Source organism: Bacteroidia bacterium (genome assembly GCA_020852255.1).
GTDB lineage: Bacteria > Bacteroidota > Bacteroidia > JADZBD01 > JADZBD01 > JADZBD01.
Genome location: JADZBD010000015.1, coordinates 57,356 through 115,026 on the forward strand (window position 1 = coordinate 57,356; position 57,671 = coordinate 115,026).

50 protein-coding genes (2 of these 50 running past the window's edge) are annotated in these 57,671 nt (G+C 47.6%); 21 read left to right on the forward strand and 29 right to left on the reverse strand.

Annotation, left to right across the window (positions count from 1 at the left end):
- The 5 genes from IT233_07970 to IT233_07990 all read right to left on the reverse strand — a co-directional run.
- Nucleotides 1-354, reverse strand: the beginning of a protein-coding gene (locus IT233_07970) for an acyl-CoA carboxylase subunit beta (GenBank protein MCC7302562.1). 1,188 nt of this gene lie to the left of the window's left edge; 354 of the gene's 1,542 nt are visible here — the first part of the coding sequence; it begins with the start codon at nucleotides 352-354; its stop codon lies off the left edge, out of view.
- Nucleotides 355-377: 23 nt separating this feature from the next.
- Complete coding sequence (locus tag IT233_07975; protein ID MCC7302563.1) at nucleotides 378-1,646, reverse strand: hypothetical protein; 1,269 nt, start codon at nucleotides 1,644-1,646, stop codon at nucleotides 378-380.
- Nucleotides 1,647-1,746: 100 nt separating this feature from the next.
- Nucleotides 1,747-3,108: a DUF2807 domain-containing protein gene (locus IT233_07980; GenBank protein ID MCC7302564.1), complete on the reverse strand. Its 1,362-nt coding sequence runs from the start codon at nucleotides 3,106-3,108 to the stop codon at nucleotides 1,747-1,749.
- 55 nt (nucleotides 3,109-3,163) lie between these two features.
- Complete coding sequence (locus tag IT233_07985; GenBank protein ID MCC7302565.1) at nucleotides 3,164-4,180, reverse strand: hypothetical protein; 1,017 nt, start codon at nucleotides 4,178-4,180, stop codon at nucleotides 3,164-3,166.
- Entirely contained in the window at nucleotides 4,177-4,662 is a 486-nt protein-coding gene (locus tag IT233_07990; GenBank protein ID MCC7302566.1) for an RNA polymerase sigma factor, read from the reverse strand. The genes IT233_07985 and IT233_07990 overlap by 4 nt, the downstream gene beginning before the upstream one ends.
- 299 nt (nucleotides 4,663-4,961) lie before the next feature.
- Here IT233_07990 and IT233_07995 point away from each other — a divergent pair, with 299 nt between their 5' ends.
- A complete protein-coding gene (locus tag IT233_07995; GenBank protein ID MCC7302567.1) occupies nucleotides 4,962-6,377 on the forward strand; it encodes a T9SS type A sorting domain-containing protein in 1,416 nt (471 codons plus the stop codon).
- Between the two features lie 4 nt (nucleotides 6,378-6,381).
- On the opposite strand, the gene polA is transcribed toward IT233_07995, so the two are convergent.
- From polA to IT233_08060, 13 genes are all read right to left on the reverse strand, one after another.
- Nucleotides 6,382-9,201 (reverse strand): DNA polymerase I, encoded by a 2,820-nt coding sequence (polA, locus tag IT233_08000; protein MCC7302568.1) that lies wholly within the window; start codon nucleotides 9,199-9,201, stop codon nucleotides 6,382-6,384.
- Entirely contained in the window at nucleotides 9,198-10,169 is a 972-nt protein-coding gene (locus IT233_08005) for a M28 family peptidase (GenBank protein ID MCC7302569.1), read from the reverse strand. The genes polA and IT233_08005 overlap by 4 nt, the downstream gene beginning before the upstream one ends.
- Nucleotides 10,151-11,623, reverse strand: coding sequence for a cysteine--tRNA ligase (locus IT233_08010; protein ID MCC7302570.1), 1,473 nt, complete (start codon nucleotides 11,621-11,623; stop codon nucleotides 10,151-10,153). The genes IT233_08005 and IT233_08010 overlap by 19 nt, the downstream gene beginning before the upstream one ends.
- A 73-nt stretch (nucleotides 11,624-11,696) precedes the next feature.
- Nucleotides 11,697-12,578 carry a toxin-antitoxin system YwqK family antitoxin gene (locus IT233_08015; protein ID MCC7302571.1) on the reverse strand — a complete coding sequence of 294 codons (882 nt, stop codon included), beginning with the start codon at nucleotides 12,576-12,578 and terminating at the stop codon, nucleotides 11,697-11,699.
- Nucleotides 12,579-12,905: 327 nt separating this feature from the next.
- Entirely contained in the window at nucleotides 12,906-13,460 is a 555-nt protein-coding gene (locus IT233_08020) for a UbiX family flavin prenyltransferase (GenBank protein MCC7302572.1), read from the reverse strand.
- A complete protein-coding gene (locus IT233_08025) occupies nucleotides 13,457-14,137 on the reverse strand; it encodes an outer membrane beta-barrel protein (GenBank protein ID MCC7302573.1) in 681 nt (226 codons plus the stop codon). Before IT233_08025 ends, IT233_08020 begins: the two co-directional genes overlap by 4 nt.
- The gene (gene frr / locus IT233_08030) at nucleotides 14,137-14,694 is read right to left on the reverse strand and encodes a ribosome recycling factor (GenBank protein MCC7302574.1); all 558 of its coding nucleotides are present in this window, start codon (nucleotides 14,692-14,694) and stop codon (nucleotides 14,137-14,139) included. Before frr ends, IT233_08025 begins: the two co-directional genes overlap by 1 nt.
- A gap of 10 nt (nucleotides 14,695-14,704) precedes the next feature.
- A complete protein-coding gene (locus IT233_08035; GenBank protein MCC7302575.1) occupies nucleotides 14,705-15,412 on the reverse strand; it encodes a UMP kinase in 708 nt (235 codons plus the stop codon).
- A gap of 84 nt (nucleotides 15,413-15,496) precedes the next feature.
- Nucleotides 15,497-16,324: an elongation factor Ts gene (locus tag IT233_08040; GenBank protein MCC7302576.1), complete on the reverse strand. Its 828-nt coding sequence runs from the start codon at nucleotides 16,322-16,324 to the stop codon at nucleotides 15,497-15,499.
- A 19-nt stretch (nucleotides 16,325-16,343) separates the two neighbouring features.
- On the reverse strand, nucleotides 16,344-17,225 hold the full coding sequence (gene rpsB / locus IT233_08045) for a 30S ribosomal protein S2 (GenBank protein ID MCC7302577.1): 882 nt from the start codon (nucleotides 17,223-17,225) through the stop codon (nucleotides 16,344-16,346).
- A 20-nt stretch (nucleotides 17,226-17,245) separates the two neighbouring features.
- Nucleotides 17,246-17,632, reverse strand: coding sequence for a 30S ribosomal protein S9 (gene rpsI / locus IT233_08050; GenBank protein MCC7302578.1), 387 nt, complete (start codon nucleotides 17,630-17,632; stop codon nucleotides 17,246-17,248).
- Nucleotides 17,632-18,102, reverse strand: a complete 471-nt coding sequence (rplM, locus tag IT233_08055; GenBank protein ID MCC7302579.1) for a 50S ribosomal protein L13 — start codon at nucleotides 18,100-18,102, stop codon at nucleotides 17,632-17,634. Before rplM ends, rpsI begins: the two co-directional genes overlap by 1 nt.
- A 144-nt stretch (nucleotides 18,103-18,246) precedes the next feature.
- Nucleotides 18,247-19,815, reverse strand: coding sequence for a T9SS type A sorting domain-containing protein (locus IT233_08060; protein MCC7302580.1), 1,569 nt, complete (start codon nucleotides 19,813-19,815; stop codon nucleotides 18,247-18,249).
- 185 nt (nucleotides 19,816-20,000) lie between these two features.
- Here IT233_08060 and IT233_08065 point away from each other — a divergent pair, with 185 nt between their 5' ends.
- Complete coding sequence (locus IT233_08065; protein MCC7302581.1) at nucleotides 20,001-20,837, forward strand: hypothetical protein; 837 nt, start codon at nucleotides 20,001-20,003, stop codon at nucleotides 20,835-20,837.
- Between the two features lie 48 nt (nucleotides 20,838-20,885).
- On the opposite strand, the gene IT233_08070 is transcribed toward IT233_08065, so the two are convergent.
- From IT233_08070 to dprA, 6 genes are all read right to left on the reverse strand, one after another.
- Complete coding sequence (locus IT233_08070; protein ID MCC7302582.1) at nucleotides 20,886-22,970, reverse strand: tetratricopeptide repeat protein; 2,085 nt, start codon at nucleotides 22,968-22,970, stop codon at nucleotides 20,886-20,888.
- Nucleotides 22,971-24,164, reverse strand: coding sequence for a glycine C-acetyltransferase (kbl, locus tag IT233_08075; GenBank protein MCC7302583.1), 1,194 nt, complete (start codon nucleotides 24,162-24,164; stop codon nucleotides 22,971-22,973).
- A 105-nt stretch (nucleotides 24,165-24,269) separates the two neighbouring features.
- Nucleotides 24,270-25,649 (reverse strand): NADP-specific glutamate dehydrogenase, encoded by a 1,380-nt coding sequence (gene gdhA / locus IT233_08080; GenBank protein ID MCC7302584.1) that lies wholly within the window; start codon nucleotides 25,647-25,649, stop codon nucleotides 24,270-24,272.
- A 172-nt stretch (nucleotides 25,650-25,821) separates the two neighbouring features.
- Complete coding sequence (locus tag IT233_08085; GenBank protein ID MCC7302585.1) at nucleotides 25,822-26,565, reverse strand: pirin family protein; 744 nt, start codon at nucleotides 26,563-26,565, stop codon at nucleotides 25,822-25,824.
- A 40-nt stretch (nucleotides 26,566-26,605) separates the two neighbouring features.
- Nucleotides 26,606-27,124, reverse strand: a complete 519-nt coding sequence (locus IT233_08090; GenBank protein MCC7302586.1) for a DinB family protein — start codon at nucleotides 27,122-27,124, stop codon at nucleotides 26,606-26,608.
- A gap of 25 nt (nucleotides 27,125-27,149) precedes the next feature.
- Nucleotides 27,150-28,259: a DNA-protecting protein DprA gene (gene dprA / locus IT233_08095; GenBank protein MCC7302587.1), complete on the reverse strand. Its 1,110-nt coding sequence runs from the start codon at nucleotides 28,257-28,259 to the stop codon at nucleotides 27,150-27,152.
- A 64-nt stretch (nucleotides 28,260-28,323) separates the two neighbouring features.
- Here dprA and IT233_08100 point away from each other — a divergent pair, with 64 nt between their 5' ends.
- From IT233_08100 to IT233_08115, 4 genes are read left to right on the forward strand one after another with little or no spacing between them, the layout of a single operon-like run.
- Entirely contained in the window at nucleotides 28,324-30,675 is a 2,352-nt protein-coding gene (locus IT233_08100) for a TonB-dependent receptor (protein MCC7302588.1), read from the forward strand.
- 53 nt (nucleotides 30,676-30,728) lie between these two features.
- Nucleotides 30,729-33,998, forward strand: a complete 3,270-nt coding sequence (locus IT233_08105) for a SprB repeat-containing protein (protein MCC7302589.1) — start codon at nucleotides 30,729-30,731, stop codon at nucleotides 33,996-33,998.
- Nucleotides 33,995-35,416, forward strand: coding sequence for a hypothetical protein (locus tag IT233_08110; GenBank protein ID MCC7302590.1), 1,422 nt, complete (start codon nucleotides 33,995-33,997; stop codon nucleotides 35,414-35,416). Before IT233_08105 ends, IT233_08110 begins: the two co-directional genes overlap by 4 nt.
- The gene (locus IT233_08115; protein ID MCC7302591.1) at nucleotides 35,410-37,521 is read left to right on the forward strand and encodes a fibronectin type III domain-containing protein; all 2,112 of its coding nucleotides are present in this window, start codon (nucleotides 35,410-35,412) and stop codon (nucleotides 37,519-37,521) included. Before IT233_08110 ends, IT233_08115 begins: the two co-directional genes overlap by 7 nt.
- A gap of 20 nt (nucleotides 37,522-37,541) precedes the next feature.
- Here the strand turns inward: IT233_08115 and IT233_08120 are convergent, their stop codons facing one another.
- Nucleotides 37,542-38,681: a DUF2130 domain-containing protein gene (locus IT233_08120; GenBank protein ID MCC7302592.1), complete on the reverse strand. Its 1,140-nt coding sequence runs from the start codon at nucleotides 38,679-38,681 to the stop codon at nucleotides 37,542-37,544.
- Between the two features lie 83 nt (nucleotides 38,682-38,764).
- Between IT233_08120 and IT233_08125 the strand changes: the two genes are divergently transcribed.
- The 13 genes from IT233_08125 (at nucleotide 38,765) to IT233_08185 (ending at nucleotide 49,215) form a co-directional block, all read left to right on the forward strand.
- Complete coding sequence (locus IT233_08125) at nucleotides 38,765-39,292, forward strand: hypothetical protein (GenBank protein ID MCC7302593.1); 528 nt, start codon at nucleotides 38,765-38,767, stop codon at nucleotides 39,290-39,292.
- A 33-nt stretch (nucleotides 39,293-39,325) separates the two neighbouring features.
- Nucleotides 39,326-39,778 (forward strand): hypothetical protein, encoded by a 453-nt coding sequence (locus tag IT233_08130; protein ID MCC7302594.1) that lies wholly within the window; start codon nucleotides 39,326-39,328, stop codon nucleotides 39,776-39,778.
- A gap of 40 nt (nucleotides 39,779-39,818) precedes the next feature.
- Entirely contained in the window at nucleotides 39,819-42,311 is a 2,493-nt protein-coding gene (locus IT233_08135; protein MCC7302595.1) for a T9SS type A sorting domain-containing protein, read from the forward strand.
- 131 nt (nucleotides 42,312-42,442) lie between these two features.
- Nucleotides 42,443-43,492 carry a tRNA preQ1(34) S-adenosylmethionine ribosyltransferase-isomerase QueA gene (gene queA / locus IT233_08140; GenBank protein MCC7302596.1) on the forward strand — a complete coding sequence of 350 codons (1,050 nt, stop codon included), beginning with the start codon at nucleotides 42,443-42,445 and terminating at the stop codon, nucleotides 43,490-43,492.
- On the forward strand, nucleotides 43,493-44,179 hold the full coding sequence (locus tag IT233_08145) for a 2-C-methyl-D-erythritol 4-phosphate cytidylyltransferase (protein ID MCC7302597.1): 687 nt from the start codon (nucleotides 43,493-43,495) through the stop codon (nucleotides 44,177-44,179). It begins immediately after the preceding gene.
- 65 nt (nucleotides 44,180-44,244) lie between these two features.
- On the forward strand, nucleotides 44,245-45,237 hold the full coding sequence (locus IT233_08150) for an RHS repeat-associated core domain-containing protein (protein ID MCC7302598.1): 993 nt from the start codon (nucleotides 44,245-44,247) through the stop codon (nucleotides 45,235-45,237).
- A 580-nt stretch (nucleotides 45,238-45,817) separates the two neighbouring features.
- Nucleotides 45,818-46,168 carry a hypothetical protein gene (locus IT233_08155; GenBank protein MCC7302599.1) on the forward strand — a complete coding sequence of 117 codons (351 nt, stop codon included), beginning with the start codon at nucleotides 45,818-45,820 and terminating at the stop codon, nucleotides 46,166-46,168.
- A gap of 300 nt (nucleotides 46,169-46,468) precedes the next feature.
- Complete coding sequence (locus tag IT233_08160) at nucleotides 46,469-46,723, forward strand: hypothetical protein (GenBank protein MCC7302600.1); 255 nt, start codon at nucleotides 46,469-46,471, stop codon at nucleotides 46,721-46,723.
- A 30-nt stretch (nucleotides 46,724-46,753) separates the two neighbouring features.
- Nucleotides 46,754-47,647 carry a tyrosine-type recombinase/integrase gene (locus tag IT233_08165; GenBank protein MCC7302601.1) on the forward strand — a complete coding sequence of 298 codons (894 nt, stop codon included), beginning with the start codon at nucleotides 46,754-46,756 and terminating at the stop codon, nucleotides 47,645-47,647.
- Between the two features lie 2 nt (nucleotides 47,648-47,649).
- Entirely contained in the window at nucleotides 47,650-47,913 is a 264-nt protein-coding gene (locus tag IT233_08170; GenBank protein ID MCC7302602.1) for a hypothetical protein, read from the forward strand.
- A gap of 57 nt (nucleotides 47,914-47,970) precedes the next feature.
- Nucleotides 47,971-48,525 (forward strand): site-specific integrase, encoded by a 555-nt coding sequence (locus IT233_08175; GenBank protein ID MCC7302603.1) that lies wholly within the window; start codon nucleotides 47,971-47,973, stop codon nucleotides 48,523-48,525.
- 35 nt (nucleotides 48,526-48,560) lie between these two features.
- Entirely contained in the window at nucleotides 48,561-49,073 is a 513-nt protein-coding gene (locus tag IT233_08180) for a hypothetical protein (protein MCC7302604.1), read from the forward strand.
- A gap of 1 nt (nucleotide 49,074) precedes the next feature.
- Nucleotides 49,075-49,215, forward strand: a complete 141-nt coding sequence (locus IT233_08185) for a hypothetical protein (GenBank protein MCC7302605.1) — start codon at nucleotides 49,075-49,077, stop codon at nucleotides 49,213-49,215.
- 221 nt (nucleotides 49,216-49,436) lie between these two features.
- Here IT233_08185 and IT233_08190 read toward each other — a convergent pair whose 3' ends face one another.
- Genes IT233_08190 through IT233_08205 form a run of 4 tightly spaced genes read right to left on the reverse strand, consistent with a single transcriptional unit; the run spans nucleotide 49,437 to nucleotide 53,628 of the window.
- Nucleotides 49,437-50,690, reverse strand: coding sequence for an OmpA family protein (locus IT233_08190; GenBank protein MCC7302606.1), 1,254 nt, complete (start codon nucleotides 50,688-50,690; stop codon nucleotides 49,437-49,439).
- A complete protein-coding gene (locus IT233_08195) occupies nucleotides 50,687-51,820 on the reverse strand; it encodes an amidohydrolase family protein (GenBank protein ID MCC7302607.1) in 1,134 nt (377 codons plus the stop codon). Before IT233_08195 ends, IT233_08190 begins: the two co-directional genes overlap by 4 nt.
- A gap of 1 nt (nucleotide 51,821) precedes the next feature.
- On the reverse strand, nucleotides 51,822-53,018 hold the full coding sequence (hflX, locus tag IT233_08200) for a GTPase HflX (protein ID MCC7302608.1): 1,197 nt from the start codon (nucleotides 53,016-53,018) through the stop codon (nucleotides 51,822-51,824).
- 13 nt (nucleotides 53,019-53,031) lie between these two features.
- Complete coding sequence (locus tag IT233_08205; GenBank protein ID MCC7302609.1) at nucleotides 53,032-53,628, reverse strand: cytochrome c; 597 nt, start codon at nucleotides 53,626-53,628, stop codon at nucleotides 53,032-53,034.
- A 136-nt stretch (nucleotides 53,629-53,764) separates the two neighbouring features.
- On the opposite strand from IT233_08205, the gene IT233_08210 reads away from it, so the two are divergent.
- Entirely contained in the window at nucleotides 53,765-56,833 is a 3,069-nt protein-coding gene (locus IT233_08210; protein MCC7302610.1) for an amidohydrolase family protein, read from the forward strand.
- 22 nt (nucleotides 56,834-56,855) lie between these two features.
- Nucleotides 56,856-57,671 carry the 5' portion of an amidohydrolase family protein gene (locus tag IT233_08215; protein MCC7302611.1) on the forward strand. Its footprint extends 474 nt past the window's final position, so only the first 816 of its 1,290 coding nucleotides appear in the window; the start codon lies at nucleotides 56,856-56,858; its stop codon lies off the right edge, out of view.

The following is a 57,671-nucleotide window of genomic DNA, read 5'->3' on the forward strand; positions in this document are numbered from 1 at the left end:
GTTTCGCATGGCATGGTCCATGATTTTGCATATTTTCTCGGCGTGGGTTTCAGACAGCGAGCCACCGAAGACGGTAAAATCCTGTGAGAAAACGTAAACCAGTCGTCCGTTGATCGTACCATAACCGGTTACCACCCCGTCACCAGGGTATTTTTCCTTATCGAGTCCAAAATCCGTTGAGCGATGCGTCACCAGCATTCCGATCTCGCAAAAGCTTCCTTCATCCAGCAGGAAATGCAGCCGTTCTCGCGCCGTCAGCTTTCCTTTCTTATGCTGGGCTTCTATTCGCTTTTCTCCTCCGCCTTTAAGGGCATCGGAGATCTTTTCGTCAAGGATCCTGAGTTTGTCTTTCATGGGTATGTCCCCGAAATTACGAATTAAACCCTACGAAGACGGATGATTTTAACGGCGGCGGTAACGAAAAATCCGCTCATATCAACGTCCTCTCTGTTCGTCAGCGGTGAATCCAGCAGGTGCCACCGGGCATTGGAAAGCGCGACATGGTAACCGGCTTTAATCTGCAGCCCGGGAGTATAGGTTCCTTTAAAGCGGAACCGAAGGTCGTAACCCAGCGCAGGAGTGATCATGGGACCCTGTTTCAGGGAACTCAGTTCAAAATAAGACTTGCCCTGGCTACCGGGTTCATCCAGATCACGAGAGGAAACATCCGCATAGCCCAGTGTAATTCCCAGCATTCCGCTGAAGGATGACCGGGGGCGACTGAGAAATCCCCTTCCGCCCGCGAAACTGAAGTACCGCGACTCCACTCCTGCTTTTACCTTCGATCCCTGAAACTCACCCGACACAAAGGGAAGCATCCACCGGCAGTATTCCATCACTGCAAACCATTTTGCGGGATCCCACAACTGCAGTCCGATGGTGGCGGTGATATTCTGATTTTCCGGCTTTCCCAAAAGAGAAGGGTAATTCATATTGAACATCCCCGGTGCTGTGATGATACCACCTCCCGCGTACAGGCTCCAGACCTGCGCAAACTTTTCCTCATGAATCTGCCATGCAGGAGGGTTTCCTTTGAGTACGGAGTAAGGCACAATGAGATAAGGCTTCACGGGAGTACGGGCTACAACGGAACTATATCCGTTAGCATGCGGCCTTTTGAGTATTCGCTCTGATTCTTTTTCACCTGCCGAGAACTTCTGAACCATGGTTAACTTACCGGTGGAATCAAACCGTTGCCACTGGTCATCCGGTTTACCATTGGAATAAGCGCCGGTCTCCTTTACCACTCCCTGCTTCCAGTAAGCTAAATGGGTGCCGTTCTTACGTCCTCTTTCGTTGAGGACATCATATCTTTTTATGTAGCCGTCGGGATAATGTTCAGATACGATGAATTGATAAATATCAGGAGCCAGTTCCCGCTTCCACATCTTGGCAATATAACGGCTGCTATCCGATGGATCCATCAGATAATAAGGGTCATTCGATGCGGCGAGGGTTTTTAATAAGGCCACCACAGCACTGTCGGAGAACACCCAACTTTCGGGTACACGCACGGTAATTACTTTCTTACCGGAACTGGCATCCGTGCTGCGGGAAGGATACTGAATCAGTACCTCTTCGCGGATGCTCTGAGCCGAGAGGAAAACCGAAACGGTCATAACTATAACCAGGAGGGGGCTTCTCATGGGACGGGGCAGCCCAAAGGTGATACTTTCTACCGAAACGGCAAAACCCCGCCCCCGGGAAATCCGGGATGCGGGGTTTTCACATCAAACCACCCACTGATCAGAAGGGAACCAGCCGAACTCCCACCGAGAAGGGATAGAGTTCAGGTCCTTTATTCTTTTCAAAGAGTTCCGACAAGGCATAATTGGCGAACAGCGTAAAGTCGCCATAACCGGCACGAACGGTTGCACTGTATCGGAAGGGATTGATGTTATAATCATCCTTTCGGGTTACGTCCACATCGTATCCGTTCATCACATACTCCTTCAGCGATTTGCTCTTAAAGATGTACTGCAGTGTTACGCCTGCGGCCAGGTGAAAGGAACGGCTGTTCTTTTTGTGGGAATTGAATTCAAGAAGCAGCGGCATAGTTACTCCTGTGGTGCGAAGTTTATTTTTCTCGTACTCGATTCCGGAATCCACCCACAGTGTGGTGAAGGTGCTGTCGGGGTTCATAGTAACCGGGTTACGAAAGGCATAACTGTTCCACTCGAAGCCGAAGCCGGTAACCAGGTTCACATAGTTCTTATAGATATGGAAATCGTACTCTCCCAGATTCAATCCCACATGCACGGAGCGGCCGTAATTAAGATCCCAGCTGCGATTGGTGTCGCTGATCCCGAATCCGAAGGCTTCATCGCCATATGCGCTCACGCCGAGATCCAAACCTGACCAGTGATGAAAATTTTGCTTTGGCTTATAGCGAAATTTTGTGCCGCCCAGGTCCACTTCGTTGGAATCCTTCTGAGTAATACCGGTATCGCCGGTCTTTTTTACGTTGGCCGAACCGGAAACATTCGCATTTATGCTTTTCGGTTCCACCGTATACTTAACCGAGGAGGCACCTGACGCATTCACCGTGAGTACATTTCTGGGCATCACACGTGCCGAAGAGGATCCACTTGTGGTAATGGTAGCATCCTGCACCTCAAATTCTCCTGCCTTTAAACTGGATGCTCCGCCAATATCACCGTTAAGGGTTTCGCCGGTTCCCGAAAGCGAGATTTCTGAAGCTCCGGTAGCGCTTGTTTTGACAACGCCGGAAGCGGTGAGTTTAAGTTTGATCTTCGAGGCGCCGTTGGCGGTAAGTTCCACATCTTTCACCACAAAATTGCCGTCCGATTTCACCACAGAGGCTCCGTTGGCACTGATTCCCGAAATCTCCCTGAGTCCGACCTTCACAAGGCAATCCGATCCCTTTCCTGCTCCGTTCACTTTCAGCATGCCGTCGGCTACGGACCAGATAATTTTTCCGGCATCCTCTTTGTCTTCGCATTCCACTTTTACAAAACCGGAATCGGACTTACTCAGTACAATGGTGACTGCTCCGGTCGCTTCAACACGGGTGAAGGTGCTGGTTCCGCCTTGCGCGCAGGCAATGCCTGAAGCGCAGCCTGCCATAATTAGTATCCACTTTTTCATAATCATAGTTTCTTTGGTTATTTCCTGTAAGACGAACAGCTTCTGGAAAATGTTACTAAGGATTTAATTCTTTTTCTATTGTGTATTTACCAAAATCTATCCGATAAGCCAGAAGTTTGCCGTCTTCGGTAGTTTGCTTATTCATCCGGAAAGGTTTTCCCGTTAAGGCGGCAAGTCCCCTTCCGGCCATATCTACGATCTCAAACCAGCGGATCTTCCCGGGTACGCGTTGCTCATCCTCGTTCCGGTAGATCCTATCCTTCACTTTTTCCGTAACCGCATCGCTGAGAGTTACCGCACCGGCATTCTCATCAGGATTATAGTTCACCATTGAACCTTCAGGAGATTCCGTTACCGGTTGTATCCGGATATTTCCGCTGAACATAACTGTATTGATCGTGCGCGGATGTATTTCCATCATTGAGGCATAACGGGGTTCCTTTTGCGGGGAAGAATGGATCACCGGGGAGTAAATGGGTGCAGTTACAGGTACGGTAAGTACACTTTCAGGATTCTGAACCGTTCCGGAATTATTATATGACAGCAAAGGAAACTTCTCATGTGAGGAAGAACGCAGTGCAATTCCTTTCCCGGAATCATCTCCGCGGAATAAAAGCATGGTGGCAACCAGCAGCACGGACGCGGCAGCAGCGATACGGTAGTAAAGCGGACGGATGACCGGTTCTGATCGCCGGTAGAGACTGCCTTTAGCGGGGAACGCAATTTCTTCAGCGGGCAATTTCGTCTTTATATACATTGCCAGATCTTTCCTGAAATCCGGAGCGCTGTTCTCCTCGATTAGCCGGCGGTCGGATGCGGAGAGTGTTTCTTCAACATAAGCAATCAACATTCCGTCGCGGTTCTCAGCGGTAATTTCCTTTTTCAATGATTTTTTATCGCCGAAACCAGGTGCTTCCTTCTCCAGTGTTACCGGTTCAAACTGTTCCAATTCATCGCGAAGATCCGGATGCAACAGCAGAAACACCCTGAGTTCCTGCTCTGCCTCCGCACTTAGCCGCCCCTCGATGTGATCGATGAACCAGGCTTCGTAGTTTTCTCTCGTAATCTTCATACCAGGTTTTCGATCTTACCTAACATTTCTTTAAGCGCTTTCCGCGCACGAAAAATATACACCTTCACCTGTTGCTCACTTAAGGACATGATCTGGCCAATTTCCGTATAGCTGTAACCTTCATAGTCGCGCAACATAACCACGGACCGTTGCACTTCGGGTAAACGTTGAAGCGCGGCATTCAGTACTTGTTTCAGATCTGAATACTGCCCCTGGTGAGCGCTTTCCGGCAGTTCCGCCTCCTCCATAAATTCCAGCTTCTTATCTCTCCTGATCGCGTCTATCATCGTTCTGTATGCCGTGGTAAACATTAACGATTTGGCATTTGTTGCGGGAACTTCCGAAACTTTTTGCCAGAGCTTTTCATACGTATCCTGCACAATATCCTTCGCCTTTTCCTCATCCCGGATATTTTTCAGAATGAAGCGATACAAGCCATCGGCATGCTGATCAACACATTCATTGAATTCCCGGACTGTCATTCGTGCAAAGGTAGGACGAACAAGGGTGGGAGAATGTTACTGCTAAACTCTTTCATAATGATTCAATTATCATAACTCATTGATTTTCTGACATTTTCATTGGCCCAGGGTTAGCAACTTCCAAAATTGAATTCCGTCTAATGTATGTGAGAATCCTCTTCCTGTTAACTTTTTTTGCTGGTGGTTTCCCAAGCTTTAGTCAAGGTTGGATAAAGACTTATCCCAATCCGGATAATTATCTTATCAACAGAACAGCTTATGATATTTTAGAACATTCTGACGGGAGTTTATATTTTACCATGAGCAAAACCGATACGCTCGGAGATGGCGGAATTCTCAAACTAGATTCCGACGGAAATGCCCTCTGGGCAAAGGCTTATTATTTCTACGCGGGACTTTACCCAAGTGTCATTGAACTTCCGGATAGCAGCATTGCATTTTGCGGTTATTTGGGTGCGGGACCGAGTTCTGGCGCGGGTCAGTCGGGATATTACAGAATCGATTCCATGGGAGTGGTTCTAGGAACCTCGGCTTTTTCAGATTTTTCACCGAACAACCAGTCTGCCAATCAGATCTATTGCTCCAAATTAGATAGCTCTATCTATGTTGTTTTTACACGTAGAATTTCCAAGTATTCGAAATCAGGTACCTTCATCCGCGCCTTTGATCTGGCTCCCCAGAACAATCTTTATAATCTTTCTTTGTCGGAGGTGGTGGAAGATTCAACCGGATCCCTGTACTTCTGTGGCACATTGCTTTCGAATCAATCCTTTGCAACAAAGGATGGTATTGTGTTAAAATCAGACACTCTATTTAATTTGCTTTTTTCAAATACATATTCTTTGCCTAATCTTTCCAGCTTTCGAAAAATCCACTTTTCAAATAACAATTTATTTGTTACCGGAACCGAAGATTCCGTAATAAATAATTATGCCCCTTCGATCCGTCCAATAATCATTTGCATGAACCTGAATGGAAACGTGAACTGGGTCAAAGGCATAAATTCAACTTATTGGGCATCTGAATCAAACTCGTTGATCTCCACTGGAAACAAGATCCGGGTACTTACAACGGATTATATTCCTACTTCCTGTAATGCCTGGAATACGGATATATCTGTTGTTGCCCTTGACTTTTCAGGAAATGTTCTATCCTCATTCTCATTTGGAGACTGCAACGAAAACACCGGGGGTGCCTTTGAGGAGCTTCGGGATGGTTCGCTTGTGATCGGTACATGCTCCAATAACAATTTCACCTGGTCCTCTCAAGTGGTATTTATAAAAACAGATAGCACGGGATCCTCACCCTGTTTCTCCATTCCAACTCAACCTCACTGGACCTCTCCCCGGCCTGTTACAGTCTCACCTTTCTCCATTCAGTTTACTTCCAATGTACCGGGCCCGTTCTGGTATTTGGTTGACTCCTCTTACCTCTCTACGGGCAATTGGTGCCCGACAGACGGAATTACAGAAAACCACCTGGATCTACACCTGAATGTGTATCCCAATCCGGCATCCCATGAAATCAATATCATTCCCAGCGAGAGATTCTACTTCCTAAGTATTTACAATGGCTTTGGTCAATGTGTAAAAGAAATGTCTGTTGAATATACGGGTGATATACACATTCACATAGAGGATTTAGCCCCTGGAATGTACTCTGTCAGAGCCGTTGCAAAGCAAAGGGCGTTTACATCACGATTTATTAAAGAATAGAAGATCAGTGCGCTGCTAACCAGTTCTCTCCGGTTCCCATTTCTACTAAAACAGGAACTTTGAGTTGGATGGCTCCTTCCATGAGAGACTTCACCACCGGTTGGATCTTCTCCACTTCGGTCTTGTGCACATCAAAAACCAATTCATCATGCACCTGGAGGATGAGGCGCGACTTGAATTTCTTTTCATTCAAAACGTTATGCAGGTTGATCATGGCGATCTTGATCATGTCTGCCGCTGAACCCTGGATGGGCGCGTTGATCGCATTGCGCTCGGCGAACCCACGTACGGTGGCATTCCCTGAATTGATGTCCGGCAAGTATCTTCTGCGCCCGAGAATCGTTTCTACAAAGCCCTTCTTTTTTGCATTCACAATACATTCATCCATATACTCTTTGATGCGACTATACTGCTGAAAGTAATTGTCAATGATCTCCTTGGATTCCGTGCGGGAAATATTGAGACGTTCCGCTAATCCGAATGCCGAGATCCCGTAAATAATACCAAAGTTTACCATTTTTGACCTGCGTCGCATCTCTGAACTTACATCTTCAGGTTTTACATGAAATACTTTGGCGGCGGTGGCTGTGTGAATATCCATTCCCTCCTGAAATGCCTGGATCATTCCCTCATCCCCGCTCATGTGCGCCATTACCCTCAATTCGATCTGGGAATAGTCGGCTGACAACAACACATGATCATTGTCGCGAGGCACGAATGCCTTGCGTATCTCTCTCCCGCGTTCTGTGCGGATGGGAATATTCTGAAGGTTTGGGTTATCTGAACTTAAGCGACCCGTAACAGCTACTACCTGGTTGAAAGTGGTGTGGATTCTTCCTGTTTTAGGATTCACCATTTCCGGAAGTGCGTCAACATAGGTATTCTTCAACTTTAATAATTCCCGGTAGGTAAGAATCTGATCTATTACTTCATGCTTACTGCGTAACTTCTCCAGAATATCCTCTCCTGTGGCGTATTGTCCTGTCTTGGTTTTCTTCGCATTCTCAACCAACCGTAGTTTTTCAAAAAGCACTTCGCCAACCTGTTTGGGAGAAGAGATGTTGAATTTCAGACCGGCCGCTTTGTAAATATCCGCCTCTACTTTTTCTATATCCTTCCCCAGTTCCGCACTGTATTCCCTTAACACCTCAGCATCTACTTTAATTCCTTCACCTTCCATAGCAGATAACACAGAGATCAAGGGTGTTTCCACTTTTTCAAGGAGTGCCCCGGTAGTGTTTTCTTTCAACAAGGGTTCAAAGACATGCTTCAACTGAAATGTGATATCCGCATCTTCTGAAGCATACTCTTTCACTTGTTCAACAGGTACATCCCTCATGGAAAGCTGCCCCTTACCCTTTTTTCCGATTAATGCTTCAATGGAAACCGGTGTATATTTCAAATAAGTCTCAGCCAGGAGATCCATCCCGTGTCGCATATCCGGACGGAGAAGATAATGTGCCAACATGGTATCAAACAACCTGTTTTTTATGGACATTCCGTATAACCGGAGTACAGCCAGATCAAATTTTATATTCTGTCCGACCATCTCTTTGCTTTCATCTTCAAAGATCTCCTTAAACCTGTGTACCTGTTCCCTGGCTTTCTTCTGATCAGTACTTACCGGCATGTACCATCCTTCATGGGCTTTCACGGAAAATGCCAATCCCACCAGTTCCATAACAGAGAAATCCAGACCGGTTGTTTCAGTGTCAAAACAATAGGTATTTGCTTTTTTCAACACACGAATGAGTTCAGCAATCTTTTCCTCGGAATCCGCCAAATGATACTGGTGCTTTACATCAGTAATGGTTTGCAATTGATCATTGGGAACTGCCTCTACGGTACCCGGAGCAGAAACACTGCTTTCTTTGCTCTTAGTAACACTGTTCTCAATTGGGTTTCCGAAGAGATCTACAGGAACCTGAGTGGATTCCGTTCCGTAGAATTCACTTCCCAGCACTTTCTGAGCAAGATTTCTGAACTCCAGTTCGGAAAACACCTCCTTCAATTTCTCCTTGTCAGGAGGATCAAGTTTTAATGCATGCTCATCAAAATGCACCGGTACATTTGTAACTATGGTAGCCAATCGTCTTGACTGCAGAGCCAACTCCTTGTTGTTCTCTACTTTCTCTTTTAACTTCCCTTTGAGTTTATCCGTATTCTGATAAAGTCCATCAATGGTATCAAAATCTTTGATCAGACTCATCGCCGTTTTCTCCCCCACGCCGGGAACTCCGGGAATATTATCCACCGAATCGCCCATCAATCCCAGTATCTCTATTACCTGATCCACTCTCTTAATGTTCCAGCGTTCACAAACTTCCCGGGGCCCGAGTACTTCCGGGCCACCACCTCCGCGGGGAGGTTTGTAAATAAAAATATTGTCTGACACCAATTGTCCGTAATCCTTATCCGGTGTCATCATAAAAGTCTTAAATCCCGCTCTTTCGGCTTCTTTCGCGAGTGTTCCAATGACATCATCCGCTTCAAAGCCATCCACTCCGATGACCGGAATATTAAATCCTTCAATTACTTTTATCACCCAGGGAATAGCCAGTTCAATATCCTCCGGGATTTCCTCACGCTGGGCTTTATAAGCTTTGAATTCCTCGTGGCGGAAGGTAGGAGCGGCCGTATCAAAAACCACCGCAAGGTGTGAAGGCTTTTCCCGGCGGATAACATCCAATAAGGTGTTGGTAAATCCGAAAATAGCCGAAGTATTCAATCCTTTTGAATTCACCCGGTGGTTCTGGGAAAATGCAAAATAAGCCCTATAGATCAGGGCGAAGGCATCCAGCAAAAAAAGTTTCTTTTCGCTCATGGCTTTTCAGCATACACCACCTCAAGGACAGTTTGGCCAACCGCTTTTAATGTATTTTTATCAATAATAGCCAGGTTATCGGAATGCCGGTGGTGAAAAGGGCCGAAGTCGCCGGTGTTGGGGTCCATATGTATAATATCGATACAGGGAATACCGGCGATATTGTTTACATGTACATGATCATCGGTAATGGCTTGTAATTCGTTCCAGAGGAAATACTCCCCGTATCCCAGCTGGTGTCCGGTTTCCCATACCTTGTGAACCACGTTTGACGCCATTTGCATGGAATATCCTTCCACAGGAAATACGGCATTTTTTGCCCCCACCATATCAAGCAGGATTCCATAGGCGGCCGTATAACCGGGGCTGTGCGGGTACTTCGCCCAGTATTCAGAACCCAGGCAGTATTCTGTTCCATAATCCTCCATGTCAAAAAAAAGGATATCGATTCCCACCTGTGCTGGTGTTTTCCCCAGTTGCCTTGCAATTTCCAGCAATACACCCACCCCGCTTCCTCCATCATTCGCGCCATCAATCGGCTTCTCTTTATTCATGGTGTCGCGGTCAGCCATGGGTCGGGTATCCCAGTGTGCAGCCAGCAGAATTCTCTTCTTTTTTTCAGGAGAAAACGAAGCCACAATATTTTTTAGTTGGATGTTTTTTCCATTGTATGCGGTAACAGTTCCCGTATGAACCTTTACCACCGCGCCAAAAGCAGCCAGCTGTTTCTGGAGCCATGCCGCACATTTCTCATGAGAAATGGTGAGTGGTACTCTGGGACCAAAATCAACCTGCTGCTGAATATATCTGTACGCCGAGTCTTCATTGAAGGGAGGTGCCACAGCTACATATGGAACAGGATCCGGATGCTTAGGATCCGGAGTTACCGGATCTGTTTCCGGGCCGCAGGCACTGAGAAGAAGTACGATGCCAAGAAGAAAAACACTCCTCACTTGTTGATTTCCCATTCGGCCTTATCCTTAGAATCCTTAATGGCAATGCCCACCGCTGCCAGTGCGTCTCTGATCTTATCTGAGGTAGAGAAATCCTTTTTAGTTCTGGCTTCCGCACGGATTGACAGAATAAGTTCCATGAGGCCGGACACAACCTGTTGTCCTGACCCGGGTAACACGTCATCTTTGAGACCAAAAATTCCGAAAATAAAATCCTGGTATAGCTTTTTAAGCATGGCAAGATCTCCGTCACTGACTGTTTCCTTCCCATCCTTTACTCCGTTAATGCTTCGAACCCCTTCAAACAAAGCAGCCATAGCAACCGGGGTATTAAAATCGTCGTTCATGGCCGAATACGCCGTTTCGCGGATCTCCTGTGCATTAAAACTTGATTGAGGTGCCGGTTTCAGCGAATCCAGCGTTTTCACTGCATTCAGTAAACGTTCAAATCCTTTTTCAGAAGCCTGCAGTGCCGTGTTGGAAAAGTCGAGGGTGCTCCTGTAGTGCGTTTGCATCATGAAAAAACGGACCGCCATCGGCGAATAGGCTTTTTCCAGGAGCGGGTGAGATCCGGAGAATAATTCTTCCGGAAGAAAACCGTTTCCAGCAGATTTTGACATGCGCACACCGTTTACGGTAAGCATGTTGGTGTGCATCCAGTAGTTCACCGGTCTTTTATGAGCGCAAGCCATACTTTGCGCTATTTCATTGGTATGATGAGTGGCGATCAAATCCATTCCACCACCGTGGATATCGAATACCTCACCGAGGTATTTTGTACTCATGGCGGAGCATTCAATATGCCAGCCCGGAAATCCCCATCCCCAGGGAGAAGGCCAGCGCATGAGATGTTCCGGTTTGGCGCTGATCCAGAGCGCGAAATCCAACCGCCCCTTTTTCTCGTCCTGTCCTCCGAGCTCACGGGTGCCTTCCAGGAGATCTTCCAGTTTCCTGTTAGACAATTCGCCGTACGGATGTTTCTGCGCATATTTTTCCACATCAAAATAAACGGTTCCGTTCCGCTCATAGGCAAGTCCCTCGGCCAGTATCTTTTTTACCATTTCAATTTGCTCGGAGATATGACCGGTGGCGGTGGGTTCAATCGAAGGAGGCAGGCAATTAAATGCACGCATCACATCCCTGAATCCCAGAGTATATTTCTGAACGATCTCCATTGGTTCAAGTTGTTCCAGTTTTGCACGACGTGCAAATTTATCTTCGCCCTCATCGCGGTCTCCTTCCAGGTGTCCTGCATCGGTGATATTACGCACATAGCGAACTTTGAACCCGCAATGAAGAAGGTAGCGGTAAATCGTATCGAAGGAAATAAACGTTCTGCAGTTCCCCAGATGAACATCGCTGTAAACAGTAGGGCCGCAGACATAAAGCCCCACCAGCGGAGGGTGAAGCGGCTGAAACGCTTCCTTTTTTCTGGAAAGCGTGTTATAAATAAGCAGTTTAGGCTCCATGAATGAGCCTTAAAGTTAAACAAAAACCCCGGTCTTTCCGGCCGGGGTCAGTAGGGGTATTTAGCAGCAGTGCTTACTTTTCCTCGATGGGAGCATCTCCAACGTAGAGGCCATCTTTGTACACTGCGATCTGAACCAGGATTCCATCCTTACTGTAAACATAATCCTTTCCGTTGATCAGCTTATAGTTTTTAAATGTTCCGTCCTTGGAAAGCTGTTTGTTCAGGTTATACAGCTTATAGTATCCGTTTCCGTCGAAGATCTTGAGATCAGCCCTGTTGGGGGCATCTTTCTTGGGATCAACTTTCGGGGCAGGAGGCGCATCCTTCGGAGTATCGGGAGTATTGTCCACGATCTGCGTTTGAGGCATAAAGGTCTCCGTTTTGGTAGGGTCTATGGCTCCGTCGTTAAAACTTTTCTTGGATTTGAGATCTCCGTTCTCGTAATGCTCTTCCCACACTCCGGCTTCCTTTCCGTCCTTCATTTCCCCGCTCATCAACACCTCCCCATTTTCATGATAGTAGGTTTGCTTTCCCTCGCGTTTCCCGGCGTTGTTATACTTGAATTCATACGACAACTGCCCGTTGGGATGGAAGTATTTATAATCTCCTGTCCAGCGGTTATTCTCCCAGTTTCCTTCCTCCATCACTTTGCCATCCTCATAATATACCTTCGCGTATCCTTTCGCACGGTTGTTGTCAAAAGTGATCTCCGATTTTTTATTTCCGTTCGGGAAATAAGAAACCCAGATGCCTGTTTTCCTGTTGTCTTTGTAATCCCCTTCCTCCACTTTAGCGGTAGGCGGGAAGTTTGGCAGCTTTTTAACCTCGTTAGTGTACACCCAGTGACCCTGTTTCCAGCCGGTAGCGGGATCCGTATAATTGGTCCCGTTCTGGTCGCCTGCAAATGCGGCTAAACAAACTGCAAAAAAGCCGGTGAGTAAGGATGTTTTCATTCTATGAACGTAAAGTTATCTCTTTTATACTTATGCCGAATAAAAAGGTTCCGGTTTGGTTTCATCAATTAGACCAAGCGTAACTAAAATTCGACTAAACAAAGAAATTTAAAAACGAGGGGCGCCAGCGCAAAAACCAGTGTTTACGCGGTCTTCACAAATTCTTAATGCTCCCACTAAACAAAATTCATGTTCTGGGTCAGAACTGATATAGTTCAGTTTGTAGTAAAATTATATTATTGATTATCAGAGCATTGTAACACAGCCCAGAAAATGATACGAAAAAATACTCTTTACTGTTTAGGAATAGTTTAGGAAATTCTCTCTTTAATCCCCCCACTTATAGCCCCCTTGCTCCATACCTAAAAGACTGAAAATGCGTGATATAACTGTCATTCCAAGTTCATCAAATGTACCCGGACCCGAGTAAAAGGAAGGACTGGCCGGGCAGATGATTCCACCACTCAGCGTTACGGTTTCCATGTTCCTTATATGAATCAGATTGTAGGGAGTTTCTCTGGGTACAAGGATGAGTTTTTTTCTCTCCTTGAGCATTACATCTGCGGCACGTGTGATAAGGTCATCGGAGACTCCGGATGCGATTCGCCCCAGTGTTCCCATAGAACAAGGGCACACGATCAGTGCATGATAACCGGCGGAGCCGGACGCGAACGGTGCAGAGAAATCTGTTTTTGAAAAAACCCGGAAAGGTATCTTCTCATAATCTCTGTTATTGAGTTCATGTTCCCAAACGGTTCGGGCATTGGCGGAAAAAACAACATCCACTGCAGCGAAACTCTTTTTCCTTTTGAGGAGTTCACCGAAAAGTAGTTTTGCATAAATGGCACCACTGGCGCCGGTAACAGCCACAACGAGCTTCATGGAGTATCCTTTTTCTTTCCAAAAGTGTAACGAATCCGGAGGCAGAGTGTGTTGTTGTACTCTCCCCTGTTGAAGTAATGTACGGCACCCGAAGCGTGCGGACGAACGGGCAGGATGGAATAACCATAACGCAAGGCAACCTCCCATGATTCAAGCCACTTCCATCCTGCGCCTGCAAAGAAGCTTACATCGGTGGCGCCGAAAGGGCGTTGTCCGGTAATATCCACTTCATTGAGTATTTCCTTTTCACGCACCAGAAAGCCGATGCTCACACCGGCTTCTGCCAGGATCATCTTTTGTTCCCACCGGAGAAACAGGGGGATTTCAGCATAATCGAGAGAAAGTGCGTACTGTGTAAAATCACCCTTTGCGGGCACTGGATATTTCCGGGCTCCTTTTTGAAAATAGAGAATCTCAAATCCTGTTTTCCATCGGGCATTGAGATCAAGGCATGTGAAAAAACCCCCGGTAAATCCAAGTTTATTGTAACCGGCATGCGAATCGCCATCGTACTGAGTGGCCGTGATTCCCGCAATCACACCGGAGGAAAATTTAACTTGCGAAGAGGCACCGTAAAAATTCAGCAGGGAAAAAAACAACAAAAAAGATCTGACAGAACCCGCGCGCAACCGGCGGTACAGGCCGGCAGGATAAAATACAACAGCGCTGCGTGCCATCACACGGTCATGATCTCCTTCTCTTTTACTTCCAGGTGTTTGTCCACTCTCCCGGAGAACTGGTCAATCATTTCCTGGATCTTTGTCTCCGCTGTTTTCTTTTCGTCTTCCGGCAGTTTATTCAGTTGCTTTATCTCTTCCAGGGCTTCCTTTCTTGCTGTTCGAAGGGAAACTTTGGCATTTTCACCTTCTGCTTTTGCTTTTTTCACAAGATCCTTTCTGCGTTCCTCCGTCAACGGGGGAACGGAGATGATCACCATTGTACCGTTATTGGTGGGATTAAACCCAAGATTCGCTGCCTGTATGGCTTTCATGATAGGATCAATCATGGCCTTTTCCCAGGGTTGTACCGCCAGGGTACGGGCATCTGGAGTATTTACGTTGCTCACCTGGTTAAGGGGGGTGCGTACACCGTAGTAATCCACAAATACGCCATCGAGCATGGAAGGGTTCGCTTTGCCTGCCCTCACTTTCACCAGCTCGGTTTCAAGGTGTACCACTGAGGCGCTCATCTGCTCCTTCATGGCATCCAGAATAAATTGAACGTCCTCTGACATCTTATCAGGTTTAAAATTCAACCAATGTTCCCACCTTTTCGCCGGCCAGCACCTTCCGCAGGTTGCCGGGTTTGTTCATATCGAACACAATGATGGGAAGTTTATTCTCATTGCAAAGCGTAAAGGCAGTCATATCCATTACTTCGAGTCCTTTTTCAAACACTTCGCTGAATGTGATGGTATCGTATTTCTTAGCTTCTTTATTTTTTTCCGGATCGGCAGTATAGATTCCATCTACACGTGTACCTTTCAGCACTACATTCGCTTCGATCTCTATAGCGCGCAGGGTCGCTGCGGTATCGGTGGTGAAATAGGGATTTCCGGTGCCTGCACCGAAGATAACGACTCTTCCCTTTTCGAGGTGGCGTACGGCTTTTCTCCTGATAAAGGGCTCGCAGATCTGATCCATGGCGATGGCGCTTTGCAAGCGGGTTTCTACTCCCAGTTTTTCCAGAGCGCTTTGAAGAGCCATGGAATTGATCACGGTGGCCAGCATGCCCATGTAATCCCCCTGCACACGGTCCATCCCACCTTCGCTGGCCTGAATACCACGGAAAATATTTCCTCCGCCGATCACTACTGCCAGCTGAGTACCGGTGGCGGCTACATCCCTGATTTCCTTCGCATACCGGGAAAGTCGTTCGTGATCAATCCCGAACTGTTTATCACCCATGAGGGCTTCTCCGGAAAGCTTAAGCAATATCCTGTTGTATTTCATAGAGGGGTTTTCAAAGTTAAACAATCCTTTCTATCGGGCACCGGTCAAAAAAAATCCCGACCTGCGGGGCCGGGATCAGGGTATTTAACCCAATGCTATTCTTCGGAAGCCGGTGACTTTGAGCTCGGCATCGCTTTCTTTCAGATATTGTGAGATCGTTTTCTTGTTATCCTTGATGAACTCCTGATTGAGCAGTGTTGATTCCTTGTAGAATTTCTCAATCTTTCCTTTGGCGATCATATCGATCTTTTCGGCAGGTTTTCCTTCGTTGCGAAGTTGCTCTTTTGCGATTTCAATTTCTTTTTCCAGCATGGAAGGATCTACATCGCCACGATCAACTGCCACAGGTGCCATAGCCGCTACCTGCATTGCCACATCCCTGGCCACATCCTCTTTGGAATCCTTATTGAAACCCACAATGGTGGCGAGTTTATTTCCGGGGTGATTATAGGCCACTACTTTTCCCGCTTCAATGGCTTCGAACTTACTTAATTCGATCTTCTCTCCGATCTTTCCCACCTGCTCGGTAATTTTATCGGCGATGGTAAGTCCGTTTCCGGCGAAAGAAAGCGCCAGCAGTTCCTCTTTCGTGGCAGGCTTCTTATCCAGAGCAATACCCGCGATGGTTTCTGCCACGCCGCGAAACTCGTCGTTCTTGGCCACGAAATCGGTTTCGCAATTCAGTACAATAAGAATACCGCGCTTGTTATCGCCTGACGTTTTAGCCAGTACCACACCTTCTTTGGCATCCCGGTCGCTGCGGTTAGCAGCCACCTTCTGACCCTTCTTGCGAAGGAATTCAATTGCTTTATCAAAATCTCCTCCCGATTCCGCGAGGGCTTTCTTGCAATCCATCATGCCCGCACCGGTGATCTGACGAAGCTTATTTACATCTGCTGCAGTAATTGACATAAGTGAAACGTATTGAAAATTACTTTTTAACAGGAGGAGGTGTAGGGGTCGATTTTTTCGCAATGAGTTGCTTGGTGGTTTTGCGCTTTTCTTTTTTACTTCCTTCATGCGCTTCATCCACTTCCGCCTCGATCAGTTCGATCTTCTTGGCGATTTTGCTATCGGAATCCTCTCCACCCGCTTCTTTCTCCTCGGCTTCCTTATCCTTGTCGATCTTACGCTCAGAAAGTCCATCCGCGATAGCCCCGGTAATAAAAGAAACGATGTACTCAATAGAAGAAGAAGCATCGTCGTTTGCCGGGATGGGGAAATCCACCAGGTTCGGATCGGAGTTTGTATCCACGATGGCGAAAGTAGGGATGTTGAGTTTTCTTGCCTCCGCGATCGCAATGTGTTCCTTCACGATATCCACCACAAACATGGCAGCCGGAAGGCGAGTAAGGTCGGCGATGGATCCAAATTGGGTCTCCAGCTTCGCACGTTGCCGTGCGATAGAAAGACGTTCCTTCTTGGAAATATTCGCATAAGTACCGTCTGTGTTCATTTTATCAATAGCAGCCATTTTCCGGATACTCTTACGGATTGTAGCGAAATTGGTAAGCATACCGCCGGGCCAGCGCTCGGTCACATAAGGCATATTGATATTCTTCACTTTTTTGGCGACAATATTGCGTGCCTGTTTTTTAGTAGCAACGAAGAGGACTTTCTTTCCGCTGCGTGCGATCTGCTTCAAAGCGGCCCCGGCCTCATCGAGTTTGGCAACGGTCTTGTGAAGATCGATCAGGTGAATCCCGTTCTTTTCGGCGAAAATATAGGGCGCCATGGCAGGATTCCATTTTCTGCGCAGGTGTCCGAAGTGTGCGCCTGCTTCAAGCAGCATTTCAAAATTGGCTTTTGACATTCGTATCGGGTGTTGTAGGATTAACGTTTGCTGAACTGGAATCTCTTACGGGCTTTCTTCTGACCGGGCTTCTTTCTCTCTACCATTCTGGAATCGCGGGTCATGAAACCTTCTTTACGCAATTTTGGCTTGCATTCTGCATCAATTTCCACCAGTGCGCGGGCAATGCCCAAACGAATGGCCTCGGCCTGGCCGTTGATGCCTCCGCCGTTCACATTGATAGTGACATCGTATTTATCTGCCACCCCGATGGCATTCAGTGGCTGATTCACTTTGAATTGCAGCAGAGCCGATGGAAAATAATCCTTCAGTTCTTTTCCGTTCACAACCACTTTGCCCTTCCCCTTTTTGAGGTAGACACGGGCAATGGCCGTTTTTCTTCTTCCGAGTTTATTGGTGGTTTCCATCAGATCTTATTGTGAGCGATGATTTTTGAAAGGTCGAGTTTTTTGGGAGCCTGGGCCTCGTGCGGGTGGGCGGTTCCGGAGTACACATGCAGATTGCGGAAGAGATCATTTCCCAGCTTGTTCTTGGGAAGCATCTTCTTCACTGCCCGTTCAATGATGAACTCGGGGCGCTTGGCCAGCATTTCCTTTGGTGTTGCAAAACGCTGTCCGCCCGGGTAATCTGTATGACGTACATATTGCTTTTCCACCACCTTGTTTCCGGTGAATTTTACTTTTTCAGCATTGATCACTACCACATGGTCTCCGCAATTGGTATTGGGAGTGTAGTAGGTCTTGTTCTTTCCTTTCACAAGGTAGGCGATCTTGCTGCAGAGACGGCCCACCGGCTGATCCTCCGCGTCTACCAGGACCCAGTTTTGCTTAACGGCAGCCCTGTTGGCGAAAACCGTTTTGTAGCTTGGTGTATTCACTTTATTATCAATTAGTTACGACTAGTAATAATACTCTTTCCCTAAAAATGGGTTGCGAAGGTAGTAATTATTGAGATAAGTGCAAATAAAAATTAGCCCTCCGCGGGATGCAGAGGGCTAAATATATGCCGCAGCAGATTTGGGCTAATCCCTTGAGAATGTGAGCACCTGGCCGGAGCTGAGGCGAAGGTGATACAGGCCCGAGGGCAAGGCATCCACCATCAAGCGAAGATGTTCAGTGGGTACATCCCCACTCATGACCTTTCTTCCCATGAGATCCACGACCTGATATTTCAGGCCCGGCTCGAAGGTGGAGCCGAGATCGAGGGCGATATGGCTGGAGGCGGGATTGGGATACAGATTCAAAGAGGAAGACTCAATTGATGCGATACCGGTGTTGGAACAAAAATCGGTTACGGAAACGCCGTTAAGATTTGAAATGCTGGCAGACGAATTAGAAACGGAAACGGTATACTGCCCATATTCATGCACTTGTGAACTCTGAATCGGATTATAATTTGCCATTGTAGACATCAGGGAAATTTCATTCACATCACACCATAAGAAACTCAACCAATCCGAACGGAAAAGTTTGTAGTTAATTCCATTCATGTCAGTTTGGGTATAGCTAAACAGGATATCCGCTGAGTTAATGGAAGCTATCCTCGGACTGGTTAACCAAAAATTAGCTTCAGGAGTTACCTGGACTGTTCTCTGAATGTTTCCATTAACATCCGCAATGGAAAGCAATGCGCCACCTCCCATCAAATAATCTCCCCCTGAGATAACCAGTTCGCCACTGTACGTCTGAAACACATCCCAGAATTTCAGCTCCGTTGAATCCGGCAAGGCGTAGTTCTTTATCCATTGATAATTCCCGGCTGAGTTCAGCTTCAGTATAAAAGCCGATGAATAGGAAACCCAATTATTCATGTCATACATGAAACCTACCACATAGTATCCGCCATCTGACGCCTGGATCACCTTTTTGGAATGAGCATAAAAATCAATCCCTGCGCTGAGAAGGGTTGTCCATTGAACATTCCCTGATCCATCGATCTTTACATAAAAATTGTCTGAGTTGCGTTTCCCGGGGATGAGAGCTCCGCCATCTGAGGTTATACATGGTGAAAAGCTTGGATTTTTGGTTTCATTGGAGTCGGCCGTAAATTCCCGATGCCAGAGAAGGTTTCCATTTTGGTCCATGCGGAGCATAACCATGGCCGAATACGAACTGATGGAAATGGCTATGTCTCCATTCGGAAAATATCCAATGGATGGATTGGCATACAAACTATAAAAAAGATAATTATTCGCTTCAATCTTTTTACTGAAAAGAACGTTCATATTTGCATCCAACCGGGTCCAGTTAAACGAGCCGTCGGTCATCCAGGAAGAGTCTGAAACCATAAAAACATCAATATTTCCCGATGGAGAAACTTCCATTACGGGATCTGACTCAATTCCATTAAAAATAAAAAGTTCATATGCAGTGATGAGTTGACCGCTGGACGAAAGTCTGGAAATCTGTATCGATTGATTCATATTGACAACCGCCATGATCACATCTCCATTGGGCATCACCCCAATTTCATTGCCAACATAAAATGGCGTATTAGCAGAGGAGGGAAAAGTGATCTCTTTTTGGAACGTGATCTGTGCAGAAAGGGTTAACGCGGAGATCGAGAGGAGTGTAAAGAAGAACGCTTTCATGAACGGAGTTTTTGGTAAGGATAAAAATAGATCAATCTCCTGAACGATCCAAGCATTTCTTCCTCAATGTTTAACTAGTCTGATCTTGAAATAGCCCCGTATAGTATTGATTATCTTATAAATACTTAATCGAATCTTTCTTCTCCAGGCTTCGGACATCCTTTTGAGTATACTATATTTGAACCATGAAAACGCTCTTTATAATTGCTCTGTCGGCAGGAATGCTTGCTCAAGCTCAGGATTGTGTGCCAGGAAACGCAACTACTTCAATGATCGCGGACAGCACCCACGTCATCATCCGTGGCATCGGTAAGAACGACCTGCACTATGCCAATAAGAATGAATTATTGGGTGATACTCTGATCGTAAAAGACGGGCTCACGCTGAACCGGGATAAAATCTGTGAGTACAGCGGCACGCTCCGCGACGTTCAGCAAAAGCTTGTTTTCTTTTCCCATGTACAGGTAGAATTATTGAAACAGCAAGTTCAAACCCTTTCAACCGGTTGCCGTAAAGATGCCATTGGAAATGCTAATCTGGAAGAGGGTTCTGAGGTAACTCTTCTCGCCATTCACTCTTCAGATATCTACTCCCTCATAGATCCCGGACTGGTTGGGAAAAAAATGAAAGTGAAAACCTCCCTGAAAAACTTTTCCGATTGCTGGTACGAAGGAACCCTGGAGGATGAATTCAACAACATCTATGTTTTCACTAAGATCCAGGTAAAATCGGAAACAGGGGTTTTCTCCCATCCGATTCCCCTGAAAACAGAATCGAAGGTAACGATAGAGAACGGCAGGTATGAGCAGGACAATATTCCGAAAGCCTTTCCCGTGAAGATCCTGGAGATCGCTTCCTCTGATATCATGTATGAGAAAAAGGGGTTGCTATTGGGAAAAACCGCCAAATCCACGGAGGAATTAAAACATGTGGGCGACGGCTGGTACATGGGTAATATTCAAACTGTGGATGGCGGACAGTACTACTTCTTTAAAGTAAGACTGGGGCCGGTGGGGCGGTAGGCAGTGGGCAGTGGGCAGTGGGCAGTGGGCAGTGGGCAGTGGGGGTGATCAGGGTTTGAGGCCGATCACAAGGATGTCGTCTACCTGTTCGTATTCACGTTTCCAGGTGTGAAGGAAATGAAGCAGCTCGTTTTTTTGTTCAGTGAGTGACATGGTGTGAATGCGCTCCAGCAATAATTTAAAATTCTTCACCATCATTTTCTTGCCTGCTTTACCGGTCTTTGCATCACCTCCGAACTGATCCGCATACCCATCGGAGAACATAAATAGCTCAGTTACTCCCTTCAGATCGATGCTTAAGGTAGGAAACTGCTTTAGCAAGCCGGGCTTCCCGCCTAATGAAACTTTCCCAGACCGGTATTCTTCCATCTTTCCCTCCCTGAAAACAATCAGTGGCCGCACCGCTCCCGCAAACAACACTTTATCTCCTCCCCTCTCGGCCACCACGAGGGAGCAATCAATTCCGTCGTACTGTGAAAGTCCCGCATCGGTTTGCTTAAGCGCTGAGGTTATGCCCATATCCAGATATTGCAGAATATCCGAAGGATAAGTCACCCCCCTTTCCATCACAATCTGGTTCAAGAGATTATTTCCCAGCATACTCATCAAAGCTCCGGGAACACCATGTCCGGTGCAGTCAGCAACACAAACAATCTTCTTTTCATCTTTCTCCGCAATCCAATAGAAATCGCCGCTTACAATATCCTTGGGAAGGTTCAGCACAAAATAGGAAGGGAACAAACGCGCCATCTCCTCTTCGAGGGGCAGTATGGATTCCTGAATGCGCTTTGAATACGTAATGCTGTCGGTGATGTTCTTATTCTTCTCGGCAATGATCATGTTCTGCTCCTGCAGCTGCTTATTGCTTTTGTTCTTTTGACGAAAACTGCGGATACCAAGAATAATAACCATCAGCATCAGAAAAGCTCCCACACCGAGGGCTGCATTAACCAGAGCCTGGCGACCGCTCTCCATGTGGAGCATTTCGATCTCCTGCTGCTTTTTTTCTGTGTCATATAAAGCGCTCATTTCATTAATCTGGCGCAGGGCCCGCTCGCTGAAGATCGAATCCTGAAGCTGAATGTACTTTTGAGAATAATAATAAGCACTGTCTGGGCGGCCCATGTCCGAAAAAATACCCGAAAGATCTTCGTAGCCGCTCCGGATCAGCTCCACGCTTCCGATATTTTTTGCCATTACCAACGCCTTCCTGCTGCTTTCCAGAGCCAGTTGAAAATCCCTTTTCAATCGGTGATAACGTGCATATAATGAGTAGGCAGAAGAAACCGTTGCATCTGCTCCTACCTCCAGTGCCAGATCCAGTGCCGATCTTAGGTACTCTTCCGCCTTACCGAATTCCCTTTTCAGCAGATACGCGTCGCCGAGAAAGCTGTAACACTCCGCAATCGTAGATTTTCTTCCCAGCGCCCGGTAGATCTCCAGTCCTTTTTCAAAGAACGGGATCGCGCTGTCCGGCATACCCTTAATCAAATATACCGAACCGATGTTGTTATTCACCCATCCAATACCGTCATCGTACCAGATTCGCTCAAACACTTTCAGTGACTTATGATAATCTCTCAGGCTCAGGTCGTAATTCCTCATATTAAAATGAATGGCTCCCACATTATTGTAACACCAGGCAATACCAACGGAATCTTTCAGGTCTTCCCGTATTTTCAGTGCTTTGAGATAATGATCCAAGGCCAGGCTTTGGGACCCCATGCGCTCATACACCAGACCCAGGTTAAGAAAATTGTTCGCAATCTGCTTGTGTCTTCCCAGCGCTGAATTCCTCTTCAGTGATCTCGAGAGGTAATCAATGGCAGCCTGATAATTGCCTTTGTAATAGTTAAAGAGTCCCTGGTTATTTTCAGCTGAGGCAATATACAGTTCCAGTCCGGTTTCCTTTGCCAGCCGTAGTGCGTTGGTAGAAAGAATGAGTGCGGTGTCAATATCGTTATGATGCAATTCCCATCCCAGCCGGAGCATGGCAACTACCTTATCTGTATCGTGTTTGGCAACACGCAGCATGCTCCTGAAAGAGTCAGCCGGTGTTTTGAAATTTCCGGCGCCGGCCTGCTGTGAGAGCAGTAGCAGAACGAAGAGGTAAAGGTGCCGGATTCCTTTCATTTACAATTTTTTTAGCACTCCCAGCTCTTTCCCTACTTTTTCGAATGCTGCAATGGCCTTATCCAGGTGTTCCTTTTCATGTGCTGCAGAAAGCTGAACACGGATACGAGCCTGTCCTTTGGGAACCACAGGAAAAAAGAACCCGATCACATAGATTCCTTCCTCCAGCAGCTTATCGGCGAAGGTCTGAGAGAGTTTCGCGTCGTAGAGCATAACGGGGACAATGGCAGAATCTCCGTTCTTAAATTCCAGTCCGATCCTGCGCATTCCGTCCTTAAAGTACTTAATGTTCCATTCCAGTTTATCCCGAAGGGTTGTGGTTTCGCTTAGCATGTCAATGACCGCAATGGTTGCACCCACAATATGCGGGGCGAGGGAATTAGAGAAAAGATACGGTCTTGAACGTTGCCTGAGCATTTCTATGATCTCTTTCTTTCCGGAGGTAAAACCGCCCATGGCTCCACCCAGTGCTTTACCCATAGTTCCGGTAATAATATCTACGCGGTGCATTACATTCTTTAATTCCACTGTTCCTCTTCCGGTTTTACCGATAAAACCGGAGGCATGGCTTTCGTCTACCATCACCATGGCATTGTACTTTTCGGCGAGATCACAGATTTTATCCAGGGGTGCAACAAAACCGTCCATGGAGAAAACTCCGTCTGTTACTACCAGCCGGAACCGGTTCTTCCCGGCCGCTTTAAGTTGTTCCTCCAGATCTGCCATGTCGCAGTTCTTGTATCGGAAGCGCTGCGCTTTGCACAAACGAACACCGTCAATGATACTGGCATGGTTCAACTCATCCGAAATGATGGCATCTTCCTCTCCCAGGAGAGGTTCAAACACTCCGCCATTGGCATCGAAGCAGGCAGCGTAAAGAATAGTATCCTCCTGCCCCAGCCATTCAGACAGTTTCCTTTCTAATTCCTTATGGATTTCCTCCGTTCCGCAAATAAAGCGAACCGAACTCATTCCATAGCCCCACTTGTCGAGGGTTTTATGAGCCGCTTCAATAACTTTCGGATGGGAAGAAAGTCCGAGATAATTGTTAGCGCAGAAGATGATTACTTCCTTCCCGTTCACAGTAACCGTAGCACCCTGTGAGGTAGAAAGCACGCGCTCGCGCTTGAACAATCCGGCTTCCCTGATGGAATCCAGTTCTTTCTGAAGATGTTGTTTGATGTCTCCGTACATAAATACATTATTTAATAAAAAAATCCCGCCCTTTGTCAGAGCGGGATCTTCAGACTCTGAGTGCTATTTTGAGCCGTGAACCTGAGAATGGTCGAACACTAATGTTTACACATGCCCCTGTGCGATCATGGCATCGGCCACTTTCACAAATCCTCCGATGTTCGCGCCCTTCACATAATTTACACTGCCTCCATCCTTTCCGTACTTCACGCAAGTGGCATGAATGCTCTTCATAATATTGTGCAGCCGCTCATCCACCTCCTTGCGGGTCCAGCTCAGACGCAGCGAATTCTGGCTCATCTCCAGACCGGAGGTAGCCACACCGCCGGCGTTGGAAGCCTTACCGGGTGCATACATCATTTTGTTATGCAGGAAAACTTCTACTGCTTCAGGAGTGGAAGGCATATTGGCGCCTTCGCCCACTGCTTTGCATCCGTTTTTAGCCAGCATAACCGCATCATTGCCATTCAATTCGTTCTGGGTAGCACTCGGGAATGCGGCGTCGCATCGTACACCCCAGGGAGTTTTACCGGAATGGAATTCTGCTTTAAACTTCTTGGCGTACTCTTTAATGCGTCCGCGGCGGTTGTTTTTCAGGTCCATTACCCAGGCCAGCTTCTCGTCGTTGATTCCATTCTTATCGTAAATAAATCCTTCCGAATCGGAGAGCGTTACCACTTTACCTCCCAGCTGATTGATCTTTTCTACGGTGTATTGCGCAACGTTTCCGGAACCGGAAACTACGCAGCGCTTACCTTTTAGACCATCCCGCTTATAGTTGAGCATTTCCTGTACAAAATAAACACACCCGTAACCTGTTGCTTCCGGACGGATGAGTGAGCCACCGAAATCCAGTCCCTTCCCGGTGAGTACTCCGGTGAACTCATTGGCAAGCCGCTTGTACTGTCCGAACATATATCCCACCTCTCGTCCGCCTACTCCAATATCGCCGGCAGGTACGTCGGTATCAGGACCAATATGTCTGAAGAGTTCGGTCATAAAACTCTGACAAAAACGCATCACTTCAGTATCGGATTTGCCTTTAGGGTCGAAATCAGCGCCGCCTTTTCCTCCTCCCATGGGGAGTGTGGTCAGTGAATTTTTAAATACCTGCTCAAAGGCAAGAAACTTCAGAATAGAAAGGTTAACGGAAGGGTGGAAACGAAGACCGCCCTTATACGGACCGATTGCAGAATTCATCTGAATACGGAAGCCTCTGTTTACCTGCATACGACCCTTGTCATCAATCCATGGAATGCGGAACTGAAATGCCCGCTCCGGCTCTGCGATCCGTTCAAGGATCTTAGCATCGGCATACTTTGGATTTTCCATGATGTAAGGAATCACCGCATCGGCCACTTCCTGTACGGCCTGAATGAATTCAGGTTGGTTGGGGTCGCGCTGCCTGATTTTCGCCATGAATTTCAGGATCTCATTTTCTGTTTTACTTGAGCCGTTTTTCTTGGCTTTTACTGCTGTAGCCATATTTGGTTTTTAGTTGGTGGTTAACGATTGATTGTATTCTGGTTAAATTGGAGTGCTAATGTAGCCGTTTTTTGATATCAAAAGCATGATTCTCAGGCTTTTTATTGATGCCCTGTAAAAGGTTATCTATCAAGGAAAAATAAAGATTGGGCTATAAACCCGGCATCGGATTTCATCGGGTCATATACCTATAATAGGTATCGAAACCGGGGTCCTTAGGGGTACCAATCACCAGGAAACGTCCGTCTCCTTCCACCTTAAGCTCTTTCTCCTCTGTGATCACAATAAAATCGCCGGCCTCCGCTGATTTTCCATTCCAGCCGGCTGTACCCGAGATAACACACACGCTATAGATGCTTCGTGGCTCAAGGTCCATGGTGCGCGATTCCCCTTTGAGACTCCACTCCTGAATAAAATCCACTTTACTCCGGATTTGAAAGGGCGATCCGCCGCCGCAGATATGCTTTATCCCGATCCCCTGCTGCCGGGTCACCGGAAATACTCTGGAAGGATAATCGTTGTAAGATGGATCCTGGGTTAAGGTCTCCTGCAGGTTCGGGTCGAACCAGATTTGGTACATGGCAGAACCGGGCATCAGCTGTTCCGCGTGAACAATTCCGCTTCCTGCCCGTATCACCTGTACATCACCTGCCACCAGTTTTTTCCATCCGTTAAGCTGATTGTCGTAATGACGTATTTCCCCCAGGAGCACATAACTCATGATCTCAAATCCCTTATGCGGATGCTGGTCAATCAGTCCCCCTTCATCGCTCCAGGCATGTGCCCAGTAAAAAAGAGTAGAGTATGGTTTCAGCGCACCGCCATCCTGAGGAAAGCCAATGGGTTTATGCTCCAGAATGCGTCCGAAATTAAAACTGCCTTTGGCCTGCGAGGACTGAGGAAAAATCTGAATCATAACCTGGAAGCTAAGATACTGAGATACCGGGATATGTTTTTCATGACAATGCCTTCTCAATCTGGCGGTAGTGCTTATCCGCATGCATGGTCATGAATCGCAGCATCTGGATCACGTTAAGGTAACCGAGCGCAGGCTGCTTAAAAACACTTTTACGCAACATCCCGGAAGGAAATCCGTCTAAGATCTGCTCCATATCCACACGAGTTGCTGTCCAACTTTCCAGCACTTCTTTGTAGATCACAACTTCCGGAACGGTACCGAGCACCGGGGGTGACTTAAACTTCTTTCCGCTCCGGAAACGCCATTCCGCCAGTCTTAATTTAAATTCCTGGACCACACCCGGAGAAGGCAGGGAATCTCCACCGAGCATTTTCTTTTTTACATATTGAATGGAAAGCTTTTCCGCTGTGTTCAGATGAAAAAACACCTGGGAAACAGACCAGCCCCCGTTCAGGGAGCGTATCAGTTCTTCCTCCTTATATTTTTCCAGGCGGGAAAGTAACCGTTCCCTGTTCTTCTGCAGCACAGAGAACCTGTGTTGGATTTCAGGATCCATGCTGCAAGGTAATAACTCTCCCCGTTCATTTGCACAAATGAAATTTCTTTCCCGGCTGACTGACCACGATACCGTCAAATTCCATAGAGAGCAGTTTACTGAGCAATTTTCCACCGGGAATGTCCGTTAGGATGGAGAGATCGTCAATATGGACATCGTCACTCTTTTTCAGTGCGTCAACAATACGCTTTTCCTCCTCGTCGAGCTCCCGGAACAACTGCATTTGCCTCTCTCCTTCCTTCTTTTCCCATCCGAGTAAATACTCTATATCGCTCACAGACTGTATGAGAGCGGCTTTGTTTGTTTTGATGAGGTGATTGGTTCCCTCTGAAGATGAATCGCTCCATCGTCCCGGCACGGCAAAAACGTCGCGGCTATAATCGTTGGCCAGGGTAGCGGTCACGAGCGATCCGCTGCGCATACCGGCCTCCACCACTATCAGCGCGTCTGCCATGCCGGCAATGATACGGTTCCTTCTTGGGAAATGATCGGGATGCAAGCGTGTAGCGAAGGGAAATTCAGTAATCAGTCCGCCGTTTTCGCACATACGCTCCGCCACAGTGCGGTGCGCAGAAGGGTAAATGGTATCGAGACCGTGCGCGAGTACTCCAATGGTCGGAATATCCAGTTTTAGGCAGGCACGGTGGGCACATATATCCATCCCGTAAGCAAGGCCGCTCACCACCATTGCATTCATTTCTTTAAGGCCACGTACAATTTGCTCACAAACTTCCTTGCCGTGAACAGACGCGTCCCTTGATCCCACCACACTCACAATCCGGGAGTAATTCAGCGTAGCATTTCCTTTACAGAAAAGTACAATCGGTCCGTCTCCGCACTGCTTCAGACGGGAAGGATATTCCGCGCTGGTGTAGGAAATAACATTAATGCCGTTTCGCTGGCATTGACGAATTTCCTGCTCTGCCGCCTCCACAATTTCCGCAGTGTGAACGGATGCCACCGTTCCTTTTCCAATACCGGGGATCTTTTCCAGCTCCCGGCGGGAGGCCTTGAATACATTTTCCGCACTGCCGCAATAAGCCAGCAGTGCTTTGGCCTTTACAGGACCTATTTCGGGGAGCAAGGAAAGGGCTACGTCGAAAAGCAAGCGTCCGGATTTCTCTTTTTGATTCATATTATTGTACCTTGTAAAAATAAAAGCCAGGATTATACCTCTGAGGTTTTAAATTAGAACCATTATGAACTTCCCGCTGGTCCGTTTTTTCTGCACCCTTCTACTCTTCTCCATATTCTCTCTTTCCGGCTTCGCACAGCGGGAAGGACATGTGTCCGGCATGGTTTATGACTCACTGGCCGGCGTGCCGCTACCCGGTGTTTCGGTGAAAGTGGAGGGAGGGGGAACGGCTTCTACCAACCTGGAAGGGAAATTCGAGATCCCTGTGAACAAAGCCGGCCGGTACAAGGTTCATTGCATGATGGTGGGATACAAACCGCTTACTGTGCAAATAGACTCCGGAGATTTCAAGGATATTTTTATGTATGAAAGCATCACCCAGTTCGAGAGTGTGGTGATCTCCGCCGGAAAGTTCGAGCAGAAGATGGAAGAACTGACCGTGAGCGTGGAAATACTTAAGCCTGATCTCATTGAACAAAAGAATACCAACAACATGGAATCCGTGATCGACCAGGTGCCGGGGATCTCCATGATGGAAGGACAATGTAATATTCGTGGCGGAAGCGGCTTTTCTTATGGCGCAGGCAGCCGTGTGCTGCTGCTGGTAGACGAACTGCCTATGCTCAGTGCAGACGCGGGTGATGTGAAATGGAATTTTCTGCCCGTTGAAAATATCTCCCAGGTAGAAGTGATCAAAGGAGCTTCCTCCGCGCTCTATGGATCATCCGCGCTCAACGGTGTTATCAACGTACGCACCGCCTATCCTACTCCAGTTCCCAAAACCGAACTTTCTTTTTCTTCCGGATTTTATAACGATCCGCTGCGCGATACCCTGAACTGGTGGGGAAAGAACAATCCTGTATTTTCTCACTTCAACTTTTTCCATTCCCGTCAACTCGGACAACTAGACCTGGTTGTCGCCGGACAATTATTCAGCGACGAAGGGTTCCGGATGCTGGAGAAAGAACAACGATACAGGGGAAATGCCAACCTTCGCTGGCGCAGTAAAAAAGTAAAAGGACTCAGCTACGGAATAAACTTCAACCGCATGGTAACCGAAGGTGGTCTGTTTATTCTCTGGCAAAATGCAGACAGCGCTTATATTCCGCAGAATTATGAAGTGCAGATCTACAGCAATACACGCACCAGCCTGGATCCGTTCCTGACATACTACACAGACAAAGACGCCCGGCACAGCCTACGCGGTCGTTTTTATCAGACTCAAAACGAGAATAACACCTCTCAAAGCTCCCTGGCCGACCTCTATTACGGTGAATACCAGTTCCAGAAACGCCTGAAAAAGGATCTGACACTTACCGCCGGTTTCACCGCCGTATTCAGCGAAGTGAATTCTGATTCCATGTATAAACATCACACCAGTAATAATTACTCGCTGTACGCACAGGCTGATAAGAAGTGGAAACGGTTTGTGTTCTCCCTTGGTATCCGGGGAGAGTTTTTCCGGGTAGACACCGCACAAACAGAATTTCATATTCCTGCCGGACAGGATACGATCACGCTACCCGTTAACCCCGTTGCGCGTATGGGCGTAAGCTACAAGGCAGCGGAACACACTTTCCTGCGAGGTTCATTCGGGCAAGGGTACCGTTTTCCTTCTGTAGCGGAAAAATTTGTGAGTACTACCGCCAACAGCCTGAAGACATTTCCCAATCCCGGTCTTCAGCCTGAACACGGCTGGAGCGCCGAGATCGGCGTAAAACAAGGGATAAAAATCAAAAAGTGGGCCGGCTACTTAGATGTAGCCGGATTCTGGACAGAGTACCGTGACATGATGGAGTTCAATATGGATTATTATATCCCTGAATCCATCACTAACCCAACGCTCACTGATTATATCAATTACTTCGGCGCAAAATCTGTCAATGTCGGCCATACCCGTATCACCGGTGCGGAAGTCACCCTCACCGGAACAGGTAAACTTTGGAAAGACCTTCACATGACCGTCCTTGGCGGATACACCTATATCAACCCTGTGAATCTGAATAACGACAGCGCATATACCGCCACCTTTTCTGATAGCGGTTCTTCGAAACTTAAATACCGCTGGGAACATGTGGCAAAACTGGATGTGCAGCTGGAATGGAAGAAATATTCCCTGGGATTCAGCCTGCGATACAACAGTTTCATGAAGAATATTGACCGGCGTTTTGAAGACCGGCTGCTTTATGATGTGATTCCCGCTCTTGAACTATATATTCTTCCGGGGTTAAAACAATACCGCGAGGAACACAAGAAAGGAGACCTCGTGATGGATATTCGTGCGGGATGGGAAATGAGCAAAACAGTGAAAATGAATGTGGTCATCAATAATGTCTTCAACCGCGAATACATGAGCCGCCCGGGAGATATGATGCCTCCCAGAAATTCCTCCCTTCAACTGCTGGTGAGGTTCTAAAATAAACCCTGGATTACACGACTAATGGCTTGGCCCTGCCGCACCTTCGCGGCGTGAAATTCATTCTGCCCGTTTCGTTGCTTCTGCTTGCCGCTCTGCGCCCGGCCGCCCAAAACCTTTATCCATTTCCTGATCCGTGGACGGGAGCGAATAAAACTGCGGTAGCCTGCGACAGCATGGCCGGCGAATACTTTATCGCCACGGCGCAGTCGTTCAACCCCCACAACCGATGGAAACTATTCCGCTGGCAAAATGCTACACAAAGTTTTGATTCACTCGCCGGCTCCGGATTCAGCCCTCCGGTAATCACACACCAAATGATCTATGCCTCCGGAAAATTATATTTACTTCAGGACCGCACCTCCGTTCGCTGCTTTGATGTACTGACCCGTCAATGGGTATGGACCCTTTCCGTGGATAACCCCGGATGGGAAAGAATCAATGATCTTACGCTCAGCGGTGATACCTTGTATGTGGCGGGAGATTTTTCAGGACTGAATACCGTACCACGCTGGAGTATCGCTGCCATTCATATTGCTTCCGGCACTGTGCTGACCAACTGGGATCCTTCGCTGGGAGGGTTATATGATTTCACCGGTGTGAACTGCCTGGAGAGCTCTCCGGGCATGCTCTTCGCAGGTGGCTCATTCACCATCGGTGGCAGGCAAAACCTGCTCGCAGTGAACACGGTCACCGAAAATATTCTCCCGTGGAGCCCCCAGCCGAACGATTCCGTGCTGGATCTGGAACGTTCCGGCAATTACCTGTACGTGTCCGGCCGGTTTACAGTGATTCACGGCAGCGGCAGAAACCGTATAGCCAGAATCAATTTGCCCTCCCTAACACTGAACACCTTATCCATCGGTGCCAACAATCTGATTGATGATATTGAAATTCACCCCGGTCTTGTTATCATGAATGGTTCCTTCAACCAGATCGGAACACAGGGCCGAGCGGGACTGGGATCGGTATCGCTGCTGAATAACCTGGTCACACCCTGGAACCCAAGTGCTGTACCTCGCTCCGCAAAACCGGTTAAATGCGGCGACGTATTATTTATATGCCGTACCGATTTGCCCGCCTGGGACGTGTACTGCCTGCCTCCTGCCCCCGGCAGTGATTTCCTCATCAGCGATTCTGTGGTGTGCAAAGGCGACAGTGTATTGTTCGTTCTTAGTCCTTCTTCCTACAGCACGCAGTTTACCTGGTCTTACTCCGGAAGTGGTGTCGTGCTGTTCCCGCAAAACGATTCCTGTACACTTTACTTTTCCTCCACTGCCACATCCGGAGTGCTCAGCGCTACACCCTTCAGTTCTTGCGGAGCGGCCGGTATTCCGATAAATACCGGTATACAAGTAAATAATCTGCCAGCGTGCTCCACTACTCCTTCCCTCATTCTTAACTGCCTGATCACACAGGTATGGCTCAGCGGCACCGGTGATGCCGGTACTGTTTTATCGTGGAACGGCCCGCAATCCTGTACGGCTCCATGTGATTCTCTCCTTATTTCACTCCCGGGTAATTATGTACTCCATTGTATGGATACCCTCTCAGCCTGTATGAACACTGACACGTGTATTGTAACACTCGATACCCTTCGCCCCGATGTGGAAATACCCACGGGAAATTTTACTGTAGGCTGTGCCGGTTCGCCCATTCTGCTTGATGGTTCCACTCTGTCTGCCGCTTGCACACTATGGTGGCATGATGCCGCTTTCCAAAACTTTCAACCCGATCCGGCCGCCATCACAAATCCCGGAGTGTATTACCTGGTAGTCACCGATACCTTGAACGGCTGCAAAGACAGCGCCTGGGTTCAGGTAGGATTGGATCTGGGCACACCCAACAGCATTCTCATCAGCATTCCGAACCTGTTTCCTTCTGCGTCGGCGTATTTTACCTGCATCACTGATTCAATTCTACTGGATGCCGCATCGGATTCACAGAATGTGCGGATCGAATGGAGAAATCTTCAAACCTTGCTGGCTTACCCTGATCCCTACTATGCAACAGGCTCCGGGGTGTTTCGTCTGATTGTAACAGATACTCTCAGTGCCTGTGCTGATTCATCCCAATTGGTTTTATTGAGTACCGATACGCTTCCTCCTTCGCTACAACTGCCCCTGATCAGCTTTTCCTGTTCGGATGACAGTCTGCTGCTTGACGCGATTACCCTTACACCTACTACTTCACTATCCTGGATCACGCCCGGTAATGATACCATTCCTGATTCCACCTACATACAAACTCCGGGAAACTACATCGCCTCAGCGGTGAGAAGTAACAACGGATGCCGTACTACAGATACATTGGTGGCCGGTGAGAATTTCCAGATCCTTTTTTATTCGGTTACCGATACCTTGCTGTGCCGGGGCGACTCTCTGACACTTGTTCCTGATCCTCTGGGCAACTTTGGTCCGCTTAGTTACCTGTGGGACGATAACAGCACTTCCGGCCTGCGTGGAATCAGGGCCGACAGCAGCGGCGTCTTCTGGGTACAAGTATCGGATTCTTCCGGGTGCTCCGGTACCGACACGTTTTATATTGCCGTTGACCCTCCCATCACCGACTCCGTTCTTCTTTTTTCCTCCTGCAACGGATCCGATTCAGGCACAGCTGTGATCCTGGCGGCAGGTGGTATTCCCCCTTATGAATATTCCACAGACGGGGGCAATAATTTTCAGAGCAGTAATGTGTTTGCCGGGCTTCCCTACGGAATTTACCCGTTTGCAGTAAGGGATTCTCCCGGATGTATTCACCGTGACACACTCACGCTCACCGGCGATGCAACACCTCCGGCAACAGGATTTCTATGTACCGAAGATCTGTTCGTAGGCGATACGGTAGTTCTGGTGGATCTGAGTCTTCCACCTCCCGACAGTACCGTATGGCAGATCAGTGGTCCCGTTCTGTACCCGGTATCCGCTTTCCCCGTGTTTATATGTTCCGACACAGGTACGGTTTCCGTTCTTCTCCGCGCCCATTATCCCGGTTGCCTGATCAGTGTCGGACGCACCTTCCTCATCCGGGCACATGACAGTACCCTCGCCACACTATTTAATGCAAACGGAATTCTCCGTACCCGCGTGTTCCCCAATCCGAACCAGGGAGTTTTCACCATAGAAGTAGAATTGGAAAAAAAGCAAGACCTCCGGATTCAGATCAGTGATACCCAGGGGAATATTCTCTATACCGACAGGGCCCGTGAGCAACTCTATTACACTAACCAGGTATCCTTTGCGTCGCCCGCGGGGGGAATATACCGGCTGGAAGTTTTTGCAGAATTCGACCACGCTTCCTTTCTGTTCATCATTTCCCCGTGAGTGCCTGCAAACTATACCTGCCTGCGGTACTGATGCTACCCTGGTATAGCCTGTTCGCTCAGGGGACCGGAGGCGGTTTGCAGTTTCGCTTTCGCTACACCGCAGGAGATGCCCTTCCGGTTTGGGTTGCCAGCGGAAATCTCAATGTGAAAATCCGTGAATGGTCTTTCCCGTTTACGGCACAGTATACCAACCGGCAACTCAGTTATTCGCATCCCTTCAACCGGATTGGAATCCGTCCCACACATAAAAATCTGACACTGCATGCCGGATACAGCACGATGAATTTTTCGCCGGATTATTTTCAGGGACAGGTTTTCCTGGGTGGCGGTGCAGAATACAGCCGGGGTGCCTGGAAAACATCCGGATTTTATGGTCAGTTTAAGAGAGCCGATTTAAAGGACGGGATCTATAGCCCTTCGCGGCTGGGCGGGGGATTTTCGGCAGGCTATAAGAATGGAAAATGGGAATGCCGTTCCGGATTTATTTACCTCTATGAAAAACCACTGCTTCAGTCGGCGGAGAGAACGAATCTGGCAGGAGGAATCCTGTGTAAAGCACCGCTGGGAAAACAAATCCGCTGGGAGCAGGAACATGCATTTAGTATCCTGAATAAAAACAGGGCCGTTTTCAAACATCGTGCCTTGCTTCTTTATAGTTCAGGTCGTTTGAAAGCCAGCGCGGGATATTCCATCACAGGAGCCGGTTACGAATCCTGGGGAGTATTTTCACAGGCATGTGACGAAGACCGGCTAAGCGCCGGAGCGAGTTACGATGTGCTGAAAAGATACCGCGCACAGGTACAATGGGAAAGGAGCCGCCGCGGTCTCAGCAGAGGAAGAACCGAAACACATGTGCGGGATCACCTCAGCGCTTCTCTATCAGGAAAATCAAAAAAAGGGGCAACCATCAGTTTTAGGAGCAGCGCATCGAAGGTGATCACCCGTTCCACGAAGGAAAACATCTCGTTAATAACCGCCCTTTGGCAGGGGCAGAACAACCTCACCCTCAGCCGCGGTTTCACATTAAAGAACTGCAAGCTGAATACAAACCTGAATATAACACAGCTTTTTGCAGCTGCCGGCAAGTATTTTGCCTGCACTTCAGTTCGTCTCGAAGCAGGTACAGGAATCAGCCATTCCGCCGGACGGTATGCTGTAACTATTCGTCTGCGGGCCGATGAAAAGCTAAGGCATGGCGCAGGCGCACAGTTTGAATACATGCCCGGAAAAGGAGCCTTTCGCATCCATTTTTCTCCCCTAATTACCACCTCCACCCTGGCTGAAAAAAAATACACTTTCACCACCCAGGGAGGTATCCGCTTCCGGAAGACCGGATCCCGTGTGAGCGGAAGCGTAGACGGACATTTATCACCCGGCCGGTGGGAAGTTCAATACACTACCACACTTCAATGGTAAAATCTTTAATGCCTCTCTTGTGGATTATCTGCAGCTACTGTACCGCACAGCAGTGGCCCGTGCAGTGCAACCTGCAATTAAATCATCCGCACACTTCCTGGCTCCCCGATCTGTACAGCGACATGAATATTTCCCTGGAACTAACGGACAGTTCCGAACCTTCGCTGGATGTATTTCTTTATTTCAAAATAGAAGGTAACGGGTTCCGGATAGAGACCGATCCACTCAGCATACAAGAATGGATCACATTGCAGCCGTTCACCGTTACGGCCGCAGATCCTGACTTTCTCGCATATTCCCTTGATCCTGACCAGATGATCTTCACGGGTATCAGCCCCGGAGAATATGAAGAGATACGGCACTTTCCTGAAGGCGAATATACCCTCTGCATTCAGGTACGCTCATACGTTCACCCTGATAAAGTAGCTGTAAGCAATACCCTATGCGAAACAGACTGGTTTGTTCTGGCAGAACCTCCGCGCACTGCATTACCGGAATGCGCCGGAGACATTGCAGCAACGCCACTTCCGGAAATTCATTTTTCCTGGGATATCTTTCACACCTTCACCCCGGGAATCATTCAACCGGTAAATTACCTGTTTGAGTTATGGGAAGTCTTTCCTGACAACCTGGATCCCGAATGGCTTGTAAATGCAGGGGTACCCTATTACTCGGCGAATGTGTCTGCTCCTGATTTCACTTACACTTCCGTGCATCCGCCACTACAGGAAGGCAGATTGTACTGCTGGCGAGTTACACTACGTGATTTTAATGGCTCTTCGCTCTTCGCGAACAACGGAAAAAGCAATGTGTGCACCTTCCGGTACACAACAGAAATTTCTGTTCCCCTTTTGTTACGCCCGGAAGCCATCCCGCTGTCGCCGAGAAAGGCGCTGGTTCGGTGGAATGAATACAGCTTTATGACCGGGTATTTGCTGCATGTAAAAAAAGAAGGAGCAGGTAACTGGTTTGAATTTCATTCTGACAGTGGTTCTCACCGCCTTGTAAACCTCGAGCCCGCCACCGTTTACATTGCAAGAGTAAAAGGCTATTCGGAGAATGGTGAAACAGCGTGGAGTGAGGAAGTGCGCTTTACAACACCTTCGCCTCCCGTCTATTCCTGTAACTCCGGTTTCATTCCCACCCTGTTTCCTCCCGAAACACCCGCAAAAAATATAACTCCCGGAACATTCCTTAAGATCGGTGCCTTCGAACTGGAAACGAGCCATATCACACCGGGTCAGCAGAGCGGATATTACTCGGGCACGGGAAAAGTAACCGTGTTCTTTGGTTTCCGTCTGAATGTTTCCTTTCAAACCGTATTTGTGAACGAAGACCTGGAGATTCGCTCCGGTGAAGTACGGGCACTATCCAGCGGAATCAATGCCTGGGCGGGTCAATGGGATTATGAGGATACCTGGTTTTACCCCGGAGACGCCGATTCGGTGTTTACATCCAACGGGCATGTATATATCATCTCGGAAAATGGTGATACCACTCTGCTGCAGGCTGATTATGAGGGCGGACTGCTGATCACGGATCAAAACGGAGATCAGTGGCTGGTGCATCCTGATGGTACGGTAGTTCCGGTAGAAGGCGGCTCGTTTCTTCCTCTTCAAACTGCTCCTCTGAGTGCGTACGAACTGGAGATACTGGCAAGAGCCATGATGTATCTCTCTTCTACTATTACAGCGCAATCGGCCGATAGCATTCGCGCACTTTGCGAAACAGGCCGTCAGCAAGTCTACTCAGGTATCGGACAGCAAAGAGCGGTGCTTGGCACTACCGTACCGGAGGAAGGAGATGTGGTATTTATTACCTCTGTTCCCATTCATCCGGAAAACGCTTCGCTCAGCACACTGAATAATCAGCTGAAAACATGCGAAGAAGATTACCTGGTACAGAAAATTCTCCTGCACTTGCCCGGTGAACTGGTGGAAGCCTCCTCCCTGAATTTGTTCGGGACCTATCTCTCCGTATTGGGAAAAAAGTACAGCGACTGGCTGAAGGAACAAAGCGGAAGCGCGGATGAATTAGCGCGGCGTGTGGCGGAGGACGGCATCAAGCCGCTGGTAAGAAAAGTAGTTCGCAAGAAAATGAAATGATTCAGCCCGCGTGAACCCCGTTAAGCTTCGGGTTCATCGGAACCCGGCAATTCCAATGACGGGATATTTCCGATCGCGTTACCGGCAATTCCCTTTACGGAACCATACATCTCAGAGGTATTCAGCAACACTTTGTCAATCTGTTTTTCACGCTGGGCCCAGAGCTTTTGCATGGCTCGCTTTTCAGTATCCAGATCCGTCTTCATCTGTGTGAAACCCTCCACAATCGCTTCCACCTGCATACGAAACGTGTTGCTCGTGAGATAACTATACAGCATCTGCATTTTATCTCCCTTATTTTCCTGAGTACTCAGTGCGTGATGCAGCTGTATAACAGACTCACGTAAAACACTGCATAAGCCCTTGAACTCCTCAAAACTGCAGATCCAGATACCCTCTTTCATTCCCATGCGGTCCATTCCGGAAGGCATGGCTTCCGTTACCAGTACACCGATACTGGCTTTACGGTCACGGATATCCTGCCGGAATTTATCCAGCCAGTCGCCCCCGAAGGTTTTTGTACGTTTACTCTCATAGTAGATCGTACCGCAATTCTGCATGGCCCGGGTGTTGATAATCTGCACACAATCGCCTCCTCTTACCCCCTTTTTGATTTCTTCAATGGTGTCCAGCGGAAACTGCGCCCTCAGCCATTCCTCAATCGCCAGCTCCTGCGCCTCACCCTGCAGCTGCATGCTGCCCTGCTCCTGCCTGCGTTTCATTTCTTCCGTAAGCCGTACCTGATCATCCAGTTTCTTTTGCATTTCTTTCAGGCGCAGTTCATTTCTCTCCGATTCCGTTTTACGGATTTTCTCCCGCTCCGCGGTGAGTATCTCATTCAGGCGGCGTTCGTTCTCCAGTTTCAAACGGTCTTCCATCTCCAGCTTCTCGCGGCGCAATTTCTCCACCTCCGCCTTGCTCTTGTTCAGGTCCCGCAACTGCTCCGATTTCTCCTCCAGTTCCTTCCGGATGCTTTCCATACGTTCGGCATCCTCGGCTTTCAGCTGCTCCCGTAACTTTTGTTCCTGATTTTTCCGCCACTGCAGCGCTTCCTCATTCAATTTCTTCCTGAGATCCTCTTCCATCCGGTGAGAAATAATGGCCTGAACATCTATAGAAGTTCCGCAATTAGGACAATTTATCTTCTGATCATTTTCCATCGCTAACGCATAAAGATACACTGGTTTTAAAATAGAGCCAAAAAAAGTTGGTGGCCAGGCTACCCCCTCTTTAGCTTTACTCCGTGATCAAAGATTTCATTTCTCTTCTGGTAAAAAGGCGTACGACCGTTTCGCCGGAAAAATACTGGAACACGGCCATAACGGAACTGAAGGTTCATCCTTCCGGAAGGGAAGCCTATATCAGGGCGCGGCAGACCTTACTGGAAACCCTGCTTAAACCCCCCGGACTATCTGCTATGATATTCGAGCAGTTCTCCTTTGAAGATTGCTTCCTGCTTATCGCCTGCGTCAACGGAGAACTGCTGCTGCTTACGGAGAGGGGACGGGAGATTCATGCCCGGTTCCGGGAACCCTTTCCCGATGACTGGAAAATCTGGCAGGAACGCACGGAAGAACTGCTTTCGCACACCACCCGCAGGGATGATATCCCTCTCACAGGATTTGGTCATGCCGCATTTTTCTTTTTACAGGGCAGAGATGTGTTCACTTCCAAAAAGCATATTCCCCTGATGGAAAAAGAAAAAAACGGCTTCCGGGAACTGCACTTGGACCTGTTATCACTTAAACATGCTCTCCTGGCGGGCTGCTGACAGGAAATCAGAGGATCTGTGTATCTTTACTACATGACATCCGTGATCCGGTTTTTCTTCTGTTGTGCAATATGCTCGCTTCCGCTGCACATGCATTCCCAGGAAAAAAAATACCTTCTGGAGGTTACTTTTCTTGAAATCGTGTTTAATGGCGACAGTGCGGAATACGGTAAAGGAAAGACCTTTGTCTTCGACACGGACCGGGAAACGCCGCTTACTATTATTGATACGATTGGCGGAAAAGTGATCGGCGCCAAATTCACTATTGTGACTGAAAACGGACAGGTACTGCTGGCCTATGAACTCTACCGGCAGTTGAATTTCCAGTGGAGTGTATTCACCCAGTTCGCCCCTGCAGAACCGGGCACATTGAAACCTTACAGCGCCTACATACCAGGTAAGCCAAGCATTAAAAATCAGGATTTTCTCGAGATACCTGATCCGCCATTCAATGCCAGGTTATCCACCGCCATCTATACGAGGTGATCAACCTCTTTTTTCTTACATTTGAGCAAACACCCGCCCGATGAAAAACGGAATATTTGCCTGTCTGCTCGCTGCCGCCGTGCTCTTTTCATTTCTTCGCACCGGTCTGCATATCGAAAAAGAATATTCACCCCGTCCTCCTCAGATTCCCTCCGACTGGTTCATTGACCAGCGGATATATCCTTACGGAAATGTGGACGACAATGCCTATCATGCCGCTATTCAGCAAGCCCTGACGCTCCGGCAAACAGCCAGGCTGAATCCTGAAACCCAGGCCGCAATATGGCAGTTCGCAGGCCCGGTGAACGTAGGTGGCCGGCTCACGGATGTGGAAATGCATCCTTCATCGCAGCAGATTATCTACATAGGTGCCGCCAGCGGCGGAGTGTTCAAGAGCACAGATCAGGGCATTACATGGATCCCTCTTTTTGATAATCAGCCTTCTCTTTCCATCGGGGATATCGCCATCGCGCCCTCCGATCCTAATACGATTTATGTAGGAACCGGCGAATGCAATAACGGAAGAGGATCCGTAACCTACGACGGGCAAGGCGTTTTTAAATCTACAGATGCCGGCGCCACCTGGACCAGCGTGGGATTGCAGAATACAAAAACCACCGGACGTATAGCCATCCATCCGACCAATGCGAATATTGTTTTCGCTGCAACCATGGGAGACCTGTTCGGTAATGGTCCGAACCGCGGACTATACAGGACCACCGATGGGGGACTAACCTGGAGTAACGTACTCTTCGTGAATGACTCCACCGGGGCGGTGGAAGTACTTTTTGATCCGTCCAATCCGAATACCCTCTACGCAACCACGTGGACGCGGATACGCCGGCCTACTTATGTAAATTATGGCGGAGCAGGTTCCAATATTTATAAATCCGTAGACGGGGGAACTACCTGGACCATGCTCACCAACGGGCTTCCTGCCAACAATGCCCAAATGGGCAGGATCGGGATAGATATTGCAGCCGGCTCTCCTCAGACACTGTATGCGGTGTACGCCGGATACCTGGGCGCATTTTCCGGAATGTATAAGACCACCAATGGCGGAGCCAGCTGGGCACCTGTAACGGGAAATAATTTCCTGCTCTCCAATATGACCAGTTCCGCATTCTACTGGTACGGAAGAGTTAAAGTGGATCCCACCAATGCCAACAATGTGTATATCTGCGACCTTTCTCTCTGGAAATCTACCAATGGAGGAGGATCCTGGAACGATATCGGATCTTCCTTTCATGTTGATCAGCACAGTACCTATGTACATCCGAATAATTCCAACCTGGTGCTTCAGGGACACGACGGAGGAATAAACATTTCCACCAATGGAGGATCCAGCTGGACCAATTTCCAGAATATTCCCGTATCACAGTTTTATACCTGTGAAATTGACTATCAGAATCCAACCAACTTATATGGAGGTATGCAGGACAATGGTACCGCCTATACTCCCACCGGGAACCTGAACGACTGGCAAACGGTGTATTGGGGAGACGGATTCTACGTTCTGGTAGATCCTAACAACCCCGCAAACCAGATCTACGAATACCAGTATGGAAATTTAAGTACCGGCATGTCGGGGATAGATATGAACGAGAGATCCAACTGGATGACACCGATCGTTTATAATCCTCAGAACACAACTATTGTTTTTCACGGAAGGCAGAAAGTATATAAATCCACCAATAGCGGATATAACTGGACAGCGATATCACCGGACCTTACCGCCGGCCCGCAAACCGGGAATCAGAATTTTCACACCATCACCACCCTCTCCTGTTCCGGGGTTAACCCGAATATAATTTATGCAGGTTGTGACGATGGAAACGCCTGGGTGACTCTGAACGGAGGAACAAACTGGACACCGATCAACAGTGGATTGCCGGTACGTTGGATCACCCGTTTTACGGCAGACCCTAGCGTACAAAACAGAGTATTCTGCACGGTATCCGGATTCCGCTGGCACGAATACACCCCACATATACTCATGAGCAATACCAACGGAAGCAGCTGGACGGATATCAGCAGCAACCTGCCTCAGGCTCCGGTGAATGATGTGATCGTAGATCCTTCAAATAACAATATTTTGTATGTTGCCACCGACCTGGGCGTATATTACAGCACCAATTTAGGAGGCAGCTGGCAGGCGGCCGGTTCCGGCATGCCCATTGTACCTGTGAACGATCTCGTTTTGCATGGTCCAACGCGCAAACTGGTAGCAGGAACATACGGGCGCAGCCAATGGACCCTGGATCTGAATCAGCTGGTGAACGTGGATGAAGAAGTTACACAGACCCTTATTACAGCCTATCCCAATCCCACCACCGACTTCCTGCAAATTCAAACAGACCAGAGCGCCGCCTATGAACTGCGGGTATACGATGGGAAAGGAAGGCTCATGATCAGCGATTCATTCAAAGGCAATACCTATACCTTGCACCGGGGTACACTGGCAAACGGGATTTACCTGGCAGAGATCAGAACCGGAAACAGGACACAGACGCTCAGGCTGGTATTCCATTAACCGGTAAAGAGACTCGCCTAATGTTGCTATATTCCTGTTTTTCAATCACTTAATTTCTATGAATTCCCTTGACTTCGGGGTTAAGGCAGTAGTATCTTCGCACCCTTCTTAATCCTGTAAGGTTAAGCATTATGAAACTCTCCCAATTCAAATTCAACCTGCCGAAAGATCTTCTGGCAGAGTATCCCGCGAAGAACCGTGATGAATCGAAACTGATGGTGGTGCATCGCAAGACCGGCAAGTTCGAGCACAAGAAATTCCGCGACATCATCAACTACTTCAACGACGGGGACATGATGATCGTGAACAACACGAAGGTATTTCCGGCCCGGATGTATGGAAACAAGGAAAAGACCGGGGCGAAGATTGAAGTATTTCTTCTTCGGGAGCTGAACCGCGAAAGCAGGTTATGGGATGTGCTGGTAGATCCGGCGCGCAAGATCCGGATCGGGAACAAGCTCTATTTCGGTGAAGACGACATGCTGGTAGCGGAAGTGATAGACAACACCACCTCCCGCGGTCGGACGCTGCGTTTTCTATTTGACGGGCCGTACGAGGAGTTCAAAAAGACCATTGAATTTCTGGGACAAACCCCGCTTCCAAAATACATTAAGCGGAAGCCGGAGCCCATGGATGCGGAGCGCTACCAGACGGTATATGCCAGAGTAGAAGGAGCAGTAGCTGCGCCCACGGCGGGGCTTCACTTCTCGAAGCAGCTTTTAAAGAAGCTCGAGATCAAGGGCATTAGATTTCCGGAGATCACATTACATGTAGGACTGGGGACCTTCCGTCCGGTAGAAGTGGAAGATCTTACAAAGCACAAGATGGATTCCGAGGAGGCAGAAGTGACGCAAGCCACTGCCAATGTGATTAACGAAGCCATAGATTCTAAGAGGAGAGTGTGTGCTATCGGGACCACCACCATGCGTGCCATTGAAACATCCGTATCCACCGATGGACATTCGAAGCCTTTCAAGGGCTGGACGAACAAGTTCATTTTCCCTCCTTACGAGTTCAGTATTGCCAATTGCATGGTAACCAATTTTCACACACCGGAGAGCACCCTGCTTATGCAGGTATGCGCATTCGGCGGTTACGATCTCATTATGAAAGCCTACAAAGAGGCGATCCGGGAAAAGTATCGGTTCTTCACCTACGGAGACGCGATGCTCATTCTGTAAATGAAGTATTACGCCATCATCGTTGCAGGAGGTTTGGGCAACAGGATGAACAATCCGGTTCCGAAACAATTTCTCAAGCTGAATGGCCGTCCGGTGATCATGCACACGATCACGCGTTTCCATGAATGTGAATTAAAGCCGGAGATCATCGTTGTGCTTCACAAGGATCATCACGTTGTCTGGAAGCAACTATGCGAGGAATTTCATTTTGAAATTCCGCATCGTCTTACTTCCGGTGGCGACACCCGGTTTCTGTCGGTGCGCAGCGGGCTCCGGCAAACGGAGGGTGAAGGGATTGTAGCGATACATGACGCCGCTCGGCCGCTGGTTCATTCCAAGACTATACTTCACGCGTATAAAGCAGCGGAGATGTACGGGAACGCCGTACCGGCCATACCGCTGAGTGATTCCATCCGGAAGGTAGATCCGAGTGCCAGTGTGGCGGTAGACCGTACGAAGTACTGCGTAGTACAAACGCCGCAGGTTTTCCATTCTGAACTTCTGCGCAGAGCCTACGCAAGAGAATTCAAAATTACTTTCACAGACGATGCCAGTGTAGTAGAATCACTGGGTGAAACCATCCACCTTATAGACGGAACCCCTGACAACATCAAGATCACAACACCAATGGATTTGGCGGCAGCAGAAGCCTTATTAGCTTATCAGCCATTTGAGCGGGGGAAGTAGGTACGCAGAACAATGGCAGGGTCCGGCAGAAGTTTTGATTTTCCGAAAATTTTGTATATTCAGTAATGAATTCGTCTTTCCGGCATACTGCCGGCACAACAATATTAAAGGAGCAGACTGCCTCCGTCGGCCGCGGAAGCTATTATGCGTTTGGAAGCCTGATGCCAGGACGTTCATACAACTCAAACACAGCGAGATATCTGTTTAACGGAAAAGAAAGTGATGGAGAAGTATATGGCTCCGATGGAACGAGCTACGATTATGGGTTCAGGATTTATAACCCCAGGCTGGGAAGGTTTTTGAGTGTGGACCCGCTGACTAAAAAATACCCACATTTAACCCCATACCAATTTGCGAGCAATAGACCCATTGATGGCGTAGACCTTGATGGCTTAGAATGGAGTAAATCCACGAATTTAGCCACTGGGGAAACGACCTATACAATTAAACTGAAGGTCGTTAATAGTTCCTCTTTAACTAAGGAGCAGATTGCCGAACATGTTTCTAACATCCACGCATATCTCAAGTATGACGTTGAACATGCAGGGGCTAATTCAACAGTTAATATCGAATATGAAATTATAGATGTTCAAGATGTTGATTGGGAAAATGATTTTATTATGGAATTTAGGGATAGAGTTCTTGACGATGGCGAAGAGCATGATGGCTGGACACAGAAGTTTGGTGACACACAATCAAATTGGATGCAAATTTCTGTTGGTGGAGATAGAGATGCTGAGTTTATAGCAAATACTGGCGCTCATGAACTTGGGCATACCGCAGGATTGCCGCATGAAACGGGAGGGCATGACCGAAAAATTGATTTATGGAAGAGTCAGCGCCTCATCAGGCAAAAAATGCTTGACCAGTATAGGGAGCATGGGAAAAAGAACTTGATGATTTCAGCAGGTGGAGAGAATGGTTTATTCAAGGAGCAGGTCAAAGAATTCAATAAGTTTATACCATGGTTTAAAAAAGGAGCTTCATATAAGCCTGATAAAGGTGAAAAGGAAGCTAATTCAACAAGGTCACAAAATGATTCGAGGAATGATAAATAATTTTGGGTATATATTTTTAGTTTTATTTTTATCCTCTTGTTTCACACGTATTAAGAAAAGTAATTCTGACCAATCGAAACCTGACTCATACATTTGTATCGTTGATACGTTTTTGTCAGGAAAGCTGTACGATACGGGACGGAATCAAATAATTCTAAGGGGCAGGAAGGATTCTAAGATTCAACCACAAAATGATTCGCTGTATGTTGCCTTTGAAGTTGATTTTTATAATTCTGAAGTTTCAATTTCATGTGGAAATAAATTGTTATATGAAGGTAAAGTGACTACTCATGGAAACTTAGGACTTGCAAAAGGGATTTATATAAAAAAGGAGGTTGCGTGCAATTTGTCTTTCGTGATTAATGGGTTTGCGTTTACTTGCTCTAACGACATTTCAAAGTATAATGTACTCCGCATTAGACTGTTAAACGGGGAAGCTATCGTGATTTATTCCGACAATAAAAAACCTCGGTATAAGTGAAAAGCCCCTCCCAAAACTCAAGCTACTTTTAAATCGGTAGCTTTTTTTATGCTTGGAATAGGAGCGAACCTTTTCCCCGCCTATTTATTATAAAAGGCCATGAAAAGCATTATCACTCCTGAAGGATACATCCGCTTAAAGGATACGGAAGGAAAAAGCGCATTAATCGGACAAATCCGAAATGGTATCACCTTCAACCTGTTTAAAAGCGTTCCACGCAAGGTAAGAGTTGTGGAGTTTAAGCTGGGAAAGAATACCGACCCGCCTGGCGGACGGGCAGGCACGTTTTACTTTCATAATTACAATCCTGTGTTCCATCACATAGGTTCCAGGGAAGAGCACCCTTTGCTTACAAAAATATACATGCTGTATTTTCTGGAGGAAAGCACGTACACCCCAGAGTCGTTTGTAAACTACGTTTGCAAAAACTACTTTGTGGAAAAGCTGTGATTCCAGGTGCCAGGTACTTCGGTGCTGCAATAAGCCCCTTATTTAATCCCTCTCTTTAAGCTCGCACTTTTAGTACGCTAAGTAAGTCCTCAATGCAGGGACCCCGCCCAGCACTGCGCCCACAGTGCGTTTGCATTTTAATTCTAACAGAGGAAAGAAACATTCCTCACCAAGAGCAATTCTGCTTACGGTTCGCAACGGCTCCCCAGCCCCAGGATTTTTCCAACCACTGGTTTCCTTCAAATTTCCCAGGGAAGGGAGCTTTCCTTTTTGTTTCTATTTATAGAAAACACTATCAACATGTCAATGAACGTAAACGAGAACAACCGTATCGAATGCAATTACCCCATGCTCTTTGTCCCAGAAACAAAGAAATATTATCTCGACTGGTCCTCTTTCTGCACCATTTCAGGCCAGGCCAGCACCTGCCTGTACCGAATCTTAAAGCTGCTTCCTGATGTTACGGCTCACCAGTACCGATACAAAAACCGTGTGTACTGGGAAGTATCATTTGTGCTGGGATTCTGGAAACGGGTGGCAGAGCGTCCCCGCTAAGAACTATCCAGCTTTTCCTTTATCATCTCAATGACCTCTTTTCCTTCTCGGTGCAGGGAGCGTGAGCTGGTAAAAGAAAGCAAACCAGCCGAGTATGTGTATATGCACGTAAGCTATGTAAAGGAAATGCTTGTGTTCGTTGAAGAGAGCACTGTAACGGATGTATGCAAAGTTGACCAGACATTGATGGACACCTATTTGAATTATCTGCAAACGCAAAGAAGAAAGCAACGGGGCGAAGGATTGCTTGATGAACAAACCATTGCCCGTCACAAGGGAGCCATCCGACAGTTTTTTAAATATCTGGTCCTGGAAGGATATAAGGTTTTTCCGATTCGGATTTATCACAAAAGAAAAAAGGCAATAGGACTGCCAACTGTGCTCACCCATGAAGAAATCCGACAACTTTACTCGGTGTGTGATGATTCCGCCATTGGACACCGTGACCGCTGTTCACTGGCCATTTTTTATGGATGCGGAATGCGAAAAAGCGAAGGACTGCGTTTGCTGGTTTCTGATATTGATTTTTCAAGGAGCAGAATCCACGTGCGCAAAGCAAAAAATAACCGAGAGAGGTACGTGATGATGTCACCCACCGTACAAGTCCATGTAGAAGAATACGTGTACAATTACCGTGACCTATACCTGCCAGAGGGTTCCACTTACGATGAACTTTTTATTTCTGAGCGTGGGCTACCTGTAAAGCCTGAGACAGCAGCCAAGCGCATGGAAGCTCTTTGGCAACGGGTGAAGGACCGATACGGAAGTGATAAGCGAGTGGGCATTCACACTCTTAGGCATACTTTGGGCACACAGTTATATATGGTAGGCATGAGCATTGAAATGATTGCACTCATGCTGGGTCACGTCACTCTGGAAGCCACACAGCGATACATTCATATAGCCAATCACTTAAAAAAATAATTATGGAAAAGTTCGAGCAGTACTTAATTGATAATAATATGAAATGGGATGTAGCCAAAGTGTACGCACGCCTGGCGAGACATTATCTTAACTGGGTGAGAGAGAATAATCTTCGTGTGAAAAGTGTTAAGCGCACACCTTTTACCGATTGGATTCAACAGTGCCGTGAGAATGGAAATGGAGACCGAACGATTTGTGCTAAGGAACTGGCCATCAAAAAATATTATTACTTCCTGGGTTGTAAGAATAATCCCGCTCAGAGTTAGATAAAGAAAAAAAAGCAGCACACGCTTCCCACAAAAGCACTCACCAGGCATGAGCTTTTGAAAATATACCAGTCGATAAAGCCTCGCACTCCAGTGGAGCACCGCAACCGCTGTATGCTTGGCTTTGTGGTATTCCAGGGATTCATGCGCTCGGAACTCACCGAACTTCGAGAAAGCGATATTGATTACGAACGCTCAGAAGTGTTTATTCAAGGACAGAGCAGGACCAACTCACGAAGACTCAAACTTGAGTTTATTCAGATGCAACACCTGTATGATTACCAACACAAGTACCGAGCTGATTTTCTGGGAAGAGGCATGAGCACAAATACGGACCGATTCTTTTTGTCCAGGGGAAAAGGCGAAGATCTGAACAATTCCGTTACCAGGTTGCTTAGAAAGCTGAGGTGGGAATTTCCCCAGGTGCAGGACCTGCGTCACCTGCGTGGAAGCGTTATTACTAAGTGGCAGGACGAAGAAGGTTTGATGGAAGCCATGGTGAAGGCAGGGCACCGCTATGTATCCAGCACCGAGCGGTACCGCACCACCCGTTACGAGGAGCTTCAGGACCAGTTGAAGAGTTTGCATCCGCTGGAGAAGATGCAGTTTTAAAACAGGTGTTTTTTTCGTATCTTTGTCAATGAAGTATGCCACAAAAGCGAGCCGTTAATATTGAGATTGATAAGCTGACCAACTCCATTGTGAATGCCGTCTCTGGGGAAATTTTCGAGACAGTTTTTAGTAAAGTATCAAGGAAGGAGATTAGAAATAGGGACTGGATTTTTAACTGGCATCATGAGTTGAAGGATAAAAGTAATCGGGTGTATAAAATGACTACTGTCGAGAACGAAAATATTATTCACGGATTAATTTCCCTGAGTGTTCACCGTAACTTCGTTTTTGTAAACCTTGTGGAGAACGCCAACTTCAATAAGGGGAAAGAGAAATTATATGAGGGTGTAGGTGGGAATCTGTTTGCGTTTGCATGTAAAATGTCTGCGGACTTGGGTTATGGCGGTTGCATCAGCTTTGTATCAAAGACTTCTCTGATGAAGTATTACAACCAGGCTCTGGGAGCAGTAAGGATAGCAGGTCAGCGCATGGTAATTTTAGAATCAGAAGCCGAAGAGTTAATTAACCGATATTTTAAAACCAAGTGACATGAAAAGGAAAGAATCAAAGGAGCCAGACGTTTACGTTGTGAACAGGAAGCCTACCGAAAAGGAGTTGAAACAGCTTGTGACATTTGTAAAGGAGCACAAGCAAAAGCGGAAGGCAAAAAAGCACCGCAGGGCAGCGTAAATCCTACTCAGTAATTGAATTCCATGAGCCTCAGAGCAATCTGGGGCTTTTTTTTATATCTTTATTCAGTGAACACCGCCAAAAATCCGATGGGTTCCCCCTCACACACAAGCCAAAATATACCATTAGGGTATTTTACCTTCGGCAGTCTGCCTGCCGAAGCGGCAGCGCTGGTCAAAAGCCGGTAAGGATTTAAGAACCCTCTGAATTAACCTTCTTCCTTATTTCACCTCAAACTCCACACGCCGGTTCTTCTGACGGCCCGACGGACTGTCATTACCTGCAATAGGATGTGTGCTTCCTAATCCAAAAGCTGATAACCGATCGGGACTAATCCCATGTACGATCAGGTAATCGCGCACCGCGTTGGCCCTTTGACCGGAAAGCAACTGATTCGCCTCCGCACTCCCTACATTATCTGTGTGCCCTGTAACCTGAAGACTGATCCCGGGCTTGCTTTTTAAAAATACCACAAGCTGATCCAGCGAAACACTGCTTTCCGGCTTTAATACAGATTTTCCTGATTCAAAAAGAATGTTTTCGAGGGTAAACCTCAACCCCTTTACCGGTTCTTTTGGAATTCCCGTTACAGGCGGAGTGATCGTAGTGCCGTTCTTCCCTCCCACCGGTACCACAGAGATCATGTCAAAATGAAACCGGCAATCGTAATAATAATTCACCAGATTATATTCCTTTTGTATTTCCTGCTCCCTCTGCGTTAACTCGTTTTGCTTCGCCTTCCGGTATTTCAACGTTTCAGCGTTCTGCTGCCTTAGCAACTTCCGGAAGTCCTCCTCCTGTTTCTTATTCCTCTTCTTCGAATGATAAACAAGCTGCGATTTATACCATGCCGAAATACTATCTGTTCCTTTCTTCACCGCTTTTTTATGTTCCGCCCTAAGCACGCTCACCCTCTTATTCATCTCCGCAATCACCTGGTTAACGGAATCTTCCTCATCAAAAAACTTCCCAATCAGCAGCAGCCTCTCCCCGCCCTTCGCCACGTAACGCCTTTCCATATAAATCCATTTTCCCCAGATCAGTGAATCCTGAAAGGGAAATCGTACATCCGGCTTCAGTTTAATGTGCATCCGTCCTTTCACATTCTGCTCCCCTGATGGAAAATGCCAGTCAATAGACTTTACTCTTCTCCAATCTACCGTCTTATTCCCGCCCGGCCGGGTGTAAAAACTCAAAATATATTCTTTCCCGGCCTGCAAGGGCTCCTTCAGCGGCACCTGTAAATACTCGCTCCCGCTGCGGTTCAGCAAACACAGAGCGTTATAATAACTGCCCTCTCTGGCATAACCTTCCACGCTGTTGCCCGCTGAATAATGATAGAAACCGCCCAGGGGTTGCGTCCAGAAGGTAACCATCCCGTTCAGGTTCTGCTCAAATCCCGGATTCGGCACCAGATTTTGACCAAAAACAGAAAAAGCGGAAAAAATAAAAAAATATAACGGCCGGATATTCAAATCAATCGTTTTACGGAAACCACTCCCGCAGGGTTTTCGCCTTCCATACCCGAGATATGTATGATTCCCGGACGCTTTCCGGTTTCCAGCGTACCATACATACCCGACAAGCCCAGGAAGTCTGCCCCGTTTCGCGTTGCCCAAAGTAATAATTCAGAAAAGGGAATTTGGATACAGGACTTTTTTATAGTTATCAGCTCTTCCAGTATAGATAATCGGGTGTTACTCGCCATGCTATCCGTTCCCACCGTGACCCTCCATCCTGCCTTCCACCAGGAAGTATAATCAGGAAGCGTGTTTTCGATGAACAGATTAGCGCGCGGACAGGCGCAAAGAAAGTGCAAGGGAGGCTGGACGGAGAACGGAGGACGAAAGACCGTATTATGAACCAGCTGTATGCCCGGCACATGAAAACAGGATTGAATATACTCCAGTGAGTTATTAAACCGGGGAACCCAGGACAAATCCATGTTCAGCTTCAGAAAAAAATCCCATAAGCTGCCGCGGTGCCGGAAAAATTCATTCTCCGCCTCGCTTTCCTGGTGATGGATACAGCAAGGAAGGTTTTTTCCCCGGTGCCATTCAGCAATCTTTCTGAACAATTCCGGAGTTACGGTGTATGGCGCATGAGGAACAAGGGAAGCAGGCATTGTTCCAAATAACTTCACTAAAGCCAGGCCTTTGTTGTAAGCATCCTCTGTTTTAGAGGGGTGAAGATCAAGAAGCTCGATGAACGTATGATAAGCGATCGAACTTTGAGATTTCAGTTTTAAGCTATCCGCTGTATTAGAAATATCTCCGACCGCTACGATTCCATTCTTGTTCATTTCGCGGTCGGCATCCAGCATGGCTTCGCAGCGCTGCGATTCGGGAACAGCATTCCGTAACGGCATAAGCTCTGAAATGAAGCCGGCCATTCCTCTTCCCCTGTTCAGTTTACCGTGCAGGTGTGAAAGTTCGAGATGACAGTGGGCATTTACAAAGCCCGGGGAAAGAATTCCATGAAATGCATCACCCGTAACTTCGCCCCAGGTAATTTCGCGAATAGTTCCCGAAGCATCCAGGTGAAGAACGGCCGGCTCCAGTTTTCCTGTTTCCGCACGCAACACCCTATGGGAAGAAAGGATCACCTTAGTATAAAAATTTGTTGTAAGGATATCTGACCCTGTGCATCTCACTCACCATTTTGTACAGTTTATCCCTGAACCTGTCAATGTTTACCTTGCCCGCAGCAGAAATAAATATACAATGCTCTCCCATTTTACCTATCCAGGTGTCCTTGAGTTGCTCGAGAGAAATATTCCGGGGTGTTTCCGGACTCAGGTCGGAGGGGTCTTTAGGTTCATATGTAAAGGCGTCGATCTTATTGAAAACGATCAGGGTGGGTTTATCACCCGCGCCGATTTCCTTCAGTGTGGCATTTACCACATGATACTGGTCCTCGAAGTGAGGATGGGAAATATCCACCACATGCAGCAGCAGATCCGCTTCCCTCACCTCATCGAGTGTAGATTTGAATGATTCCACGAGCTGATGCGGTAACTTGCGGATGAATCCAACAGTATCCGAAAGCAGAAAAGGCAGGTTTTCGATAACCACCTTCCGGGTGGTAGTGTCGAGTGTGGCAAACAACTTGTTCTCTGCGAACACCTGCGATTTACTGATCAGGTTCATGAGTGTACTTTTTCCCACATTGGTATAACCCACCAGTGCCACCCTGATCATTTCGCCACGGTTCTTTCGCTGTGTGACCATTTGCTTATCAATGGTCTTCAGCCTGTCTTTCAACAAGGCGATCTTCTCCCGGATAATAAACCGGTCGGTGGCAATCTGCTTTTCGCCCGATCCGCCCCTGGCTCCTGTACCTCCCCGCTGCCGTTCCAGGTGTGTCCACATACCCACCAGCCGGGGAAGGAGGTATTCATATTGAGCGAGCTCAACCTGTGTTTTAGCATGCGCTGTTTGAGCGCGTTGGGAAAAAATCTCAAGTATAAGCCAGGTACGATCCAGCACCCGGCGTTCCGTTTCCTTTTCTATGTTCCTGACCTGGGAGGGAGAAAGCTCGTCGTCGAATATAAAAAGCTGAATGTTGTTATCTTCAGCATATCTCTTCAGTTCCTGCAACTTCCCCGATCCTACAAAGGTGCGAACGTCCGGTTTTCCCAGTTTCTGAGAAAACCGTTTGACCGGAATTATTCCTGCGGTCTCCGCCAAAAAAGAAAGCTCATCAAGATACTCCTGAAGCAATTTCTCATCCTGTTGCTGGTTAACCAGTCCGATAAGAATCGCCCTCTCAAATCCTGACTTTTCCTGCTTTCTTTCTAACATCTGAATAGCTGACCTACTTTTTCAAGGTCTGTACATACTTCGCCACGGCATCTACTTGTTCATGGGTCATTTGATCCATGAAAGCCGGCATTGTTCCTTTCCCTTCCATAATAATTACCCGGGCCTGGTTGAAGTCCATGGGAGAAAGTGAGAGATCGGGTGAATTCATTAACATGGCCTTTCCATCATCACCATGACAAACAGAACACTTTGCCTTGTAAACCTCCACTCCGTTCGAAGAGGCGGTATCCTTTCCCTTCTCCCGTTTTGCTTTTCCCATTTCCGCCATTCCATATGCTCCGATGATCAGCAGGAGGGAGATGGCGGCAAGCAATTTCTTTTTCTTTTTGAATCCAACAATGGCCATAGGGATGGAAGCGAACACCATGCCCAGTTTAATGATCATAAGAGTATTTATTTCCGGCAATTCAATGAGCATATATCCGCCGGTACCCAGAAAGGCGAGGCTGATCACCATTTCCACAATACGTGTAGCGCGTGTATATTTTTCGAGCGCCGGGGAATTGGCCAGCAGCATTCCGGTTTTCACCAGGTAATGAAGCAGAAACAGGATAACTGAAACAAGGTGGACGTAATAAACGATTTTCATAGCGTCAGGGTTTTGGGACAAAATTACTATAAAAAAATCAATCCATTTGCCTGCTTTTCAATTCATTAGCCACTCATACCAGAATAGCCCGGAAGCGGCGTAAAAAACATACATTTATACCCCTAGCTGAAAGCCCATGAGAACCTGCTTCCTTGCCCTGTTCATTTTCATTTCCGGTTCCGTTTCGTTGTGCCAGTCGCCCACGCATCCGGTGAACGGAACAGCCAATCAGAATCACACTGCGTACGCATTCACAAATGCCCTCATCTGGGTTGATCCTATGAATGTAATTACCGGCGGCACGCTGTTGATCCGCGACGGAAAGATTGTGGAGGTAGGAACGAAAGTAACCATCCCTTCCGGAACGGTGGTGTATGATTTAAAAGGCAAAAGTATCTATCCTTCCCTGATTGATCCATTTACAACCTACGGGATGCCGGAAGTAAAACGTGAACCCTGGAGTCCGAATCCGCAGATGGACACAAAAACAAAAGGGGCGCACAACTGGAACCAGGCGATCAAACCGGAACTGAACGCGGCAGACTTTTTTGTGGCCGATCAGAAATTTGCAGATGAGATGCGCCGGTTAGGTTTCGGCACGGTGCAAACGATTCCGCGCGACGGCATAGCCCGCGGTACAGGTGCGTGCGTGATTCTGGGAACCGGGAAGGAGAATGAGTTGATTATTTCCGGCCGTTCGTCGCAGAATTTTTCCTTTGAAAAAGGTTCCTCTTCCCAGGAATATCCAGGGTCGCTGATGGGATCCATTGCCCTGCTTCGCCAGACTTATCTTGACGCACTCTGGTATAAGGAGAATAAGGGGACTGTTGAATTCAATCTTTCGCTGGATGCCTGGAACAGCAACATGACACTGCCTCAGATCTTCGAAACACGGGATAAACTATCCGTTCTCCGCGCCGACAAAGTAGGCGACGAGTTTAAAGTTCAGTTTATTTTCAAGGGAAGCGGGAACGAATACCAGCGTATTGACGAGGTTAAGGCTACAAACGGCAAGTTTATTCTTCCCCTGAATTTTCCGCTGCCATACGATGTGGAAGATCCGTACGATGCGTTGCTGGTTTCGCTTGAGGATATGAAACACTGGGAAATGGCTCCGCTCAATCCCTCCGCCTGCGAACAGCGATTCATCACTTTTGCATTTACTACCGCTGACCTGAAAGACAAAAAGGAATTTTGGAAAAATCTGCGTAAGGCCATTGCCTACGGGCTCAGTGAGCGCACTGCGCTGAAGGCTCTTACGGTGAATGCGGCTGAAATGCTGGGAATTTCTGATCTGGTAGGAACCCTCCGGCCGGGGATGCTTGCTAATTTTATCATTACTTCAGGGAATCTATTCGACGAAAAAAATATCATTTATGAAAACTGGGTGAAAGGAGTCCCCTACACGATTCAGGATCCGCACTTCACTGATTTGCGGGGAAATTATGAACTCTCCGTGAACAACAAAGTTCTCAAACTGAAAATAAGCGGTGAACCGGATAAACCCAAAGGGAGCATCATACAGTCCGACTCGGTTAAGATTCCGGTAACATTCCTGGTGAATGATCAGCTTCTGACCATCACCTTCGACCATAACGGCTGGTACCGGCTGGGCGGCTCCATGAATGCAGACGGCACTGTATGGCAGGGCAAGGGGCAGCTCTTCGACGGAAGCTGGGTAGAATGGGTATGCAAACGAACCTCCGGCGAAGAGGAGAAAAAACCACAGGATAAGAAAGGACAAGAACTAAAGATCTATCCCACATTGGATGATGTGATCTATCCTTTCAATGCCTACGGCGTTACAAAAAAAGACAGTTCTGCTTACCAGAAGTGGAGAAACCGCTGGGGTGCTATACTCATCAAAAATGTAACGGTTTGGACCAATGAACCGGATGGGATACTAAAGAACAAAGATGTGCTGATTGTGGAGGGGAAAATTGTGCGGATCGGCGAAAATCTTGGTGTTCCTGCTACTGTAAAAGCCATTGTTATTGACGGAACCGGTAAGCACCTCAGCCCGGGAATCATTGACGAACATTCCCACATCGGCATCAGTGGCGGGGTGAACGAAGGAACACAAAGCAGCAGCGCGGAAGTGAAGATCGGTGACGTTATCAACTGTGAGGATATTAATATCTACCGTCAGCTTTCCGGGGGCGTTGTGGCCTGCCAGCTGCTGCACGGCTCAGCCAATCCCGTAGGTGGACAAAGCGGATTGATTAAACTTAAATGGGGCACCTCACCGGAAGAAATGAAAATAAAATGGGCCGACGGGTTCATCAAATTTGCTCTGGGAGAAAATGTAAAACAGAGCAACTGGGGCGACAATAGCACCATCCGCTTCCCCCAATCCAGAATGGGTGTAGAACAGGTTTATTTTGATCTGTTCATCCGGGCCAAGGAATATGAAAAACGGATGGCAGAATGGAATAAAATGGATGCAAAAACAAAAAGCAAATCTACCCCTCCCCGACGGGATCTTGAACTGGAAACCATAGCGGAGATTATGAACAAACGCCGCTTTATTTCCTGTCATTCCTATGTGCAGAGCGAGATCAATATGCTGATGAAAGTCGGTGACTCTATGGGATTCACGGTAAACACCTTTACCCATATACTGGAAGGATATAAACTGGCGGACAAAATGAAATTACACGGGGCAGGCGCTTCCTCCTTCTCAGACTGGTGGGCATACAAAATGGAGGTAAAAGATGCTATTCCGTACAATGGCGCCATTCTCTGGAGAAACGGAGTAGTAACCGCATTCAATTCTGATGACGCGGAAATGGGTCGCCGGCTGAACCAGGAGGCAGGCAAAGCGGTTAAATACGGCAATGTTCCGAAAGAAGACGCACTCAAGTTTGTGACACTGAATCCGGCCATACTTCTGCACCTCGATAAGAAGATGGGTTCTATCAAACCAGGCAAAGACGGCGACGTGGTGTTGTGGACCGCCGAACCTCTTTCCATCTATGCAAAAGTGGATAAGACGATTATAGAGGGTACGATTTACTACGACGCCGAAATGGACAAATTGCTAAGGGAAGAAATACAGAAAGAACGCGCCCGCCTGATACGTAAGATGCTGGACGAAAAGAATGGTGGAGAAAAAACACAGAAACCGGTAAAGAAAGAACAGAAACTGTATCACTGCGACGATGTGGAAGAGTATGGAGCGGAAGAGGAAACAGTAGGTCAGTAATAAGACTTAAAGATCATTTGATATGAAAAAAACTGTTTTACTTCTTGTGTTCGGGTGGGTACTAAGTGCGAATGCACAAACACCCACTCCGGCACCGCCACAAAAAAAGAGCATTATTCTCATGGGGGGATATGCGCACATCGGGAACGGACAAGTAATAGAGAACTCAGCCATTGGGTTCCGGAACGGAAAACTGGATCTGGTAGGAGATGCCACCACAATCAAGATTGATCTCCGAAGTTACGATACCGTGATCAACCTGCAGGGAAAACATGTATATCCCGGTTTCATACTTGCCAATAATACCATCGGACTCAGCGAGATCGGCGCCGTACGTTCCACCAACGATATTGCCGATGTTGGCAGTATGGTTCCCCACGTTCGAAGCCTGATCGCTTACAATACGGATTCGAAGATTATTCCCACCGTTCGCACCAACGGTGTTCTCCTTGCGCAGGTTTGTCCGCGCGGAAATGTTCTGAGCGGCACTTCTTCCGTTTTTAAACTTGACGGCTGGAACTGGGAAGATGCAGTACTAAAGGCCGATGAGGGAGTGCACCTCAACTGGCCTTCCATTTTTCGCAGAGCATGGTGGGAAGGTACCGTTGAGAAAAACAAAGACTATGATAAAAACAAGGAGAACATAGAACGCTTTTTTGCTGACGCACGAGCCTACAGCGAAGGGCCGGTAACAGAAAAAAATATCCGCTTCGAAGCCATGCGCGGCCTGTTCACCGGCAGCCAGACTCTCTATATCCACGCGAATTATATAAAAGAACTGGTAGAAGCGATTTATTTTTCAAAAAAGGCCGGTGTAAAGCGCATGGTTATCGTGGGA

Coding starts and splice junctions, on each gene's coding strand:
- IT233_07975 (MCC7302563.1), bottom strand. CDS start 1,646: ATGAGAAGCCCCCTCCTGGTTATAGTTATGACCGTTTCGGTTTTCCTC.
- IT233_07980 (MCC7302564.1), bottom strand. CDS start 3,108: ATGAAAAAGTGGATACTAATTATGGCAGGCTGCGCTTCAGGCATTGCC.
- IT233_07985 (MCC7302565.1), bottom strand. CDS start 4,180: ATGAAGATTACGAGAGAAAACTACGAAGCCTGGTTCATCGATCACATC.
- IT233_07990 (MCC7302566.1), bottom strand. CDS start 4,662: ATGACAGTCCGGGAATTCAATGAATGTGTTGATCAGCATGCCGATGGC.
- IT233_07995 (MCC7302567.1), top strand. CDS start 4,962: ATGAGCAAAACCGATACGCTCGGAGATGGCGGAATTCTCAAACTAGAT.
- polA (MCC7302568.1), bottom strand. CDS start 9,201: ATGAGCGAAAAGAAACTTTTTTTGCTGGATGCCTTCGCCCTGATCTAT.
- IT233_08005 (MCC7302569.1), bottom strand. CDS start 10,169: ATGGGAAATCAACAAGTGAGGAGTGTTTTTCTTCTTGGCATCGTACTT.
- IT233_08010 (MCC7302570.1), bottom strand. CDS start 11,623: ATGGAGCCTAAACTGCTTATTTATAACACGCTTTCCAGAAAAAAGGAA.
- IT233_08015 (MCC7302571.1), bottom strand. CDS start 12,578: ATGAAAACATCCTTACTCACCGGCTTTTTTGCAGTTTGTTTAGCCGCA.
- IT233_08020 (MCC7302572.1), bottom strand. CDS start 13,460: ATGAAGCTCGTTGTGGCTGTTACCGGCGCCAGTGGTGCCATTTATGCA.
- IT233_08025 (MCC7302573.1), bottom strand. CDS start 14,137: ATGGCACGCAGCGCTGTTGTATTTTATCCTGCCGGCCTGTACCGCCGG.
- frr (MCC7302574.1), bottom strand. CDS start 14,694: ATGTCAGAGGACGTTCAATTTATTCTGGATGCCATGAAGGAGCAGATG.
- IT233_08035 (MCC7302575.1), bottom strand. CDS start 15,412: ATGAAATACAACAGGATATTGCTTAAGCTTTCCGGAGAAGCCCTCATG.
- IT233_08040 (MCC7302576.1), bottom strand. CDS start 16,324: ATGTCAATTACTGCAGCAGATGTAAATAAGCTTCGTCAGATCACCGGT.
- rpsB (MCC7302577.1), bottom strand. CDS start 17,225: ATGTCAAAAGCCAATTTTGAAATGCTGCTTGAAGCAGGCGCACACTTC.
- rpsI (MCC7302578.1), bottom strand. CDS start 17,632: ATGGAAACCACCAATAAACTCGGAAGAAGAAAAACGGCCATTGCCCGT.
- IT233_08060 (MCC7302580.1), bottom strand. CDS start 19,815: ATGAAAGCGTTCTTCTTTACACTCCTCTCGATCTCCGCGTTAACCCTT.
- IT233_08065 (MCC7302581.1), top strand. CDS start 20,001: ATGAAAACGCTCTTTATAATTGCTCTGTCGGCAGGAATGCTTGCTCAA.
- IT233_08070 (MCC7302582.1), bottom strand. CDS start 22,970: ATGAAAGGAATCCGGCACCTTTACCTCTTCGTTCTGCTACTGCTCTCA.
- kbl (MCC7302583.1), bottom strand. CDS start 24,164: ATGTACGGAGACATCAAACAACATCTTCAGAAAGAACTGGATTCCATC.
- gdhA (MCC7302584.1), bottom strand. CDS start 25,649: ATGGCTACAGCAGTAAAAGCCAAGAAAAACGGCTCAAGTAAAACAGAA.
- IT233_08085 (MCC7302585.1), bottom strand. CDS start 26,565: ATGATTCAGATTTTTCCTCAGTCCTCGCAGGCCAAAGGCAGTTTTAAT.
- IT233_08090 (MCC7302586.1), bottom strand. CDS start 27,124: ATGGATCCTGAAATCCAACACAGGTTCTCTGTGCTGCAGAAGAACAGG.
- dprA (MCC7302587.1), bottom strand. CDS start 28,259: ATGAATCAAAAAGAGAAATCCGGACGCTTGCTTTTCGACGTAGCCCTT.
- IT233_08100 (MCC7302588.1), top strand. CDS start 28,324: ATGAACTTCCCGCTGGTCCGTTTTTTCTGCACCCTTCTACTCTTCTCC.
- IT233_08115 (MCC7302591.1), top strand. CDS start 35,410: ATGGTAAAATCTTTAATGCCTCTCTTGTGGATTATCTGCAGCTACTGT.
- IT233_08120 (MCC7302592.1), bottom strand. CDS start 38,681: ATGGAAAATGATCAGAAGATAAATTGTCCTAATTGCGGAACTTCTATA.
- IT233_08130 (MCC7302594.1), top strand. CDS start 39,326: ATGACATCCGTGATCCGGTTTTTCTTCTGTTGTGCAATATGCTCGCTT.
- IT233_08135 (MCC7302595.1), top strand. CDS start 39,819: ATGAAAAACGGAATATTTGCCTGTCTGCTCGCTGCCGCCGTGCTCTTT.
- queA (MCC7302596.1), top strand. CDS start 42,443: ATGAAACTCTCCCAATTCAAATTCAACCTGCCGAAAGATCTTCTGGCA.
- IT233_08145 (MCC7302597.1), top strand. CDS start 43,493: ATGAAGTATTACGCCATCATCGTTGCAGGAGGTTTGGGCAACAGGATG.
- IT233_08150 (MCC7302598.1), top strand. CDS start 44,245: ATGAATTCGTCTTTCCGGCATACTGCCGGCACAACAATATTAAAGGAG.
- IT233_08155 (MCC7302599.1), top strand. CDS start 45,818: ATGAAAAGCATTATCACTCCTGAAGGATACATCCGCTTAAAGGATACG.
- IT233_08160 (MCC7302600.1), top strand. CDS start 46,469: ATGTCAATGAACGTAAACGAGAACAACCGTATCGAATGCAATTACCCC.
- IT233_08165 (MCC7302601.1), top strand. CDS start 46,754: ATGACCTCTTTTCCTTCTCGGTGCAGGGAGCGTGAGCTGGTAAAAGAA.
- IT233_08170 (MCC7302602.1), top strand. CDS start 47,650: ATGGAAAAGTTCGAGCAGTACTTAATTGATAATAATATGAAATGGGAT.
- IT233_08180 (MCC7302604.1), top strand. CDS start 48,561: ATGCCACAAAAGCGAGCCGTTAATATTGAGATTGATAAGCTGACCAAC.
- IT233_08185 (MCC7302605.1), top strand. CDS start 49,075: ATGAAAAGGAAAGAATCAAAGGAGCCAGACGTTTACGTTGTGAACAGG.
- hflX (MCC7302608.1), bottom strand. CDS start 53,018: ATGTTAGAAAGAAAGCAGGAAAAGTCAGGATTTGAGAGGGCGATTCTT.
- IT233_08205 (MCC7302609.1), bottom strand. CDS start 53,628: ATGAAAATCGTTTATTACGTCCACCTTGTTTCAGTTATCCTGTTTCTG.
- IT233_08210 (MCC7302610.1), top strand. CDS start 53,765: ATGAGAACCTGCTTCCTTGCCCTGTTCATTTTCATTTCCGGTTCCGTT.